Raw genomic sequence first — 57,671 nt, forward strand, 5'->3', positions numbered from 1 at the left:
CGATGGCGTACTCGCGGACCCCGTACGGGGCGTACCGCTGCACCAGCGTGCGGACGAAGTTCTGGTAGGCGGCGAGATCCTGCGGCATCGCCGACTCGGTCTTGTTGGCCTGGCCCCGGGTGAACTTCGCCGTCCCGCCGGTCGCCCAGCACACCCCGGTACGGATCTTCAGGTGCAGGGTGATGCCGAGCTTTCGGCTGCGTTCGGCGATCTGGTCCACCGCCGAGAAGTCCGGGCTGCCCTGGGTCTTCTCGATGTCACACCAGCTCAGCTCGTGGTACGTCGCCGAGCCGGAGAGCTTCTCCAGGTAGGGGACGAACTGGTCGTGCCGGGAGAAGTCCCAGTGCGCGCCGAACGGGTTGCGGACCGGTGCGCCGGCCGGCAGCGGCGTACCGCTGGCACCTGCCGACGGCCCGGTCACCGAGGGGGCGGGCCGGGGATCAGGGGCGGGATCGTCGGAACAGGCCGCCCCGGCGAGCAGGGCGACCGCCAGCACCCCGGCGAGCAGCGCCCGCCGTCCGATCCGACGGGCCGACGGACCCGGGGTCGCGCCGCCGCGCCGCACCCGGTTCACCGGTAGCCCAGTTCGCGCAGGGTGGCGCCGGAGAACACCCGGACCAGCACCCGCAGGAAGGGGTCCAGCTCGCGGCGGTAGGTGCCGACCCGCGAGCCGTAGATCGGGGCGTCGGTGCCGGCGGCGGCCCGCCGTCGCTGTGCCTCGGCGGTGTACTTGCCCGCCACGTCGTGCTGCTTGCCGTCGTAGTCGAGCACGCCAGCCTCCCAGGGTTCGCCGAGGAACTCGAACAGGCCCCGCATGGCCTTCTCCGGGTCGGTGACGGTCTCCTCGTAGCGCAGTTCGTGGTAGCGGTCGGCCGGCAGCCGGGCCCCGGCGGCGCGGGCGACGCGGATGTAGCGCGGCCACTTCACCACGCACTTCACCGCCGACCAGTAGCCGAACCGTTTGCGGTGCGACACCACCACGTCCCGGCCGTCCCGGATGACGTGTACGAACTGCGCGTCGGGGAAGACCTCGGCCAGGAAGTCGATGGACAGCGCGTACAGCGGGGTCTTGTCGGCCCAGCGGGTCTTGCCCCGGGACCTGGCGTAGTCGGCCTGGATGCCGCCGAAGAAGTCGGCGATGCGGCCCAGCCAGTACTCCCGGGGGAACCCGAACCGGGACAGCCGCTCCCAGTCCCGGCCGACGATGCGTTGCATGTCGGCCAGGAACCGGGTCTCCGGGCCGCAGCTCACCCGGGAGTGCGAGTCGAGCACCAGGCGCAGCATCGTGGTGCCGGAACGCTGGCAGCCGACCAGGAAGATCGGCCCCTGCGGCCGGTCCGGCCGGGCGTCGGGCAGCGGGGTCTGCGGTTCAGCCATGGTCCACCGCCTCCTGCCGGCCGGCCGCCGCGTCCAACCGGCCGGTCAGCCCGGTGCACAGCGCCCGCACCCGGGCGTCGATCTCCAGCCGGGGCCGCGCCGGGGTGCGCGCGCCGACGTGCGCGTGCAGCACCGGGTCGTACGGCAGGTCGAGGAAGGCGCACAGCCGCCGGGTGTACCCCGCCGGGTCGGCGACCAGCGCGTCGTACGAGCAGAGCAGGGTGTCCGGCCGGTCGGCCAGCCCGAGGGAGAAGTACAACGAGTTGCGCACGTACCAGAACAGGGCGGCGGCGGTGTGCGGGGTCATCCGGTCGTAGTCGAAGCCGGCCACCAGGTCCCGGGTCGGCGCGTCCAGGCGCTGCCCCTGCCAGCGGTCGGAGATGGTGCCGTCGGCGATGGCCCGCAGCGCCCGTAGGTTGGCGTCGCCGAACTTCGCCACCTCGGAGCGGGCCCGGTCGTCGACGTCCCGGTACGCCCACAGCGCCCGCCCCGGCGCGACCCCGGCCAGGTCGAGCAGCTCGTCCACCCGGTGCGTGTCGCACAGTGGCTTGACCAGCACGTAACGGTGCCGGCTGCGCCGGATGACGGCGGCCAGCACCGGGTCGGGGCGCAGCCGGAAGCGGTGGAACACGGCCCGGTCGTTCTCGTTGCGGACCTCCACCGACGGGTCGGCGTCCAGCCCCCGGGTCAGCATGTTGGTGCCGGAGCGTTGCAGCCCCACCAGGTAGACCGGGACGGCCCGGCCGGGCGGCCCGGGGTGGGCCCGTCGCCAGCGCCACTTCGCCAGCGCGGTGCGGGCCCGCTCGACCGGGTCGAGCCGGTCCTCCTCGATCAGCCGCCGGACGCCCTCGGTACGGGCCCAGCGCAGGTGCCGGCGGACCCGTCGGGCGGTGTACGCCAGCGCCGAGGGTTCGTCGGGGTGGGGCACCGGGTCCTCCTCGGGCACGTCGGGCGGGGTGGGGCACACGGTACCGGCAGATCATCGCGGCTGACCACGTGGCCGTGTGGTCAGCCGGCGATGGGCCGTGTGGCTACTTGGGGATCATGAGCTGGACTCACGACGGGGGTGTTGCATACGGTGGGGCCCCTGGTCACCGCTGCTGTCCGGGGCGACCACCCCACCCCGCGACCCCCGACGGACCCCAGCAGCCACCCCCGGAGCAGGCCGATGCGTGTCCTCCACGTCAACAAGTTCCTCTACCGGCGCGGCGGCGCCGAGGGCTACCTGCTCGACGTCGCCGAGCTGCAACGGGGCGACGGCGACGAGGTGGCCTTCTTCGGCATGACCCACCCGGACAACGACGCCCCCACCCCGTACGCCAGGCACTTCCCGTCCCACGTGGAGCTGGACCCGACGCCGCGCGGCGCGGGTGCCCGCGCGGCGGTCGCGGCCCGGATGATCTGGTCGCCGGCCAGCCGGCGGGGCCTGGCCCGGGTGCTCGACGAGTTCCGGCCCGACGTGGTCCACCTGCACAACATCTACCACCAGCTCTCCCCGTCCGTGCTGGCCGCGGTGCGGGCCGCCCGGGTGCCGGCCGTGATGACCCTGCACGACTACAAGCTGGCCTGCCCCAGCTACCAGATGCTCGACCGGGGGACGGTCTGCGAGGCCTGCGTGACCGGCGGGCCGCTGCGCGCGGCCCGCCGCCGCTGCAAGGACGGCTCGCTGGGGGCCAGCTCGCTGCTCGCCGTCGAATCGTGGCTGCACCGCACCACCCGGGCGTACGGGCCGGTGCAGGCGTTCGTCAGCCCCAGCCGGTTCCTGGCCGACGTGATGCGCCGGGCCGGGGTCTTCCCCGACCGGATGCACGTGGTGTCGCACTTCGTCGACGTCGCCACGACGGCGGTGAAGACGGCACCCGGCGGCCCGGTGGTCTTCGCCGGTCGGCTGGCGGCCGAGAAGGGCGTCGACGTGCTGATCGAGGCGCTCACCCGGCTGCCCGACGACGTCGTGCTGGAGGTGGCCGGGGACGGCCCGGCCCGCGACGGGCTGACCGAGCTGGCCCGGCGGCGGGCCCCCGGCCGGGTCCGGTTCCACGGCCGGCTGGACAAGGCCCGGCTGCACGAGCTGGTCCGCTCGGCCACGGTGGTGGCGGTGCCGTCGCGGTGGAACGAGAACCAGCCGATGGCGGTGCTGGAGGCGTACGGCTGCGGGGTGCCGGTGGTCGCCTCCGACCTGGGTGGCCTGCCGGAGCTGGTGACCCCGGGGGTGGACGGCGAGGTGGTGCCCGCCGACGACCCGGCCGCGCTGGCCGCCGGGCTGCACCGGGTGCTGGCCGACCCGGCTCGGGCGTACCGGATGGGGCGGGCCGGGCGGGCGCGGGTGGAGCGGGACTTCTCCCCGCAGGCGCACCTGACCCGGTTGCGGGAGGTCTACGCGACCGCCGCGCGGACCGTGCGGGAGCCGGTGTGAACCCCCCGGTGCGGGTGCTCTACCTGGCCGGCAGCGGGCGCAGCGGCAGCACCCTGGTCACCACCGTGCTGGGCCAGTACGACGGGGTCTTCGCCGCCGGGGAACTGCGCTACCTGTGGCAGCGCGGCGAGGTGGAGAACCGGCCCTGCGGCTGCGGCCGGCCGTTGCGGGACTGCCCGCTGTGGAGCGGGGTGCGCCGGGAGCTGCCGACCGACCGGGCCGCCGCGATCGCCGCCGGGCTGCGCGGGCGGCTGCGGATGCGCGGCCTGCCGACGCTGCTGCGCCGGCACCGCCGTGGTGTCCGGCCGGTGCCCGTGCACCCCGACGACGCGACGCTGGCCGACCTGTACGCGGCCGTGGCCCGGCACACCGGGGCCCGGGTGGTGGTCGACTCGTCGAAGCTGCCCCCGTACGGCGCGCTGGTCGGCGCGCTGCCCGGCATCGAGCTGCGGGTGCTGCACCTGGTCCGCGACCCCCGCGCCACCGCGTTCTCCTGGCGCCGCCGCCGGGGCCTCGACGGCGACGCCGACCCCGAGCTGATGAGCCGGCCGCCGGTGGGCAAGGCGGCCCTGCTCTGGCTGGTCTGGAACACCGTCACCGTCCGGCTGTGGGCCGACCGCGCCCCGACGGGTTACCTGCGGGTGCGCTACGAGGACCTGACCGCCGAACCGGAGGCGACGCTCGCCCGGATCGCCGCGTTCGCCGGGGTGGACCCCGACGGCGGCCCGTTCACCGGCCCGGCGACGGTCCGGCTGACGCCGACGCACTCGGTGGCCGGGAACCCGTCGCGGCACCGGACCGGCCCGGTGCCGATCACCGCCGACGTGCAGTGGCGGCACGACCTGTCCCGATGGTCGTACGCGCTGGTCACCGCGCTGACCGTGCCGGGGCTGCGCCGGTTCGGCTACCCGTGGCGGCGCGGCGTCCCGGCACCGGCCGGGGCGGGGCGGCCCGCGCGGGGCGGGCCGGCTGCGGCCGGTGGACGGTCGGTGGGTGTCGGGCGGGCGGGGTCGACCGGGCACGAGGAGGGCTGAGTGATGTTGGCGGTGGTGGTGGGGACCGGGCGGTGCGGGTCGACCCTGGTGCAGGAACTGCTGTCCCGGCATCCCGGGGTCGGGTTCGTCTCCGGGGTCGACGACAAGCTGTCCCGGCTCAACCTGGCCGGCCGGTTCAACGGCCCGCTCTACCGGCGTTCCGCGCCCCGCCCGGCGGGCATGACGTCGCTGCGGCACAGCCGCCGGCTGCTGGAGAAGGGCCGGCTGCGGGTCGCCCCGTCGGAGGCGTACCACCTGCTGGACCGGCACGTGGTGGCCGGGTTCTCCCGCCCGTGCCGGGACCTGACCGCCGACGATCTGACCCCGTACCTGGGGCGGCGGCTGCGGGCCTTCTTCGACGCCCGGATCGCCCGGCAGGGCTGCCGGCTGCTGCTGCACCACGTGACGGGCTGGCCGAGGACGGGGTTTCTGCGGGCCGGTTACCCGCAGCTGCGGGTGGTCAACGTGGTCCGCGACGGCCGGGCGGTGACCAACTCCTGGCTCCAGATGGGTTGGTGGGACGGCTGGCGGGGGCCGGACAACTGGTTCCTCGGCCCGCTGCCGACCGACCTGCGCCGGGAGTGGGAGGAGTACGACAGGTCGTTCCCGGTGCTCGCCGCGCTCGGCTGGAAGATGCTGATGGACTCCTTCGCCGAGGCCCGCGCCGCGCACCCGGAGGGGCAGTGGCTCGACGTGCGCTACGAGGACCTGCTCGCCGACCCGCGCGCCGAGGTGGCCCGGATGCTCGACTTCCTCGGCCTGGACTGGTCACCGGCGTTCGAGAAGGGTTTCGGACGCTACCGGTTCCACGCCGGACGGCAGGCCGCCTACCACGAGGAGTTGGGCGTCGCGCAGCTCGCCGCCGTGGAACGGGTGCTGGACAAGCCGCTGCGGCAGTGGGGCTACCGGGACTGACCGGCGCGCCCCACCGCCACCGCCCGTCGGGCCGCCCGTCGGTGCGGGCGGGGCGGCGTCGTCGGGGCGGCGTGGGCAAAGTTCCTACAGGTGCAGGTGGTGGTGCCGGTCGGCCGGCCCATAGCGTGCCGGGTCTCGGGACTCTCAAGGAGACTGCATGGCTGCAATGGGAACGCCCCTTCGCGCCGGGGCGGCCGTACTGTCCGCGGTGCTGCTCGCCGCCCTGGGCGCGGCGCCACGGGCGGTGGCGGCGGCGGACGGGCCGGCGATCGTGGTCCAGGACGGGGTCACCCAGCCGGTGTTCGGCTACGCCGACGCCATCCGGGAACGCCTGTTCATCGACTCCACCTTCGACAGCGACAACGACGGCCTGCGCGACATCATCGCGTTCGACCTGATGCGACCGGCGGCCACCGCGAACGGGCTCAAGGTGCCGGTCATCATGGACGCCAGCCCCTACTACTCGACGGTCTGCCGGGGCAACGAGTCCGAGTGCAAGGCCGACCTGGACGGCGACGGCCTGCTCGACAAGTGGCCACTGTTCTACGACAACTACTTCGTGCCGCGCGGCTACGCGGTGATCCTGCTGGACATGGTGGGCACCAACAACTCCACCGGCTGCCCCACCACCAACGCCAACCAGGACAATCTCAGCGCCAAGCAGGCGATCAACTGGCTCAACGGCCGGGCCACCGCGCGCAACGCCGCCGGCCAGGTGGTCACCGCCGACTGGCACAACGGCAGGTCCGGTATGATCGGCAAGTCGTACGACGGCTCGCTGGCCATGGCGACGGCGGTGACCGGCGTCAAGGGCCTGACCACGGTGGTGCCGATCAGCGGCCCCACCGAGTACTACGACTACGTGCGCAGCAACGGGGTGGTCACCCGGGGTAACAGCTACGTGGCGTCGCTGGCCAACACGGTCACCAACCCCGACCGGCGGGAGTACTGCAAGCCGGTACGGGACGCGATGGCCGCCGCCGACGGCGACGAGACCGGCGACTACACCGCCTTCTGGAACGAGCGCAGCTACGTCAAGAAGGTCCCCAACATCACCGCCAGCGTGCTGCTCTACCATGGTCTCAACGACGACAACGTCCGCGCGGACCACTTCAGCAAGTTCTGGTACGCCCTGGCGGAGAACAACATCCAGCGCAAGCTGTGGCTGTCCCAGGAGGGGCACGTCGACCCGTTCGACTCGCGGCGGGCGGTCTGGGTGTCCACCCTGCACCGGTGGTTCGACTTCTGGCTGCACGGGATCGCCAACGGCATCATGGACGAGCCCCGGGTCGACCTGGAGCGGGCCGCCGACGTGTGGGAGACCCACGCCGACTGGCCGATCCCCGGCAAGGCCGACACCGAGGTGTTCCTCCAGCCCGGCATCACCGGGGCCGGCGGCCTGAAGCTGGTGCCGACCGCGAAGCCGGCGACCGGCGCGTTCCAGGACAGCCGGACCCAGAGCCAGAACACCATGATCCTCAACCCGGACACGGTGCAGCCGAACCGGCTGGCGTTCCTGTCCGCGCCGCTGACCGCGCCCCTGCACATCTCGGGTACGCCGACGGTGCAGCTGCGGGCCTCGGCCGACCAGACCGACACCAACTTCGGGGCGATCCTGGTCGACTACGGCACCGACGAGCGGGTGGCGCACCGGGCCTCCGGTGAGGGCATCGTCACCCTGGCCACCGAGGACTGCTGGGGGCTGAACAGCCCGACCGACGACGGCTGCTACAAGCAGACCGCCAAGCGGGTCGCCACCGCCGACTACGAGCTGGTCACCAAGGGCATCATGGACGCCCAGAACCGGCAGTCGATCCGGACCGCCGTGCCGCTGGTGGTGGGGGAGTCGTACAACTTCACCTTCCCGCTGCTGCCGGAGGACTACGTGTTCAAGCCGGGCCACCGGATCGGCGTGATCATCGTGGCCAGCTACCCGCAGTACTCCAGCCAGGCGGACACCACCGCCGCGAACATCCAGGTCGCCCTGAAGAGCAGCAAGATCGTTCTTCCGGTGGTCGGCGGCACCGCCGCCGCGCACGCGGCCGGTTTCTGACCGACCCCCGGGTGGCCGCCGACGCAGCACCGCTGCGCCGACGGCCACCCGGCCCGGTCACCCCACGGTGCAGGGGGTGCCGTTGAGCACGAACCCGGTGGGCGGGACGTTCGGGCCGCTGTAGGCGCCGACGAAACCGGCGGTGGTGCTGCCCCCGGCGGCGATCCGCCGGTTGTCGTCGGTGGCGGCGACCGTCACGGTACGCCCGGTCTGCGTCCAGGTGGCGTTCCAGCCGCTGCTCACCTGCTGCCAACCGGTCGGCCAGGTGAAGGTCAGCGTCCAACCGTCGACGGGGTTCGCCCCGTTGTTGACGATCTCGACGTTGCCGACCCAGCCGTTGCCCCAGTCACTGGCGACGGTGGGCCGGACGGTGCAGCTGCTGTCGGCCGGTCCGGCGGTGGTGAAGGTGACCGGCGACGACGACCACGACACCTTCCCGGCGGTGTCCCGGGTCAGCACGTTGAGCGTGTACCGGGTGCCGGGGACGAGGTTGTCAACGGTGAACGAGGTGCCGGCCGTCTCGCCGAGCTGCTCGCTGACCGTGCCGTTCTGCCGGTACACCTCGTACTTGGCGATCGGGGCGCCCTTCGGCGGGGCCGGCGACCAGGAGATCGTCGCCGACCGGTCGGTCACCCCGCCCGCCGTGGGCTGCCCCGGCGGGGCGGGGTGCGCGGTGACCGGCGACGAGGGCCGCAGCACCAGCGTGGTCAGCGAGTACGCCGGCAACGTCGCGCTGCCGGCGCTGCCGGACTGCCCGGTGACCACGCCGGAGGCCCCGTTGGTCAGCGAGTACGTCGTCGGCGCGGCGTCCGACGGGGTGAAGCCGGCGTAGTCGATGGTGACCGGCCGGGCGTTGGCCGGGTCCTTGTTGACCAGCAGCACCGCGAGATCCCCGTCGGTGCGCCGCACGGCGTGCGCGGTGACCAGCGGCTCGTCGGTGGCGGCCCGGACGAACTGGTCACCCGGCCGGGCGAACAGGTTCATCATCGACAGCGCGTGGTACGGGGCGAACGGGGTGTTCAGCGGCGGCTCGCAGACCGAGTTGTCGGCGGTGCACCCGCCGCTGGACAGCAGCCCGAAGTCGCCGTAGTCGGTCTGCCCGGCCACCTCGGTGACGGTGCCGATGCCGTTGTGCACGTTCCACCACTGGACCGTGAACACGCCGTTCTCCAGCAGGTCGCTGTAGGCGTCGGCGAGGAACAGCGCACCCGGCTGGGTGTTCTGCCCGGTGCCGACGTTCAGCTCGGTGAAGCTGATGCCGATCCGGGCGGCGTTCGGGCCGGCGTACCGGGCGAGCTGGTCGCGCAGCAGGTGGGCCGCCTCGTCGATGTGGGCCGTGCGGGCCAGCGACTCGGCGGCGCTGCCACCCGGGTACCAGTGTACGTCCACGAAGTCGATCTTCGGGCCGGCGATGGAGAGCACGGTCCGGTTCCACGGGCCCGGGTCACTGCCGGCGGTGATCCCGTCCGGCCAGTTGCCCGGCATGGTCAGCACCGCGCCGACCTTGATCGTCGGGTCGACCGCCTTCATCGCGTCGGCGTACTCGACCACCAGCCGGGCGTACTGGCTGGCGCTCTTGTCGGCGTGGTCGTCGGCCTCCCAGGCCGAGCCGTAGTGCCCGTTGCCGTAGTTCTCGTTGCCGACCGTCCACCACTTCGCGCCGTACCCCTTGGTGATGTTGGCGTAGCGGACCCAGTCGGCGGCCTCGGCGGGGGTGCCGGTGCCGTAGTTCGCGATGATCATCGGCTGGGCGCCGACCCGCCGGGCGGCGGCCATGAAGGTGTCGAAGTCGGTGTTCGGGGCGACGTACCCGCCGGGCGCGGTGTGGTCGCGCCAGTGGTAGATGTCGGCGTAGGAGCCGCCCGGGTAGCGCATCATCCGCACGCCGGCGGCCTTGAGCAGGTCCGATGTCTCGTTGGTGCCGAGCTGGGAGTCCCAGATGGCGTGGTTGACGCCCAACGCGGTGGCCGGCACGGTGGCCAGCCCGGCGTTGGCGTTGACGGTCACGGCCACCGGGTCGGCCGCCGCGTCGGCGGGCGACGGGCCGGTCACGGCGAGCCCGCCGGTGGCGAGCAGCAGGCTCGCGGCGAGCGCCGTCACGCGCCCCGGGCCGCGACGCGACGGGCGCGACGGTGGGGCGGAAACTCTGTTCATACGGGGTTCCTTCGGGGGTCACCACAGCACACCGCCCGGCCGGTCGGGGTTGCGTCGCCCACGGGGGCGTCGAGACGGCGGGCGGGACTGATGGACGGGAGTGCTGGCGTCGTTCCGTCGTGCTTGTCGCCGTCCCCCGGAAACCCAGCGGCTCCCGGTTGCCCTGGACGACTGTCAGCCCCACGCGTGGCAAGCCATCGACGCATCAGAATCCCACGATGATCGTGGCGAATTCAAGGCGTCGGACCCGGGTGGCGTCGTGTCGTGCCGCCGTCGGCCCGGTCGCACCGCCGGGACGGCTCACCGTCGGGCGGCCACCCTCGTCGCCACCCCGGCCGCCCGTACCACCGCGGCCATCCGGCGGGGTCGGGAGACGACCGCCGGCCGGGTACGCAGGCAGTCGCGCACCACGTCGGCGGCCCGCTCCACACTGAGCAGCATCGGCTTGACCGGCGACTTCGCCATCTTGGTGTCGACGAACCCGAACCGCACGACGGTCACCCGCACCCCGTGCGGGCGCAGTGCGCCCCGCAACCCCACCAGGTACGACGTCAACCCCGCCTTGGCGGCGGCGTACCCGGGGGCCTGGGCCGACGGGGCGACGTCGGCGAGGCTGGACAGGCCCACGAGGTGACCACCGCCCCCGGCCACCATCGCCGGCACGACCACCTCCACGGTGCGCGCCGCGCCGATCAGGTTGACCTCCAGCGCCCGGGTCTGCGCCGCCAGGTCACCGAGGTCGAAGAACTCACCGACCCCCGCCGCGTAGACGCACACGTCCACCCCGCCGAGCCGGTCGACCGCCCCGGCCAGCACCGTGCGGTAGGTGTCGCCGGTGACGTCGGCGACGTGGTGGGCGTACCCGGGGGCGGTCAGGTCGCTGCCGCTGCGGGACACCCCGGCGACGGTCCAGCCGGCCGCCACCAGTTGCCGGGTCAAAGCCAGCCCGACGCCGTCGCTGTTGCCCACCACGACCGCCCGTCGCCCCTGCGCATCCATGCCCCGGACTCTAGACATCACCGTCCGGCCCCGACCCGACGCCACCCCGTTCACCGGGTCGGTGGACGGGGTGGCGGCGCAGCGGCAGCCGTCAGGGCTGGCCCTGGTAGACCTCGTCGTCGGCGCCCCGGACGAACAGCCGCACCAGACCGCCGTAGACGCTTCCCGCCGGGGCGGAGATCGTCTGTCCGGGGCCGTCGACCGTGCTCCACCCCGTCCACGCGCCGGAGTCCTGGAGGTACCAGGCGGTGCGTAGGTCGTCGCCGCCGGTGCGGACGAAGACGTGCAGCCCGCCACCGTAGACCAGGGCGGCCGGCGCGGACGCGGCACGTGCGGTGCCGGGTACGTCGCTCCACCCCGACCAGGTGCCGGACAGCGAGTACGTGTTGGTGCGCACGTTGCCGTTGGTGCCGCGGACGAAGACGTGCAGGTACCCGCCGTAGATGGCGGCGGACGGGGCCGAGTTGGCGCCCGTCGGGCCGGCGAGGGTGGTCCAGCCGGACCAGGCGGCGGTGTCCAGCGTGTACCGGTTGGTGCGGACCTTGCCGTTCGCGCCCCTGACGAACAGGTGCAGTTGGCCGCCGTAGACGGTGGCGGACGGGGCCGACGACGCGGACGTGGTGCCACCGATCGTGCTCCAGCCGGACCAGGTGCCGGTGTCCAGGGCGTACCGGTTGGTGCGTACCTTCTGGTCGGACTGCACGAACAGGTGCAGTTCCCCGCCGTAGACGGCCGCCGCCGGTGCCGAGGTCGCCGCGGCGTCACCGGGGACGGTGGACCAGCCGGACCAGGCGTCGGGGTCGGTGTCGTACCGATTGACCCGCACCTGCCCGTCGGGGCCCTGCACGAAGACGTGCAGCTCGCCGCCGTAGGTGGCGGTGGCCGGCGCGGACCGGGCCTGTGCCGTGCCCGGCACCGGCGTCCAGCCCGCCGCGCGGGCGGCCGGGGGCCGGGCGGTCACGGAGGCGACGCCCGTGGCGGGGCCCGCCGGGTGACCGACTGCCGGCACGGCGGCGGCGGGGGTGGCGACCAGGGTGACCGCCCCCAGGCCGAGAGCGAACGCGGGCAACCGGCGACGTACCGGTTCCATCGATAGAGTCAGACGCATAGACGCTCCCTTGTGGACGCTGGGTGGTGACGACGGCGTGGGCGGCTCGCGGCTGGTCCACCGGGCTGCGCACCGCCGCCCGTCCCCGCGCGGCCGGCGACCCCGGCCCGCGACCCCGGGCGACCCCCCGTCACCGTCACCCTAGCGATCCGCCCGTACCCCCACATCCACCGAACCACCCCACCCCGCCCGTCCGCGCGACAACCGGACCGGCCGGTCGGCGGGGGGAGGGGAGCGGCGGTGATCAAGAGGTTCGTGTCATCCGGATCGGTTCCGGTGACGCCAACCTCTTGATCACCGCCAGTGGGTACGGTCAGACGACCGCGCAGGGGGTGTCGTTGAGGGTGAAGAAGGCCGGTTTCGCGGTGTTGCCGGTGTGGTTGGCCTGGAAGCCGATGCTCACCGAGGCGCCCGGCGCGATCGTGCCGTTGTAGGAGACGTTGCGGGCGGTGACCGCCCCGCTGGTCGGCGAGTACGTCGCGTTCCAGCCGCCGGTGATGGTCTGTCCGGCGGGCAGGGTGAACGCCAGGCTCCAACCGTTGACCGCCGTACCGCTGGTGTTGGTGATCGTGACGGCGGTGGTCAGGCCGGTGTTCCAGGCGTTGACCGTGTAACCGACCTGGCAGCCGGCACCCGGACCGGGCGTGGTGGGCGTCGGCGGGAACGGCGTCGGCGGGGTGGTGGTCGGCACCGGCGGCGTCGTGGTGGGCGGCGGCGGGGTCGTGGTGGGGGGCGGGGTGGTGGTCGGCGGCGGCGTGGTGGTGGGCGGCGGGGTGGTGGTGGGCGGGGCGTCCAGGCCGAAGAAGCGGATCGCCTGGGCGGCGTCGACCGGCAGGTTGTGCGTGACGCCCTGCATGCTGATCGCCTCGACCGGCGCGGTGCCGCCGCTACCGCCGTACCGGGTGCGGGTGTAGCCGGCCTGCGGGGTGTCGGTGAACGTCGGCGTCTGGCTCAGCCCCTGGACGTTCGTCCACTGCTTGACCTCCTCGCCGAAGTTCGGGTAGCGCAGCGTCTCGTCGTTGGTGCCGTGCCACAACTGCATCCGGGGCCGCTTGCCGGTGTAGCCCGGGTAGGCGTTGCGGACCAGGTCGCCCCACTGCTGCGCGGTCTTGCTGACCTGCCCGTTGGCGCACTGGCTGTTCCACTCCGAGCCGTCGGTGGTGGCGAAGCAGCCGAACGGCACCCCGGCGAAGGCCGCGCCCGCCGCGAACACGTCCGGGTAGTCACCGAGCAGCACGTTGGTCATCATCGCCCCGGACGAGGTGCCGGTGGCGAAGATCCGGTTCGGGTCGACGGGGTACCGGGCCCGGACGTAGTCGACCATCGACTTGATGCCCACCGGGTCGCTGCCCCCGTCGCGGCGCAGCGCCTGCGGGGAGGAGACGTCGAAGCACTTGCTGCTGCGGGTCACCGACGGGTAGATGACGATGTAGCCGTACCGGTCGGCCAGGGCCGCGTACTGGGTGCCGGAGTAGAACGCGGGGCCGCTGCCGGTGCAGTAGTGCACCGCCACCAGCAGGCCCGGCCGGGCCGCCACCGTGTTCGGCACGTACAGGTACATCTGCAGGTTGCTCGGGTTGGCCCCGAAGTTGGTCACCTGGGTCAACGTCGCCGCCGAGGCGGGGGTGGGGGCGGCGATCGCGGCCAGCGCGGTGAGTGCGGCGGCGACCAGGGCGGTGCCGAGCAGTTTGATCCTGGGTCTCACGGGTTCCTCCGGATGATCGCGGACGTGCGGCTGCGCCGATCGAGGCTGCCCGGCGCTCGATCATGTCCGGCTCAGGAACATCCATGAGTATCGTTAGCCCGTGTCCGGCTTGGCAAGGCGGCCCGTCCCACCGGAACTTCCGGTCCCCGGGTGGCGCGGACACCGGCGTCCGGCGGGGCCGCCCCGGTGGATAATGGCCCCCATGCGTGGTCCTGCGATGACGGACGTCGCCCGCCTCGCGGGAGTCTCCCACCAGACGGTCTCCCGGGTGCTCAACGACCACCCGAACGTGCGGGAACAGACCCGGGTGCGGGTCCGCGCGGCGATCGCCGAGCTGGGCTACCGGCCGAACCGCGCGGCGCGGGCGCTGGTCACCGGCCGCTCCCAGCTGATCGGGGTGGTCGCCCAGAACAGCACCCTCTACGGGCCGGCGTCGCTGCTGGCGGCCCTGGAGCAGGCCGCCGCGTCGGCGGGGTTCGCGGTCAGTGTGGGCAGCGTCAGCACCCTCGACCGGCGGTCCATCTCCGCCGCCGTGGAGCGGCACCTCGACCACCGGGTCGCCGGCATCGTGGTGATCGCCCCGGTGGCCTCCGCCGACGAGGCGCTCGACCACCTGCCGCACGGCGTGCCGCTGGTCACCGTCGACGGCGATCCGGCCCGGGAGGCGGCGCTGGTCACCGTCGACCAGGCGGCCGGGGCCGGGCTGGCCACCCGGCACCTGCTGGACGCCGGGCACCGCACGGTGTGGCACGTCTCCGGCCCGGCGGACTGGTTCGACAGCGCCGGGCGGGTCGAGGGCTGGCGGGCGGCGCTGCGGGCGGCCGGCGCGGAGGTGCCGCCGGTGCTGTCGGCCGACTGGAGCGCCGCGTCCGGCTACCGGTGTGGGCAGATGCTGGCCCGGATGCCGGAGGTGACGGCGATCTTCGCCGCCAACGACCACCTCGCCCTCGGGGTGCTGCGGGCGTTGAGCGAACGCGGGCGTCGGGTGCCGGAGGAGATCAGCGTGGTCGGCTTCGACGACGTGCCGGAGGCGGCGTACTTCATCCCGCCGTTGACCACCGTGCGGCCCGACTTCGACGCGGTGGCCCGCGCCGGCCTGGCGATGCTGCTGCGCCAGATCGAAGCCGGCCCGGGTGTGGTGGAGCGGCACACCATCGCCCCGACCCTCGTGCACCGCGCCAGCGTCGCCGCCCCACCCACCTGACCCACCCGGCACCCCACCCGGCACCCCACCCCCCCACCCCCCCACCCCCCGCCCGAGGCGGGGTTGATCAAGAGGTTCGCGTCGACCCGAAGATCATCGGTGACGCAAACCTCTTGATCAACGAGGTCGGCGGCGGACGCCGGGGCGCAGGGGGACGGGAGGGGCGGGTCAGTTGTAGGGCATGGTGGGGAACCAGCCGACGCCGAAGATCGACGGCACCCGCAGGTCCCAGTAGACGACGGTGAACACGCCCAGGGCGACCAGCAGGGTGCCGGTCACCAGCGCCGAGCGGGCCGGGTCGGTCATCCAGCGCAGGAAACCACCCCGGGTGACCAGCACGATGACGACGAAGAGCAGCGTGACCACCACGATGTTGCCCAGCGACTGGAGGGTGAACGCCGCCGCGCCGTACACCGGGTTGCCGGTCTCCACCGCCCAGTGGAACAGCTTGTTGAACAGCGGGTACGGCCGCCCGATCAGGAAACCGCCGATCAGCGCCCCGATCAGCACCACCCGGGCCACCGGCCGGCGGGCGAACACGTCGGGCACCAACCCGAGGGCGCTGAGCCCGAGCAGGGCCAGCACCAGGCCGATCACCCCGAACACCACCGACGACTGGATCAGCCGCACCGGCATGCCGCCGACCGTGTCGGTGGACAGTTGTGGCAGGCCGTCGCCGATCAGCACCCCCACCGCGCCGTACGTCGCGGAGACCGCGACCATCCCCAGCGCCAACCAGCCCACCGGCCGCAGCAGCGACCGCAGGTGGTGCCGCAGCCGGTTCGACGCCCCCGCCTGGCTCAACGGCCCGACCGAGGCGACCATCGCGATGTTGCAGGCGGTGAAGGTGCCGGCGAACCCGGAGACGAAGGCGAACAGTAGACCCGCCCCGGTGCCGCCGATCGCCGTCGCCTTCGCGTCGTGGCCGAGCAGGTTGTTGGCCACCGTGTCACCGATGACCGAGTCGACGAACTCGAACGACCAGAGCACCGCCAGCAGCACGCCGGCGGCGGCGCTGACCAGCGCGGCGGTGCCGTGCCGGGTGGGTGCCGCCGGGGCCAGCCCGACCGGTGCCGGCGACACCGGCCGCCGGGGGAGGGGGGGCTCGGGGCTTTCTCGCAGGGCCATCGTGCCTCGTCTCTGCCGATCCGGGCGGGCGCACGGCCGACCGGACGACGACCCGCCCCGGCAGGGCGTCCGACCCACGGGTCTCCGGGCCCTGACGGGTGACGCCGTACGCCGTCGCACCCGCCGGGCAGCGACCGCTGCCCGCTCACAGCATGCCGAGGCGTACCGGTGCGGTCTTATCCGTGCGTGCTGACTTCGGCGCGCCGGCCGGTCGACCGGGACCCCGCCCGCGCGCCGGTCAGCACCCGCGCCGCGACCGGCGGGACGAGCAGCCGCTGCGGCGGGTCGACCAGGTTGAGTACCCGCAGGAACGCCGCACCGAGCGTCGGGTCGGCGGTGGCGGCGGCGTGCAGCCGGTGCACGTAGGCGTTGGTCAGCCGCACCCGCAGCGACCGGGGTCCGGGGACCTCGGGGAAGCGCAGGTCGGTGCCGACCGTGATGGACCACGGCATGTCGATCACCCGGGCGGCGCGCCGGAAGAACCGCCGGGCCAGCCCGTGCGGCCCGGCGGGCAGCAGCCGGGCCAGTTCCACCGCCTGTAGCGCGGCGACCGTGATGCCCTGCCCGTAGACCGGGTTGAAGCTGCACAGCGCGTCGCCGAAGACCAGGTATCCGGCGGGGAAGCGGCGCAGCCGCTCGTAGCGGCGGCGGACGCTGGCCGGGAAGCGCATCCGGGCCGGCGCGCCGAGCGGGCGGGCCTGCCGCAGCAGCGCGCCGATCTCCGGCGCCGGCAGGCTCTCGGCGTAGGCGAGCAGGCCGGCGTCGTCGAGCGGTGGTTCCTCACCGAACATCCCGCTGAGGGCCACCGCGAACCGGTCCTGCTCCTGCACCGCCACGATGCCGCCCCGGGTACGGCCGGGCACCGCGTTGGTGAGCACGCCGAGCAGCCCGTCGAGGTGCCGCGGGTCCCGCTGGTAGAGCCGGGTGACGTAGGTCAGGCCGACGTCCACCTGGTCCTGCGGGGCGGGCCGGTAGCCGAGCCCGGCCAGCCACACCGGGCTGCGGGTGCCCCGTCCGCCGGCGTCGACCACCAGATCGGCGGAGAGTTCGCGGGTGGCCGAGGGGCCGTCGGCCCGGCGGTGCACCCGTACCCCGGTCACCCGTCGCCGGTCCGGCGTGCCGACCAGGTCGGTCACCTCGTGTCCGGGCAGCGCGGTCACCCCCGGCAGCGCGGTCACCCGGTTGCGGACGACCTGTTCCAGCAGGGGACGGCTCACCCCGATCGCCCGCAGCCCGGACGTCGCCGGCCGCATCCGGTAGCCGTCGTTGTACCAGCGCACCTGACCGTGCAGGTCCACCAGGGGCGCGCCGAGTGCGGTCAGCTCCCCGGTGACCCCGGGCAGCAGGTCCTCCAGCACCTGCCGCCCCCGGTCCAGCAGCACGTGCAGTTGCCGGCCCTGCGGCACCCCGCGGCGGCTGGTGGCCTGCTCGGGCAGGGGATCGCGGTCGACCAGGGTGACCCGGCCGTAGGTCTCGGACAGGGCGCGGGCGGCCAGCAACCCGCCGATGCTCGCGCCGACCACCACGGCACTGTCGGTCGCCATGTCCTGACCATACGTGCGGGGATGTCGACCTGTCGTCTCGGAACGTGCGCAACATCGACCATTGACGTGGTCTACCCGCCGGGGAATGGTGACATGGTGCGACGGCGCGAATCCCATCGGTCGTCGCACGACGCGTTGCGGGGCGGCCGTCGACGACCCCGCCCGGCCACCGGCGTCGCGGTGCGGGCGGGTCGGATTCCGCCCCGGCCGCCGCCCCCGCGTCACCCGACAGTGCTGACCCGGACGAAAGGACTCCTCGTGCGCCGCTTCCCGCGAACGTCCGTCTCTCCCGGTGCCCCGGTGCCGCGCCGCCACCCGTGGCGTCGGGCCGTCGCCGCCGTGGCCGGACTCGTGCTCCTGCTGGTGGCCGCCCCCGACGCGGTCGCCGGCCCGGCCGGCCCGGCCGGGACCGCCGACCGGGCCCTGCCCGCCGGCTTCCGGCACGGTCACGTCGAGGTCGAGGGGACGAGGCTGCACTACGTCCGGGGCGGCAGCGGGCCGGCGCTGGTGCTGCTGCACGGCTGGCCGCAGACCTGGCAGGCGTGGCGGCCGGTGCTGCCCGCCCTGCGCGCTGGCCGGACGGTCGTCGCATTCGACCTGCCCGGCCTGGGTGACTCGGCCGCCCCGGCCGGCGGGTACGACAAGGCCACCACGGCCCGTCGGCTGCACGCGGCGACCCAGCAGCTCGGCCTCGGCCGGGTCGACCTGATCGGCCACGACGTCGGGGCGCTGGTGGCCTACCCGTGGGCGCGGGACTACCCGGCCGACGTGTCCCGGGTCATCGTGATCGAGACCGCGTTGTCCGGCTTCGGCCTGGAGGACCTGTACAGCCGCAGCTGGCACTTCCTGTTCAACGCCACCCCGGCGCCGACGCCCGAGCTGCTCATCGACAACGACGACGTCCCGGTCTACCTGGACCGGATCTTCGACTTCTCGTCCCAGCACGACACGATCGACCGGCAGGTCTACTACCGCGCCTACCGTGACCCGGCCGACCGGACCGCCGGCTACGAGTACTACCGCGCCTTCGCCACCGACAACGCCGACAACCGGGCACAGGCCCCGGCGAAGCCGGTGACCCTGCCGGTGCTGGCGATGGGCGCGGCGTTCTCCTTCGGCCCCGGCGTCGCCGCCTCCTACCGGCAGGTCGGCACCGACGTGCGGCAGGTCGTCGTACCGGACTCGGGTCACTGGGTTCCGGAGGAGAACCCGCAGTTCCTCGTCGACTGCACCCGGCTGTTCCTCGGCCTGCCCGGTGCGCCCGCCCCCACCCCGGCGCTCGCGGGCTGCGCCGCCTGAGCCGTCGCCGGGTGCCCCGTACCCCCCTGCGGGGCACCCGGCGACGGATCGTCCGGTCAGGCCAGCGCGTCGAGGGCCGCCCGGTCCGCCGGGGTCAGCCGCAGCCGGGCGGCGGCCATGTTCTCCTCCAGGTGCCGCACCGAGCTGGTGCCGGGGATGACCAGCACCGTCGGCGAGTAGGCCAGCAGCCAGGCGATCGCGACCTGCGCGCGGGTCGCGCCGTGCCCGTCGGCGACCGCGTCGACGGTACGCCGTTGCGCGGCGCTGAAGTCGGGCCCGAACGGCAGCGGCGGCCGCCCGTGCCGGGCACCGAGCAGCCCCGCCCCCAGCGGGAAGTACGGCACGAAGGCGATGTCCTCCTCGGCGCACCGCCGCAGCACGTCGTGGCACTCCCGGTCGAGCAGGTGGAACCGGTTCTGCACGGCGGCGACCGGGATCGCCGCCCGCGCCTGGTCGAGCTGCTTGACGGTGACGCCGCTGAGCCCGACGCCGCCGATCAGGCCCTCGTCGCGCAGCCGCACCATCATCGCGAACGACTCGGAGAACCGCACGTCGCCCGGCCGCAGCAGGCCGTCCCCGCCGACGCGCAGGTAGACCAGTTCCAACCGGTCCCGGCCCAACCGGCGCAGGTTCTCCTCCACCTGCCGGCGCAACTGGTCGGGTGCCCCGGCGGGCACGAAGTCGCCCCACCTGTCCCGCACCACCCCGATCTTGGTGCCGATCACCAGGTCGTCGGGGTACGGGTGCAGTGCCTCCCGGATCAGGTCGTTGGCCACGTGCGGGCCGTAGAAGTCACTGGTGTCGAGGTAGTTGACCCCCAACTCGACCGCCCGGCGCAGCACCGCCAGGGCGCCCGCGTGGTCGTCCGGAGGGCCGAAGGAGCCGGGGCCGGGCAGTTGCATGGTGCCGAAGCCCAACCGGTTGACGCTCAACTCGTCGCCGAGCCGGAGCCGACCGGCCTCCGGCGCGAGCCTGTCCGACAGTGTCACCCTTGCTCCCCTCGGGGGGACGCCGCACCCCGCGACGCCCGTGTGTGCGGGCTGCCCGGCCGGCGGGCGTCGACGGGGACGCCCGCCTCCCGTCGGCCATCCTCGCGGACGACGGGGACAGCGTCGCGCAGGTCGACGCAGCGTGTCGTCAGTGGGGTGACCCTGGGTGAGCAGGGGTGCCGGTGCGGGCGGGCGGGGCGGTCACCGGCCCTTCCAGTTCTCCAGGGCGGACACGACGCTGTCGACGGCCCGGTCGTAGCTTCGTTCCAGGTCGACGGGGAGGGCGAACGCCCCGGCGGTCTCCAGGCTGACGAAGCCGTGGATGACGGTGCGCAGCAGCCGGGTGGCGTCGACCGCGTCGTCGCCGAGCAGCCGGTAGCCGGCGAGCACGCGGTAGACCACCTGGACGGCGGCGTCGCTCACCCGCTGGTCCTCGGCGTCGTCGGGGTCGGGCGCCCGGACGGTCATCGGGTACTGCACCGGGTTCTGCCGCGCCCACCCGCGGTAGGCGGTGGCGAGGCTGCGGACGGCGTCGTCGCGGGCCCGGCCGACGCACGCCTCGGCGAGTGTGGTCGCCAGGTCCGCCTTGGCGCGGAGCATGATGCCCCGGCGGAGCCCCGGGAGGCCGTCGATGTGCTTGTAGAGCGACGGGACGCGGACGCCGAGGTGCTCGGCGAGCGCGGCGAGGGTCAGTTCGTCGTCCGGGTGCGCTTCGAGCAGGTAAGCGCCACGTGCGACGACCGTGTCGGTGGTGAGGCCGGCCCTAGGCACGGGTGGTGATCCGGGTGAGGAAGTCGAGCACCGCACGGGCGGTCCGGTCGGGCTGCTGGGACTGCGGGTAGTGGCCGGCGTCGGGCACCATGACCACCTCGCCGCGCAGGGTGTCGCCGATCCAGGCCGCCTCGGCCGCCGGGTCGGTGAAGTCGGGGTCGCGTTCCCCCATGACGACCAGCACGGGGGTGTCCACGTCGGCCAGTCGTGCCTCGGCGGGCCGGTGGTCGGTCTGCCGCGCCGTGCGGGAGAACGCCGTGCCGTAGCCGGGTTGGCGGAGCTTGGCGACAACGGCCGCCCGGTACTCGGCGAAGTCGGCCGGTTTGGCGCCGGCGTAGAGGGTGGGCAGGTAGGCCTTCCAGACGCGGGCCACCCAGAGCGGGGACATCAGCAGGTGGAAGAGGCTCCGCATGCCGGGGGCCTGCCGGGGGTTGCGGACGAACGGGCCGACGAGGACGAGCCCACGGACCTTTTCGGGGTGCTCGGCGGCGACGATGACCCCGGCGCCGGCAGCCATCGAGTTGCCCACGATGACGGCCGGCCGGCCGAGTTCGTCGATCAGGGCGCTGATGTCGGCGGCGGTCTCGGGGTCGCCGTAGGAGGTGAAGGTGGTGTCGCTGTCGCCGTGGCCGCGCAGGTCGGTGGTGGCCACCGTGTAGCCGGCGGCGACCAGGGCGGGGGCGAGGAACCGGTAGGACGAGCGCAGCTCGGCCATGCCGGGGACGAGCACCACGAGGGGGCCGCTGCCCTGGACGTCGTAGGCGACGCGGCCCTCGGGGCGGTGCAGGTGGCGGGTCGGTGGGCGGGTGCTGTTCCGGGCGTCGGTCATGAAGCTAGCCTAGCTAGCCGAAAAGCTAACGGCAATAGCTTTGCTGGGTGGGTGGCGTGTGGCACCCGTCCCACCAGGGGATCACGTCGCACCGGGCCGGCGTGCGGGAATCGACGACCCCCCCCGCACGCCCGCGCCCGCGGGCCCTCCCCGGACGGACGGGCCCGCAAGCGGCCAGACCCCCCGGAACGGCCGGGGACGGTCACAACCGGACCAGACCACCGTCCGCCATGATCGTCTGCCCGGTGACGAAGGCGGCGTCGTCGCTGGCCAGGAAGGCCACCGTGCCGACCACGTCCTGCGCCTCGCCGGGCCGCTTGATGGCCTGCATCGCCGCCACGTGCTCCTGCGCCGCGCCGGCCATCGGACTCTCCGCCAGCCCCGGGGTACGCGACAGGGTCGGCCCGACCGCGTTGACGGTGATGCCGTACGCGGCGACGTCGCTGGCGAGCGCCCGGGTGAAGCCGATCACCCCCATCTTGCTGGCCATGTAGTGGGTGAACCCGGGCAGGGCCAGCCCGACCGAGTTCGAGGTGAGGTTGACGATCCGCCCCCACCGCGCCTCGCACATGTGGTGCAGCACCGCCTTGGTCATCAGGAACTGCGAGTCGAGGTTGACCGCCAGCACCCTGCGCCACGCCTCGTACTCCAGCTTGAAGATGTTCCTGGCCGGGTAGATGCCGGCGTTGTTGACCAGCACGTGACAGCCGCCCATCCCGGCGGTGATCTCCGCGCCGATCCGGGCGACGTCGTCGGGGTCCGAGACGTCCCCGGTGACACCGAGGGCCTTGCGCCCCTCGCCCTCCACCAGCGCCACCGTCTCGACCGGGTCGACCAGGTCCACCGCCACCACGTCCATGCCCCGGCGGGCCAGACCCTGGCAGATCGCCTGCCCGATGCCCCGCCCCCCGCCGGTCACCACGGCGATCCGGGTACCGGTGCCGGTCGTCATCAGCCCCACCCCTTCGCCGGTGCCGCCGGATCGTCGTCGTCGCGGGGTCGTCGCCCGGTGGCCAGCCGCAGCGCACCCGACGGGCAGAGGTCGACCGCGACCCGCGCCTGCCCGGCGTCGTCCGGTTGCCGGCGCAGCAGCACCCGGCCGTCCTCGCTCTGGTCGAACAGTTCCGGGGTGGACAGCACGCACTGCCCGGCGCCGATGCACAGGCCCCGGCTCACCACCAGCGTCGTCGTCGGTTCCTCGGTGCCCACCGGGTCGCCCCCACTCACCGCAGCCTCCCTCACCAGGTCACCGGCAGCCGGTCCAGGCCGTAGATGTTCGACTCCTTGCGGAACGGCAGGCCGTCGAGTTCCTCGGCCAGCCGCAGCCCGGGGATCCGGGCGAACAGGGTACGGAACACGATCTCCAGCTCGGCGCGGGCCAGGTTCTGCCCGATGCACTGGTGGATGCCGTAGCCGAAGGCCATGTGGTGCCGCGCGCCCCGGCGGACGTCCAGCACCTCGGCGTCGGGGAAGACGTCGGTGTCCCAGTTGGCGGAGGCGAACGACAGCAGCAGCCCGTCGCCGGCCCGGACCGTCACCCCGCCGACCTCGATGTCCGCGGTGGCCACCCGGGGCAGCGCGTCGACCACCGTGAAGTAGCGCAGCAGTTCCTCCACCGCCAGGGCCGTCGCCGCCGGGTCACCGGTGACCACGGCGAGCTGGTCGGGGTTCTCCAGCAGCCCGGCCACCCCGAGGGAGATCATGCTGGCGGTGGTCTCGAAACCGGCCACCAGCAGCAGCATCGCCAACCCGACGAGCATGTCGTGGTCGAACAGCGGGGTCTGCCGGTTCTGCACCACCAGCCGGCCGAGCAGGTCGTCGGTCGGCTCCGCCTCCTTCGCGCTGACCAGCCGGTCCACGTAGGCCCGTAGCTCGCTGCTGGTCTGCTGCCGCTGCTCGGCGGAGACCGTCCGGCGCAACTGCGCGTCGGCGCTGCGGACGATCAGGTCGCGGTCCTCGTACGGCATGCCGAGCAGCTTGGTGATCATCGAGGCGGGGACCGGCAGCGCCAGTGCGGCGACCAGGTCCACCGGTTTCGGCCCGGCCAGGATCGCGTCGATGCACTCGTCGACGGTGCGTTGGATGTGCGGGCGCATCTCCTGCGCCCGGCGCAGCGTGAAGTCACCGATCAGCATCCGCCGCTGCGGGCCGTGCTCCGGCTGGTCGAGCCCGATCAGCGAGCGGCCCACGGCGGCGATGTTGCGCCGGGTCTGCGGGGTCACCGGTTCGGTCAACGGCAGGTTCGGGTGGAACCGGTCGGCGCTCACCCGGGGATCGGTCAGCAGCCGCCGCACGTCGGCGTAGCGGGTGACCAGCCAGGCGAGCTGCCCGTCCGGTACCCGGACCCGGCTGACCGGCGCCTCGGCGCGCAACCCGACGTACTCGGGGGCGGGGGCGAACGGGCAGGTACGGGGCATCGGGAAGTCGGGTGTCCCCCCGGTGGACGCCGCATTGGCGGCGAATGTACTGTTAACGGTCATCTCGATCCTCTCGGTGTGTGGGTCGGTGGCCCCGGGCGGCGGCCCGGCCCCCGGAGCCGACACGGAACCCGGCGTCGACCCGGGACACGCCGGGGCGGCGCGGGGCGGCTCATCCCGGGTGCCGGGCGAGATGGGCGAGCAGCGCCGCGGAGAGCCGGTCCGGCGCCTCCTCGGGCACCCAGTGCGACACCCCGTCGAAGGTGAGGAACTCGTACGGGGCCGTCACCCAGGCACCGGTCCCGTGTGCCGCGACCGGGCCGACGCCCATGTCGTCACTGCCCCAGACGTACAGCGTCGGCACCTCGACCGGCCCCGCCTCGACGTCCTCCGGCCGGGTCGCCCGGTACCAGTTCAACGCGGCGGTCAACGCGCCGGGCGCGGTCAACCGGTCCAGGTAGGTGGCCAGCTTCGCCGGCCCCGCTGCACCCAGCATCCGGCGCAGGAACGCGGCGTCGTCGGCCAGCAGCATCCCCTCGGCCTGCCCCGGCTGCCGGAACATCGCCAGGTACGCCGAGCGGCGCTGCTGGTCGACGTCGGTGGCCAGCGCGTCGGCGAACGGCCGGGGGTGCGGTACCGACACGGCGGTGAAGGTCCGCAACAGCTCCGGACGCCGGTCGGCCACCGCCCAGCCGATCGCCGCCCCCCAGTCGTGCCCGACCAGGTCGAACCGCGACCAGCCCAGCTGCCCGGCGACGGCGACGACGTCGTCGACCAGCGCGTCCATCCGGTACGCGTCGACGTCGTCGGGGCGTACCCCGGGGGAGTAGCCGCGCTGGTCCGGCGCGACGGCGTGGTAGCCGGCCGCGCCCAGCGCCGCGAGCTGGTGCTCCCACTCGACGGCCCCCTGCGGGAAGCCGTGCAGCAGCAGCACCCCCCGGCCGTCGGTGGGACCGGCGCTCAACGCGTCGAAGGTGCCGGCGTCGGTGGTCAACCGCAGTGACCCGGTCATGTCGGCCGCCCGGCCCGCGCGGCGGCCACGTCCCGGTACTGGTCGACCAGCCGGTGCAGCGCCGGGACCAGGTCGTTCGGGGTGGGCAGGCCGGCCACCTGGGTCCGCAGCCGTTCGGCGTTCGCCTTGAACGACGGGTCCTTGAGCACCCGGGCCAGATCCTCGGCGAGCGCCTCGGAGGTGAGGTGGTCGGCGTCGGCGACGAACCGGCCGGCGCCCTGCTGCTGCAGGCCGTTGGCGTGGGCCAGCGGCCCCCACCACTGGAACCCCCAGTGCGTCCCCGGAATGATCAGCTGCGGTACGGCGTGCTCGATGGCGGTGGCGAAGGTGCCCGCCCCACCGTGGTGCACGATCGCCGCGCAGCTCGGCAGCAGCATCGCCAGCGGCACGAAGTCGACCACCCGGACGTTGTCCGGCAGCTTCGCGATGGTGGCGAGCTGCTTGGCGTTGAAGGTGGCGATCACCTCGGCGTCCAGCCCGCTCACCGCGTCCAGCAGGTCGGCGGCGGGTGCCTCGGTGCCGCGCCCGTTGCGGTGCGACTCGCCGAGGGTGAGGCAGATCCGGGGCCGCTGCTGCTCCTCGCGCAACCAGTCGGGGATCCGGGCCGGCGGGTTCACCGCGATGTGCCGCACCGGCACCAGGTGCAGCCCGTCGGGCTGGTACTGCCACGGCGGCATCGGGTCGATGGTGAAGTGCCCGACGGCGACGTCCTCGTCGAACCGGGTGCCGTAGCCGTCCAGCACCCGGTCCAGCCAGTCGCGCAACGGGTCACCCTGGTCCCGGGCGGCGCGGCGCAACTGGGTGATCCCGTCCGGGCCCATCATCATCCGGGCGTGCGGCACCCCGCAGACGGTGGCGGCGGCCGGCGCGGCGTACACCATGGAGTCCCAGACCACCAGGTCGGGCCGCCACGAGGCGATCAGCGTGACCAGGTCGGCGATCATCTCGTCGGTGGAGAACAGCGCGAAACCCCAGGACGCCCGGGACAGCTTCTCCAACGGGTTGTCCCGGGGGAAGTCCTGCTGCAACGGCATCTCCTGGCGTTCACCGGGGGCCATCACCACCGGCGGCGCCTCGCCGGGGCGTACCCCCGGATAGAAGGCCGGCATCTCCGTGCGCGTCCGACCCACCTCGACCGGCACGAACCCGGCCGCGATGATGGCGTCGGCGATCTCGGGCTGGCTGGCGACGCGGACGTCGTGTCCGGCCGTGCGCAGCGCCCACGCCAACGGCGTCATGATGTGCAGGTGCGCCTTGTTGGCGTGCGGCACGAAGAGCACTCTCATCCGGTCTCCTCAGCTCGGTGTCCCGGCCCGGTGGGCGGCGGCCCGAGGTCGACCGTCACGCGGGCACGGTGCTGCGCCCCCCGTCGACCTCCTCCCCACCATGATCTCGGCCCCGGCCGTCCCGGGACATCTCCATACATGCCCTCTCGTCGGCGGCGACCGGGCATCGTCGAAGTAGGCAGCCCACGCTGACCTCTCCATACTCGACGGACAGGCGGCCGCGCCCGACGCACCGGCCGCCGGTCGGATGCCCGACACGCCGGTGCCGCCGGCCCGCCGTCGCGGTCGCGCCGCGTCCCGCCGCCACCCCCGCCGGCCCCTCCCTGCCCGTACGACGAAAGGGACACCCATGTTCGCCGACGCCGACCCCGCCCTGATGGAACCCCGAGACTTCGCCCGACTGGTCACCGCCACCCCCGTCGACGAACTGCGCCGGGTGATGGGCGGCCCGCACCGCCGCACCATCCTCGACGGCATCTTCGTCCGGATGCCGACCCTGTTCCGCGCCGACCGGGCCGGGAACACCGAGGCCGTCCTGCACTGGAGCGTCGGCGACCGGCGCGAGGGCACGGTGGACACCTACGAGATGGTCATCGCCGGTGGTGAGTGCGTGCTGTCGCAGCGGCCGGACCGGGAACCCCGGCTCACCCTGACCCTCAGCGACATCGACTTCCTGAAACTGGTCAGCAGCAACGCCAACCCGGTCACCATGTTCGTGCTGGGCCGGATGAAGGCCAAGGGCGACCGGGGGCTGGCCATGCGTATCCCCACCCTGTTCGACATCCCGAAACCCTGACCGGACACGGGGGCGGGGGCGCACCCGGTGCGCCCCGCCCCCGTGTCATCCACGTCCCGCCCCCGTCGACGGCCGGCGGGTGGCCGGGCCGTCCCACCGGCCCGGCCGGCGGGTCAGCCGGCGAGCCGGCGGCCGATGTCCGCGCGGAGCTGCTTCTTGTTCACCTTGCCGACCGCCGTGAACGGCAACTCGTCCACGGTCACCAGCAGCTCCGGCAGCTTGAACGCGGCCACCCCGGCCCGCTGCATCACCGCTTGTACCTCCTGCAGGGTGACCGTCCGGCCGGGCTGCGGCACCACGTAGAGGCAGACCCGCTCACCCAGCTCGGCGTCCGGCATGGCGACCGCGGCGGCCAGGCTCACCGCGTCGAGCTGGTAGGCGAAGTTCTCCACCTCCTCGGCGGAGATCTTCTCGCCACCCCGGTTGATCAGGTCCTTGTCCCGGCCCTCGATGACCAGGTTCCCGTCGGGCCGCAACCGGACGATGTCCCCGGTGTTGTACCAGCCGTCGGTGAACGCCCGCGCGGTCAGCTCCGGTGAACGGTAGTAGCCGCGCGGCGTGTACGGCCCCCGGGTCAGCAGCACCCCCGGCTCGCCCGGCGGCACCGGCCGGCCGTCCTCGTCGACCAGCCGCAGCTCGTCGTCGGGACAGATCGGCCGGCCCTGGCTGTGGCACACCACGTCCTGCGGGTCGTCCGGGCGGGTGAGGCAGAGCAGCCCCTCCGCCATGCCGTACACCTGCTGCAGCTCGCAGCCGAGCACCGGCGTCACCCGCCGGGCCACCTGGTCGGCCAGCCGGGAACCGGCGACCTGGACCCGGCGCAGCGAGCTGAGGTCCCGGTCCGGGTCCTTCTCCCGGTACTCCAGCCAGCGTTGCACCGCGGCCGGTACCAGCGAGGTGAAGGTGGCCCGTTCCCGCTGCACCGCCTCGAACGCCCGCTCCGGCGCGGGCGACGGCAGGATCACCACCCGACCGCCGGCCAGCAGCGTGCCCAGGATGCCCGGCCCGGCCATCGGGTAGCCGTGCGCCAGCGGCAGCACCGCCAGGTAGACCGTCGAGGCGTCCACCCCGGACAGCTCGGCGGCCCGGCGCATCATGTAGCCGTAGTCGTCGTGGGTCCGGGCGATCAGCTTCGGCACCCCGGTGGTGCCGCCGGAGAGCAGGAACAGGGCGACCGCCGACCCGGCGGGCGCGGCGGCGTCCAGCACCGAGCGGGCCGCCGCCGGGACGTCCGCCGGCCGGCACAGCCGCCGCAGGTCGACACTGTCCGCGCGGACGTCCGTCCCGGCGACCAGCACGTGCCGCAGGGTCGGCGCGTCCGCGGCCACCTCGTGGGCCAGCGCCTGGTGGTCGAAATCCCGCAACACGTCCGGTACGACCAGCGCCCGCGCCCCGGTCAACGCCACGATCGCGGCGATCTCCTGCCGCCGGTGCGCCGGCAGCGCCATCACCGGCACCGCGCCCAGCCGGAAACAGGCCACCGTCAGCACGACGAACTCCCAGCAGTTGGGCAACTGCACCACCACCCGGTCGTCGGGACGTATCCCCAGTTCCCGCAGGCGCTCGGCGGCGCCGTCGGCGCGGGCGGTCAGCTCGGCGAAGGTGAGGCGTACCGGGCCGTCGACCAGGCACGTCTTGGCGGGGTCGGCGTCGGCGGCGGCGTACAGGTACGCCCCCAGCGGCCGGTGAGTCCAGTAGCCCCGCTCGGTGTACCGCGCCACCAGCTCCGGCGGCCACGGCACGGTCCCGTCGAGGGTAGGTCGGGTCGCTTCTGCGGACATGTCGGGCCCTCCCGATCCGATCGGTCGACACGGCGCACCGGCGTCGGAGCCCGGGCGGCGCGACGCGAAATCGTGTGTCGAACTCGCGGGGAAACCGTACGGAGGCGTACCGCCGACTTCCTTCTCCCGCATTGCGCTATTGCCCGGCCCGGCATTAGCGGAGGTCACCGCCGGTCCGGCCGGCCGTCCACCGCCGCCGACGATCGCACTCAGGAAGGTGCCCCCCCGATCGGCCAAGGAACAGGATGTTTCGCAGTTGGGGTCAGCGTCCGGACCTGACCGTCACCGCGACATTTCCGAAGGACAGCGACCACCGCATCCGGCTGTGTTCCGGATGCGGTCGGCGATGTGGAGAGGAGCCTGGACGTGAGCCAGGATGGGGAATTTTCTGACGCCGTGGCCATTGTCGGTATGAGCTGCCGGTTCGCCCCTGACCTTGACTCGTTGGAGAAGTTCTGGGCATTTCTCATCGGTGGTCGACATGCCGTGAGCGCCATGCCCGACAAGCGGTGGGAACCGTACGCCTCGACCAGCCCCCAGGCCACCGCGATCCTGCGGAAGACGACCCGGCTGGGCTCATTCCTCGACGACATCGAGGGATTCGACGCGGACTTCTTCGGCATCTCTCCCCGGGAGGCGGACTTCCTCGACCCGCAACAGCGGATCGTGTTGGAGTTGGCCTGGGAGGCGCTCGGCAACGCGGGCGTGCCGCCGTTGTCGCTGCGCGGTTCGGACGCCGGTGTCTTCGTGGCGGCCAATTCCAACGACTACGGCCGTCGCCTGTTGGAGGACATCCCGCGCACCGGCGCCTGGGCGGTCAACGGCACCACCTACTACGGCATCGCCAACCGCATCTCGTACTTCCTGGACCTGCGCGGGCCGAGCATGGCGGTGGACACCGCCTGCGCCGGTTCGCTCACCGCGCTGCACCTGGCCTGCCAGAGCCTGCGCGACGGGGAGATCCCGCTGGCCGTCGTCGGTGGGGTCAACATCATGGCCAGCCCGACGCTGTTCGTCGCCCTGGACGCGGCCGGGGCGACCGCCCCGGACGGGCGCAGCAAGGCGTTCGCCGCCGACGCCGACGGCTACGGCCGGGGTGAGGGCGCCGGCGTGGTCGTGCTCAAGCGGCTGGCCGACGCCCGCCGCGACGGCGACGAGGTGCTCGCGCTGATCCCCGGCAGCGGGGTGTTCCAGGACGGCCGTTCCGACGGCATGATGGCGCCCAACGGCTCGGCCCAGGAGCACATGCTCCGGGTCGCCTACGAGCGGGCCGGCATCGACCCGCAGACGGTGCACTACGTCGAGGCGCACGGCACCGGCACCCCGGTCGGCGACCGGGAGGAGGCCAAGGCACTGGCCGCCGTCTTCGGCGCCGGCCGGACCCCCGACCGGCCCTGCCTGGTCGGCTCGGTGAAGCCCAACATCGGGCACGTCGAGGCCGGTTCGGGCATCGCCGGTGTGATCAAGGCGGTGCTGGCGCTGCGGCACGCGGAGATCCCGCCGAGCCTGCACCGCGAGCCGAACCCGGACTTCGACTGGGCCGGCTCCGGGCTGCGCCTGATCGGTGAGCGGTCGCCCTGGCCGGCGGGTGACGGTCCGCGTCGGGCCGGCGTGTCCAGCTACGGCGTCGGCGGTTCCATCTCGCACGTCATCCTCCAGGAGGCGCCGCCCGTCCCGACCGCCACGGCCGGGGCCACGGCCGCCGACGCGGCGGCCGGCACGGTGTCGGCCGAGAGCACCACCGGTACCCGGCCGTCGGTGTACCCGCTGTCGGCGATGTCCGAGGCCGGGGTGGCGGCGCTGGCCGCGCGTACGGCCGACTGGCTGACGGAACACCCGGGGGCGTCCCTGCCGTCGGTGGGGCACACCCTGGCGCACCGCCGTTCGCACCTGCCGCAGCGGGCCGCCGTGCTGGCCGCCTCGACCGAGGAACTCGTCGAGCGGCTGCGGGAGGTGGCCGACGGCCGTACCACCCCGCAGGTCGCCCGGGGCCGGACGGTGGCCGACCCGGCCCCGGTGGTCTGGGTGTTCTCCGGGCACGGCGCGCAGTGGACGGGCATGGGCCGGCAGCTGCTGCGCGACGAGCCGGTCTTCGCCGCCGCCGTCGACGCGCTGGCCGAGGTGTTCCGCGAGGAACTCGGCTGGACCCCGCGCGAGGCGCTCACCGCCGGTGGTCCGTGGAACGGTGTCGAGGTGCAGGCGTTGACCTTCGCCACCCAGGTCGCCCTGGCGCAGACCTGGCGGGCCAGAGGGCTCACCCCGGCCGCGGTGATCGGGCACTCGGTGGGGGAGATCGCCGCCGCCGCCGTCGCCGGCAGCCTGGACGTGCTGGCCGCCGCCCGGTTCGCCTGCCGGCGGGCGCGCGCCCTGGAGCGTCTCCAGGGCCAGGGCGGGATGGCCATGGTCGGGCTCGGCTTCGACGAGGCCCGGCAGCGGCTCGCCGGCCAGGTCGGCGTGGTCGCCGCCATCTCGGCCAGCCCGACGTCCACGGTGCTCTCCGGCGACCGGGAGGCCGTCGAGCAGATCGTGACCCGGTGGCGCGAGGAGGGGGTGGCGGTGTGGCGGGTCGACAGCGACATCGCCTTCCACAGCCCGCACGTCGACGCGGCGGTGGCCGAGGTCGCCGCGGCAGCCGGCGCGCTGCGTCCCGAGACGCCCCGCACCCCCCTCTACAGCACCGCGCTGACCGACCCCCGGTCGACCGCGACGCGCGACGGGGCGTACTGGGTGGCGAACCTGCGTGAGCCGGTGCGGTTCACCGCCGCGGTGACCGCGGCGGTCGCCGACGGGTACCGGGTCTTCCTGGAGGTCTCCTCCCACCCGGTGGTCACCCACTCCATCGGGGAGACCCTCGCCCACCTCGGCGTCGACGACGCCACCGTCGTGCCCAGCCTGCGACGCGACACCGACGAGGTCCGCGCCCTGCTGGGCGGCACGGCCCGGCTCTACTGCGCGGGCGCGGCGGTGGACTGGGGACGGCTGCACCCGACCGGGGCGCTGCTGCCGATGCCCTCGGTGGCCTGGCAGCACCGGCCGTACTGGATCTTCCCGGAGGCCCGGGCCGAGTCCGGTCCCGGCGGTGGGCACGACCCGGAGCGGCACAGCCTGCTCGGCGGCCGGATGACGGTCTCCGGCGCGCCACCCCGGCAGGTGTGGCAGACCTACCTGGACATGTCCTCGCGGCCCTACCCGCTCGACCACGAGGTGGTCGACGTCGAGATCACCCCGGCCGCCGTACTGATCAACAGCTTCGCCCTGGCCGCCGGGGAGGACGGCCGGCTGCCCGCGCTGGCCGACATCGTGCTGCGGACGCCGCTGGCCGTCGCACCGCCCCGGGTGGTGCAGATCGTGCTGTCGGAGAACACCGCCCGGCTGGCCACCCGGGTCGCCCCGCAGGACGGCGCCCCCGTCGTCGACGACGAGGAGTACGAGTGGATCACCCACTCGACGGCGACCATCGACTGGAGCACCGAACTGGTCGACGGCCGGGTGGACGCCGACGAGGTGCGGGCCCGGTGCCCGCAGGAGTGGTCCTGGCAGCGGGTCGACGAGATGTTCCGCCGGATGGGCGTCGGCGGCTACGCGTTCCCCTGGGACGTGGTGGAGCTGCGCCGCAACGACGAGGAGCAGCTCGCCGACATCGTCATCGTGCCGCCCCCGGCGCAGACCGCCACCAGCTGGGCGCACGTCATCGACGGTGCGCTGACCATCAGCGCGGTCCTGGTCACCCCGGAGTACGCCCGGCACCAGTGGATGTCCTCGCACATCGAGTCGGTGGTCTTCAAGGGGGAACCGCCGGCGCACATCACCGTCCACTCGGTGCGGTCGCCGCGGTCGCCGCAGGACACCGTCGACGTGCAGGTTGCCAACGAGCACGGCGAGGTCGTCTGCCAGGTACGCGGCCTGCGCTTCTCCGCCATCTCGGACACCGACAGCGCGGTGGCCGCGCCCCGCGAGCTGGTGCACGAGGTCCTCTGGCGGCCGCTGGACCTCGACGTCGACGGCACCGCCACCGTACTGTCCCGGGTGGTCGTCGTCGGTGACGACGCGGCCGCCGGTGACCTGGCCGGGGCGCTGGCCGGCACCGGACTGCGGACGGTCCGGGTGGACGGCCCGGACGAGCTGGCCACGGTCGGTCTCACCCCGCGCGACGCGGTCCTGGTCGCGCCGGGCATCGGGGACGCCGACGAGTCGCCCGAGCAGGCCGCCGAGCGGTGCGGCTGGACGTTGATCCGCAGCGCCCAGGCGCTGATCGAGGTGCAGGCGGCCGGGGGCGACCCGGCGGCACCGCAGCCCCGGCTGTGGTGCCTGACCCGGGGCGTCCGGCAGGCGGTGGGGGAGCGGTCGCTGGCCCACGCCCCGCTGTGGGGGATCGCCCGGATCTTCGCCGGGGAACACCCGGACCTGTGGGGCGGGGTCGTCGACCTCGCCGACGACGCCGACGTGCCCGCCGCCACCGTCGCGACGGTGCTGCGCCGGCTCACCGGCGACGAGGACGTCGTCTCCGTCGACGGTGCCGGGGCGGTGGCGGTGCAACGGCTCGGTCAGGTCGAGCGGCCCGCCGACGGCACCGCGTTGCAGTGCCGGCCGACCGACACGTACCTGATCACCGGTGGTCTCGGCGCGCTCGGGCTGATGGTGGCCCGCTGGCTGGCCGACCGGGGGGCCCGGCGGATCCTGCTGGCCGGCCGCCGGGGCCTGCCGCCGCGCGCCGAGTGGGACGGCGACCACGACGTGCGGACCCGCCGGCAGATCGACGGGGTGCTCGAACTGGAGGCGCTCGGGGTGACCGTCCGTACCCTGGCGTTGGACATCACCGACCCGGTGGAGGTCGCGGCGGCGCTCGACCCGGCCTCGCACGGCATGCCGGCGGTACGCGGCATCGTGCACGCCGCCGGGGTGGTCCGCGACGCGATGGTGGACAAGGTGGACCGTGAGGGGCTGCACGACGTCCTCGGGCCCAAGGTGAACGGGGCGATGGTGCTGCACCGCCTCTTCCCCCCGGGCACGCTGGACTTCTTCGTGATGTTCTCATCCTGCGGGCAGTTCACCCGGCTGACCGGTCAGACCACCTACGCGGCGGCCAACTCGTTCCTGGACACCCTCGCGACGCACCGGCACGCCGACGGCCACACCGAGACGACCAGCCTCGGCTGGACGTCCTGGCGCGGGGTGGGGATGTCCGAGTCGATCTCGTCGACCATGTTGGAGGCCAACTCGCGGGGCCTGGACGCGATCTCGGTGACCGAGGCGTTCCGGGCCTGGGCCTTCGCCGACCGGTTCCACAGCCCGTACCACGCGATCCTGCGGGTGCTGGCGCCGACCACCAACGCCCCCCGGCTACCGATGCTGCGGGAGCTGACCGCGACCCGTTCGACCACCGAGGCCGGCACCGGCCAGACGTTCAGCGTCGACTGGGCCGACACCCCGGAGCAGGAACTGCGGGAACTGGTCACCGCCGACGTGCGGGAGCAGGCCGCCGCCGAGCTGAGCCTGGCCGCCGAGGACCTGGAGCTGCGCCGGCCACTGGTCGAGCTGGGGGTGGACTCGGTGATGACGGTGGCGCTGCGGGTACGCCTGCAGGGCCGGTACGGGCTGGAGCTGCCGCCGAACATCCTGTGGAACAAGCCGACCATCGCCGCCCTGGCCGACCACATCGTCGACAGTCTGCGCCCCGCGGAGCCGGCCGACGACGACCCGGCTGACGACCCGGCCGCGCTGCGGGTGGGCTGACCACCTGCAGCGGTCCCGCCGTGCCCCGGCCGGTGCACCACCGGCCGGGGTACGGCATTTCGCTGTCCGGACGCCGGAAAACCGATTCTCGGAAACGGTCGTCGACATCGCAATCGGGGAGATGTCAGCGCTGTCGCACCGCCGGAGGATAGGGGGGACGGACGGACCCTTCGGGGGTGAATGTGTCCGCCGTCCGAAGTAGTCCCAGGAGAGGAAGCGACCACGATGTCCACTGGTACCCAGGTGGCTCCGGCCATTGACGGAGAAAAGGCGCTCGACGCGTATTACGGGTCGTTCACCAGCGCTCAGGAAAAGGAGGTCCTCACCGTTCCGCTGCGGCTGGTGGAGGCCTGGTCCCGCAACGACGCCGCCGGGGTGGCGAATTCGTTCACCGAGGACGGCGTGATGATCCTGCCCGGTGACGTGTTCAAGAAGGGCCGCGACGAGATCCGCGCGTTCATGGCCGCCGCGTACGCCGGGCCGTTCAAGGGCACCGGCGTCACCGGCCGCCCGGTCGACGTGCGGATCATCGCCGACGACGCGGCCCTGATCCGTACCCACGGTGGCATCCTCGCCGCCGGCCAGACGGAGATCGCGGAGGAGCTGGCCGTGCGCTCCACCTGGGTCGTCGTCAAGCGGGACGGCCAGTGGCAGCTCGCCGGCTACCAGAACAGCCCGCGCGGCGCCGGCGCGACGCTGCGCTGGTGACCGGGCGTCCACGCGGACAGGAGGAGACAGCATGAGCACCGAGGGCGCGTCGCTCGTGGCCGGCGCCAAGCAGTGGGCCTCGTACTACGGCGACTTCCCCAACGGGGTGGAAGGGGCGGTGCTGACCGCGCCGCTGCGCTGCCGGGCGGCGTGGGACGCCAACGACGCCGAGGGGTTCGCCTCCCTCTTCATCGACAACGGCAGCATGCTCGTCGGCGACAACCAGCTGATGAGCCGCGACGAGATCCGGACGTACCTCGGCGAGCTGTTCGCCGGCCCGTACAAGGGCTCCCGGCTGACCCTGGAGTTCAGTGAGATCCAGGTCGTCTCGGAGTCGATGGCGCTGGCGGTCAGCGTCGGCGGGGTCATCTACGCCGACGCCGACGCCCTCGCCCCGGGCGACAACGTCCGCATCATGTGGGTCGTCGTCAAGCGGGACGGCGACTGGCGGATCGCCTCCTACCAGAGCAGCCCGATCACCGGCTGAACCCGGCCCCGGCCAGCGCCGGGGCAGGCAGCGGGCCGGCCAGGGCCGGGACGACGAACGGGTCGCCCCGGCCCTGGACGACGAGAGGAGAAGAGGGACCGATGACCACGACCATGGCGCCCTGGGGGGACGCGTCGGCGCTGCTGGCCGCCGCCGGTGTCCCCGAGGACCCGTCCTACTACCGGGGGTACACCGACGCGAACGAGCGGGCGGTGTTGACGGTGGCCATGCGCATCCAGGCGGCCTGGGCGGCCAACGACGCCGACATGTTCGCCGACGTGTTCACCGACAACGGCAGCCTGCTGATGCGCGACGAGCAGCTCACCAGCCGGGAGGAGATCCGGGCGTACATGTCCCGGGGCTTCGCCGGGCCGCTGCGGGGCGCCCGGGTGAAGGGTTGGCCGGTCGAGGTCACCTTCCTCACCGACGACGTCGCCCTGGTGGTGACCGAGGGCGGCATCATCATGGCCGGCCAGGACGACATCGCGCCGGAGAACTTCATCCGGGCCACCTGGGTGATGCTGCGCCAACCCGACGGCCAGCTCCGGCTGGTCTCGCACCAGAGCAGCCCGATCAGGGGCTGACGTCGGCGCGGTCGACGACGACCGCCCGACCGCCGGGGTCGTGGTGACGACGGGATGCCGATCACGGTCACCACGGCCTCGGGGCACGTCCGGCGGGGACTACCCGGCCCCCGCCGGTGGCGCGGTGACCCGCGACCGACAACCGGAAACCTGACCTTGGAGGGTGCAGTGGTGTACGACTACGTCATCGTCGGCGCGGGATCAGCGGGGTGTGTCCTGGCCGCCCGGCTCACCGAGGACCCCGACGTCACGGTGTGCCTGATCGAGGCGGGTCCCCGGGACACCGCCGACAACATCCACGTCCCGGTGGCCTTCGGCACCCTGTTCCGCACCCACCTTGACTGGGACTACGACACCCACGAGGAGCCGGCGCTGGGCCGGCGGCGGGTCTACCTGCCCCGGGGCCGGGTGCTGGGCGGCACCAGCTCGATCAACACGATGGTCTACATCCGGGGGGCGCGCGGCGACTTCGACGGCTGGGGGCAGCCCGGCTGGGACTTCGACGACCTGCTGCCGTACTTCAAGCGTTCCGAGGACAACGAGCGCGGCGCGTCGACGTACCACGGGGTCGGCGGGCCGCTGGCGGTCTCCGAGGGGCGGGCCAACAACCCGATGTCGTCGGCGTTCGTCGAGGCGGCCACCGAGGCCGGGTACGGGGTCAACGACGACTTCAACGGCGCCGCCCAGGAGGGCTTCGGGTTCTTCCAGCTCACCCAGCGCGACGGCCGCCGGGAGAGCACCGCGACCGCGTTCCTGCACCCGGCCCTCGACCGGCCCAACCTGACCGTGGAGACCAACGTCCACGTGCACCGGGTGCTGATCGAGAACGGCCGGGCGGTCGGCGTGACCGGCACCCGGCTGGACGACACGCTGACCGTCACCGCGTCGCGGGAGGTCATCCTCGCCGCCGGGGCGTACAACTCGCCGCAACTGCTGATGCTCTCCGGGGTCGGCCCGGCCCCGCTGCTCGGCGCGCTCGGCCTGCCGGTGCTGCTGGACCAGCCGCAGGTGGGGCAGAACCTCCAGGACCACGCGCTGATCCCGCTGGTCTACACCCACTCGCAGCCGATCAGCCTGCTCGCCGCCAACCAGCCCGAGCACCTGGAGCGTTTCCTGACCGAGGGGCGCGGCCCGATGACGGCCAACGGGCCGGAGGCCGGCGGCTTCGTGCGGACCCGCGACGACCTGACCGCCCCGGACGCCGAGTTCCTGGCCGCGCCGGTGATGTTCGCCGACAGCGGGCTGGGCACCCCCACCCACCACTCGATCTCGTACGGCCCGTCGATGATCGCCCCGCGCAGCCGGGGGTACGTGCTGCTCGCCTCGGCCGACCCGACGGCCAAGCCGAAGATCGTGCACAACTATTTCCAGGACGAGCGCGACCTCGACGACGCGGTGGCGGCCACCCGGATCGGCATCCGGATCGCGCAGCAGAAGGCGCTCGCCCCGTACACCGAGGGGCAGTTCGCCCCGCCGGCCTCGGAGTCCGACGAGGACCTGCGGCACTACGTCCGGCAGTACGCGCACTCGATCTTCCACCCGGCGGGCACCTGCGCGATGGGTGCCGTGGTCGACGAGGAGTTGCGCGTCAACGGGCTGGAGGGGCTGCGGGTGGTCGACGCCAGCGTCATGCCGACCCTGGTCCGGGGCAACCCGAACGCCGCCGTCATCGCCATCGCGGAGAAGGCGGCGGACCTGATCGCCGGGGTCGCGCCGCTGCCCCGGCAGGCCGAGGCGGTCGCCCGGTGACCGCCCGCCCGACGGCCGTCCCGGTGAACGGCGTCCCGTCCGTCGACCGCAACGCTGACCGCACAGGAGGAGTGAGATGACCAGCGCGACCGAGGCCCCCCCGAGGGAAGAACTGGTACGCCGCGCCAGTGAGCTGGTGCCGCTGCTGCGCAGGCACGCGGCCTGGCAGGAGGAGAACCGGCGGCTGCACGACGAGACGGTCGAGGCGCTGGCCGACGCCGGCCTGTTCCGGATGCGGGTGCCGCGCCGCTACGGCGGGTACGAGTCGGACACCCGCACCCTGCACGAGGTGATGGTGGAGCTGGGCCGGGGCGACGGCTCGGTGGCCTGGACGGCGTCGGTGTGGGCGATCCCCGGCTGGATGGTCGGGATGTTCCCCGACGAGGTGCAGGACGAGGTCTACTCCACCCCGGACGTGCGGATCTGCGGGACGTTGAGCCCGTCGGCCAGCGGCACCCCGAAGCCCGGCGGCGGGATGGTGCTCAACGGCAGCTGGAGCTTCATCAGCGGCGCCCTGCACAGCCACTGGCAGGAGGTGATCGCGATGGCCCCGGCCCCGGACGGGGTGAACCAGTGGCCGGTGATGGCCCTGGTGCCGCTGTCCGACCTGGAGATCGTCGACGACTGGTACACCGCCGGCCTGCAGGGTTCGGGCAGCATCACCACGGTGGCCCGGGACGTCTTCGTGCCGCAGGAGCGGATCGTGCCGATGCCCGCGGTGTTGCAGGGGCAGAGCGCCTCGGAGCTCAACCGGGACCTGCCGATGTACCGCAACCCGCTGCTCGGGGTGGCGAACGCCTCCTCGGCGGGCACGGTGATCGGGCTGGCCCGCGCGGCCCGGGAGTTCTTCCTGGAGCGGCTCGACCGGAAGATCACCTATACCGACTACGCGACGCAGCGGGAGGCCCCGGTCACCCACCTCCAGCTCGCCGAGGCGACCATGAAGATCGACGAGGCCGAGTTCCACGCCCAGCGGATCACCGGCCTGGTCGACGCCAAGGGCGTCAGCGGTGAGCCGTGGACGCTGGAGGAGCGGGCCCGCACCCGGGCCGACATCGGGGCGATCTGCCAGCTCGGCCGGGCCGCCGTGGACCTGCTCGGGATGGCCAGCGGCGGCTCGTCGATCCTGCGTCAGGCCCCGATGCAGCGGGTGGTCCGGGACATGTACGCGGTCAACCTGCACGCGCTGATGGTCCCGTCGACGAACCTCGAACTCTACGGTCGGGTGCTGTGCGGGCTGGAGCCCAACTCGCCGTACATCTGAGTGCCGCCCGCCGGGCGCGGCGGACGGTGGGACGAAGAAACGGACCCGCGGCACCGACCGGTGCCGCGGGTCCGCCCGCATGTGCGGGTCGTCACATGTCGGGGCCACCGGCGCCGAGCACCGGACGGACCTCGACCAGGCCGAAGTTGGCCTCGGGGATCCGGGCGGCGTGCCCGACCGCCTGCTCGATGGTGTCGCACTCGATCAGGTAGATCCCGGCGACGTACTCCTTGACCTCGGGGAACGGGCCGTCGGTGGTGGTGACCTTGCCGTCGCTGACCAGGACCTTCTTGGCCTGCCCCTGGTCGGCGAGCGCCTCGGAGACGATCAGCTCGCCCGACTCGGCCAGATCCTCCACCAGCGACATGTGCGCCTTGAAGCCCGTCTCCCGCTCGCTGTCGGACATGTTCTGCCAGGCGTCGCGGGTCTGCTGGTTGTGGCTGATCATGATCAGGTACTTCATGGGTGCCTCCTGAAGGCTCGAACTATTTGCTTACCCGTATGTCGAAACCAACGAGCCAGCTTCGACATCCAGGCAGAAGCACATGCGACGTGCGTCGATGTCGAGGAGGGCACCATGAGCACCGGTACCACACCGAGTTCGGACGAGGCGCTGGACGCGTCCGCGGACCGGCCGGACCCCCGTCGGTGGAAGGCGCTGGCGCTGCTCGGCTTCGTCCAGTTCATGTTCGTCATCGACATGACCGTGGTCAGCGTCGCGCTGCCGCGCATCCAGGACGAGCTCGACATGTCCCGCACCGGGCTGGCCTGGGTCGTCAACGGCTACGTCCTGATGGCCGGCGGCCTGCTGCTGTTCGGCGGCCGGCTCGCCGACCTGTTCGGCCGGCGGCGGATCTTCGTCACCGGCGTGGTCATCTTCGCCATCGCCTCGGTCATCTCCGGGGCCGCGATGAACCCCGAGATGCTCATCTACAGCCGGTTCCTCCAGGGCGTCGGCGAGGCGCTGGCCGCCCCGGCCGCGCTGGGCATCGTCTTCCTGCTCTTCTCGGCCCCGGCCGACCGGGTCAAGGCGGTCGGCATCTGGGGTGGCCTGTCCGGCCTGGCCGGCACCCTCGGCCCGGTCGTCGGCGGGCTCATCGTCGCCGACGCGAGCTGGCGCTGGATCTTCTACGTCAACGTGCCGGTCGCGGTGATCGCGCTGGCCCTGGTGGGCCGGCTGGTCGGCGAGACGCGGATGGAGCGCACCGGGCAGAAGTTCAACTTCGCCGGCGTGCTGACCGCCACCGCAGGTCTGGTGGCCATCGTCTACGGCCTGCTCCAGGCCGCCGAGCGGTCCTGGCTGTCGTCGCAGGTGCTGCTGCCGCTGCTCGGCGGGCTGGTGCTGATCGGGCTGATGCTGCTGATCGAGTCGCGGGCCGCCGCGCCGCTGATCCCGCTGCGCTTCTTCACCAACCGCACCCGCGCGGTGGGCTACCTGGTCGGCCTGACCCTCTCCTGCGCCTTCTTCGGCTTCACCTTCCTGACCACCCTCTTCGAGCAGCAGGTGCTCGGCTACTCGCCGCTCAAGGGTGGTCTCTCCTTCATCCCGGTCGGCCTGGGCATCGCCTTCGGCGTCGGGCTGTCCACCGGCATGATCCCGAAGTTCGGCGTCAAGCCGGTGATCATCGTGGGTCTGCTCGGCGTGACCGCCGGTCTGCTGCTGCTCAGCGGGATCTCCGTGGACACCCACTACGCCAGCGGCATCCTGCCCGGCATGCTGGTGCTGGGCCTGTTCTTCGGCCTGGCGATGCCCGGCACCGCCAACACCGCGCTCTACAAGGTGGGCACCCAGGACACCGGGCTCGCCTCCGCCATGCAGAACGTGATGCAGCAGGTCGGTGGCGCGCTCGGCCTGTCGGTGCTGGTGGCGTTGGCCCTGCGGCTCGGCGGGGACCGGCTCGCCGAGGGGGTGAACGCGAGGGTCGCCGCCACCGAGGGCTACGTGCTGTCGTACCGGGTGTCGGCGGTGCTGCTCGTGGTCGTCGCCGTCATCGTGCTCCTGCTGCTGGACAAGATCGGTCTCCAGGGCGACTGGGCGGAGCCGGCCGCCCAGGCCCCGGCCGCCGCCCCGTCGGCCACCGCGGACACCCCGTCGGGTGACCCGAGCACCGCCGGCACCTCCACCGACGACCGGTCCAGCGCCCCGCACAAACGCTGACCGGTCGACGTCCGGGCCGTTGCCGCAGCCCGGACGTCGTTCCTGTCCCGACCGGACCACCCCCCCGGGTCCGTGCGGGACGGGCCGGCCGGCCCTCCCACCGGGCCGGCCGGCATCCCGGGGCCGGCCGCACCCGGCTCCGCCGCGCCACCCGGACCGTCCCCCCGGTCCGGGCCGGAGAAGCCTGCCGTCCCCCCGGCAGGCGTCAGCCCCGCCGGATCCCCCTTCCGGCGGGGCTGACTCGGCCCGCGCGACCACCACGTCGTGCGGCCCGGCGAGCGTGCGGCGCAGGTCAGTGGGCGGCGGCCTGCGGCACGGCCGCGTCGGTGGCCGGCTTCTCGTCCCGGCGGCGTCGCCGGCCGTTGAGCAGGGCGCCGATGAACGTGTACCGGACCAGGTAGCGGTAGCTGAGCAGGGTGACCGGGTAGGTGACCAACAGGATGGCCGGGAACTTGACGAACCACGGCAGCGCCACCTGCGACACCGCCGCCTGCAACGCCATCACCAGCGGGAGGTGGACGACATAGACCCAGTACGACGCGTCGGCCACGTACCGGATCGACGGGTTCGGTCGGGACAGGTGCCGCATCGCCGCCCCGATCAGGCCCATCGTCCAGGCCCAGACGGCGAGCGTGTAGACCACCGCGTAGGCGACCTTGTGCCAGCCCAACGCCTCGGGCTCGGTGTCCGGGGTGAGCCCGACCATCGCCAGCGCGATCCCGGTCAGCACGACCGCCGCCACCAGGTTGCGGGGGTACCGCCGTTCCCACACCCGGATCACGTCCACCTGGCGGTTGAGCAGCCAGCCGAAGCCGAACGCGCAGCCGTAGGCGACCAGACCCACCGGGTTGGGGATCAGCCCGTTCTCGGCCGGCGGCACGCCGTACCAGAGCAGCCAGTCCTGCTTGAGCAGGAAGGCGATGCACAGCGGGGCGCCGACGACCAGCGGGGTGAGGTCCCGGGCGACGACGGTACGCACGACCGGGTCGACGAGCCGGCTGCGCCGGCTGCCGTCGGGGTCGATCAGGTTGACCACCGCGCGGACGGCCAGCGCCAGCACGTAGAGCACCAGCAGCCAGTAGAGGAACCACAGGTGGGTCAGCGGGAACGTGCTCGGGGTCATCGGGGTGGCCCCCGGGACCTCCTCACCGGCCAGGTTCGCCGCGATGATGATCGCCACCACGGTGGAGAACATCACCACCGGCCAGAAGATCGCCAGCGGGGCGAGGATGCGGACCGCCCGGTTGCGGACGAAGCCGCCGGTGCCGCGCCGGTGCAGCAGCAACCGGGCGAAGAAGCCGGCGATCAGGAAGAACAGCGTCATCCGGAACACGTGGATGACGAAGTAGGTGCCGTTCATCACCGGGCTCGTCGACACGTCCCCCACCACCCAGGTGCGGGGCTCCAGGAAGGACAGCGTCGTGTGCAGCACGACGCCGAGGAGCAGTGCTCCGGCGCGTACCGCATCGAGGGCGTGCAGTCGTTCGGTGGCGCTCGTGGCGGCGCCGGGGACAGGGGTCGAGGGGATGGCCATGCTCTGCTCTCCACTACCCGCGGACTCGGGTCCGTCCCGATTCCGCGCGTTCGTCGGGCGTCGGGAATGGGCGGCGCCGGTCGTTTCGGACATCGTGGTGCGCGGTCCGGTCCGACCGGCCGGACGGCACTGAGGGAGTTGCCGTCGACCGCTACCTGGAGGCTATAAAACATAGACAATCATGGTCATCCGCACTTGCGGCAAAATTGTTTCATCTTTCGGTTGCCGGCATCGGCCTTTCGGCCTTCCCGGCTTATTCGTCGTTGTCGTGTGTCGATTCCCGTCATCGTGCGACGATTTCGGCGTGCCGGGACGGCGGTGCGAACCGCCATTCGTCCGCGGGTCAGGACCGCTGGGTGGCGCGCAGCCGCAGGAAACGTTGCTCCGGGACGCTGAGTGTGGCGCGGGCGGCCAGCAGGTAGTACCGCCGGGCCTCGTCCCGGTCGCCGAGCAGGTCGAGCAGGTGCGCCCGGACCACGTGCACCCGGTGGTTGCCGGCGAGCACCGGGTCGGCCTCGGCGGCGGTCAACTCGGCGAGCGCGGCCTGCGGCCCGTCCACCATGGCGACCGCCACGATCCGGTTCAGCGCGACCATCGGGCCGGGCGCGATGCGGCGCAGCAGGTTGTAGAGGCCGAGGATCTGCGGCCAGTCGGTGTCCTCGGCCCGGGTCGCCTCGTCGTGGACCGCGGCGATCGCCGCCTGCACCTGGTACGGGCCGACCGGCGCGCTGGCCAGGGTGCGGGTGATCAGCGCGACCCCCTCGGCGATGGCCCGACCGTCCCACCGCGACCGGTCCTGCTCGGCCAGCGGGATCAGCGCCCCGTCGGGTGCCGTGCGGGCCGGCCGGCGGGCGTCGGTGAGCAGCATCAGCGCCAGCAGCCCGGTGACCTCCGGGTCGTCGGGCAGGTGCTCGTGCAGTTGCCGGGTCAGCCGGATCGCCTCGGCGGTCAGCTCGATCCGGTTGAGCGACGGCCCCGAGCTGGCCGTGTAACCCTCGTTGAAGATCAGGTAGAGGACCTCCATCACGGCGGCCACCCGGGCCGGACGTTCCTCGGGGGCGGGCATCCGGAACTCGATGCCACTGGCCCGGATGCGCTGCTTGGCCCGGCTGATCCGCTGCGCGACGGTGGACTCCGGCACCAGGAAGGCCCGGGCGATCTCGGCGGTGCTCAGCCCGCCGACCGCCCGCAGGGTGAGCGCCACCTGGGAGGCCCGGGTCAGCGACGGGTGGCAGCAGAGCATCAGCAGGGTCAGCGTGTCGTCGACCGCGGAGACCGGTCCGGGTTCCGGGCCGGTCAGCGCCGCCACCGCCCGTTCCCGGCGACGGCGGGCGGCGTCGTTGCGCCACAGTTCCGTCCAGCGGCGGGACGCCACCGTGGTCAGCCAGCCCCGGGGGTTGGCCGGCAGCCCCTCCTCGGGCCACTGCACGGCCGCCGCGAGCAGCGCCTCCTGGACGGCGTCCTCGCAGGTGTCGAAGCCGCCGTGCAGCCGTACCAGGGTGGAGAGCACCTGCGGCGCGTGTTCGCGCAGCAGATCCTCGACCTCCGTGGTAACGGTCACGCGTCCGCCCGGGGGGCGTCGAGGACCGGGCGCACCTCGACCAGGCCGAGTTGCGCCTCGGGAACGCGGGCCGCGTGCGCCACCGCCTGCTCGATGCTGTCGCACTCCACCAGGTAGAAGCCGGCGAGGTACTCCTTCACCTCGGGGAAGGGGCCGTCGGTGGCGGTCGTCCGGCCGCGCTCGACCCGGACCCGACGGGCGGTGGACGGGTCGGCCAACGCCTCGGAGACGATGAGTTCACCGGTCGCGGCCAGCTCGTCGACGAGGGCGGCGTGTGCCTTGACACCCAACTGCCGTTCGGCGTCCGACATGCCCTGCCACGCGTCACGAGCCTGTTCGTTGTGGCTGATCAGGATCAGATACTTCACCGCACCTCCAAGGTCGGAGATGATTGTCCCACCAGTAGGTCGAAACCGGCATCGCCGCTTCGATACGATACAGAACCGCAGCTCGGTGCGGGCGGGACGGCGCGGCGACCGGGTGTCGCGTCGTTTTTCCGGTGGGCTGGTGGCATCGGGTCGGGCGGGTCGGCGGGGCTGACGAAATGGAATTCGCCTTCTCGTCGTCGGGTGTTTTCTTCGTCCCTCACCCCCGGTCGGCGACGAACTCCAAGATCGACGTTCCGACATAGTCGATCATCTCATCGGTGAGCGCCGGATAGACGCCGACCCACAGCGTCTGCTCGGTGACGATGTCGCTGTTGGTGAGATCGCCGACCACCCGGTAGCGCTGGTTGAGGTACGCCGGGTGCCGGGTCAGGTTGCCGGCGAACAGTTGCCGGGTGCCGATCCGCCGGTCCTCCAGGAACGCCACCAGCTCCGAACGGCTGAACGGCGCGCCCGGGTCGACGGTGATGGCGAACCCGAACCAGCTCGGCTCGCTGTTTTCGGTGGCCTCGGGCAGCAGCAGGTGCGGGACGCCGTCGAGCCGCTCACGCAGCCGACGCCAGTTGCGCCGGCGCAGCGCGGTGAACTCGTCCAGCTTGGCCAACTGGGTCAGCCCCAGCGCCGCCTGCAGGTCGGTGGCCTTCAGGTTGTAGCCGACGTGCGAGTAGATGTACTTGTGGTCGTAACCCTGGGGGAGCGTGCCGAGCTGGTACTTGAACCGCTTCAGGCAGGTGTTCGACTCGCCCGGCGGGCACCAGCAGTCCCGACCCCAGTCGCGCAGCGACTCGACGATCCGGGCCAGCGCCAGGTTCGAGGTGAGCACGCAACCGCCCTCGCCCATGGTCAGGTGGTGGGCGGGGTAGAAGCTGACCGTGGACAGGTCGCCGAACGTCCCGGTCAGCTCACCGTCGTAGGTGGAGCCCACCGCGTCGCAGTTGTCCTCCACGAAGAACAGGTCGTGTGCGTCGGCCAACTCGGCCATCTCCCGCGCCGGGTACGGGTTGCCCAGCGTGTGGGCCAGGACGATGGCCCGCGTCTTCGGGCCGATCGCCGCGGCGACCCGCTCCACCGAGGTGTTGTAGGTGCCCAGGTCGATGTCGACGAAGACCGGCACCAGCCCGTTCTGCAGGATCGGGTTGACCGTGGTGGGGAACCCGGCCGCCACCGTGACCACCTCGTCGCCGGGGCGTAGCTGCCGGTCCTCCAGCAGGTCCGAGGTGAGCGCGCTGACCGCCAGCAGGTTCGCCGACGAGCCGGAGTTGGTCAGGTGGGCCTTGCGGCGGTGCAGCTTACGGGCGAACTCCGACTCGAACCTGCGGGCCAGCGGGCCGGCCGCGATCCGCATGTCCAGCGCGGCCTCCACCAGCGCCACCCGGTCCTCGGCGTCGAGCAGCGCCCCGGAGGGCCAGATCTCGGTCACCCCCGGGATGAAGGGCTGGTCGGGCTGCAGGTCCTGGTGGAACTTGCGGACCTCGTCGAGCAGCAGCGCTCTACGGTCACTCATGCCCCGATTCCTCCTCATGATCGCGACAGGTGTGCGTACCGGTGGCGGGACCGGACCGGGTGTGGCCCGGGCCCGCGACCACCGGGGACCCGTGCTGGCTGGCGGCACTCACCGCAGCCACCGGGCGGACGACCCGCCGACCGGGGTGGCGTCGGCGGTGTCCCGCCGGACCAGCCGTTCCAACGCCCCGACGGTCTCGGCGGGGGACGGCTGCGCCGCGACCTCCTGCGCCACCGTCGCGGCCGCCACCGCGAACCGGGACTGGCCCAGGAGCAGGCCGGCCGCCTCGGCCACCCCGCGCGGGGTGGCCGCGTCCAGCCGCAGGGCGAGGCCGACACCGGCGGCGGCGATCGCCTCCGCGTTCTCCAACGCGTCGTCGAACTTGGGCAGCACGAGCTGCGGGCAGCCCGCGGCCAACGCGGTCAGCGCTGACCCCTGCCCGCCGTGGTGGATCAGCAGCCGGCAGGTCGCCACCAGCTCCGACAGCGGGATCCGGCCGGCGTGGCGGACCGCCGACGGCAGCGGCGGCAGTTCCCGGGCGGCCTCGTCGTCGATGGCGAGGACCAGCTCGGCGTCGAGCGTCGCCAGCTCCTCGACCAGCCCGGCGAGCAGGCCACCCATGCCGCCGCCGGTCAGGTGCGGCAGGACGGTCCCCATGGTCAGCCCGATCCGGGGCCGCGGCGACGGGTCGAGCAGCCACTCCGGCACCCGGGCGGCACCGTTGTACGGCACCGGCCGCAGCCCGAGGTGCGCCCGCGCGTGCGGCAGCCGCAGGCTCGGCGGCCACGGATCGAGCACCAGGTCGGCCCGGGGCAGCCGGGTCAGGCCGAGCCGGTGCAGGTCGCCCCGGAGCACCGTCTCGGCGGCGGCCCGGTACTCGACGAGCTCCGCGACCCCCCAGTGCAGTTCGACGTACGGGACGCCCTCGGCGCGGGCGGCCACCGGGCCGGCGTACTCGGAGCGCTCGGCGAGCACCAGGTCGGGCCTCCAGGACCGGACGGTGGCCAGGGTGCCGGCGAGGTTCCGCGACGCCATTGTCGCGAAGACCTCGCCGTGTCCGTAGGGGTCGTCCTCGATGCCGTGCGGCGCGTCCGGCCGCATCAGGTCACGGATGTCCATCCCCGGCCCGCTGGAGACCGCCGGCAGGCCCGCCTGGGTGACCGTCGGCACGAAGTGCGCGGTGCAGGCGACCAGCACCTCGTGCCCCGCCGCCCGCAACGCCCAGGCGAGCGGCACGAGCGGGAAGAGATGACCGTGCATCGGTGCGCTGGTGATCAGCACGCGCATCTGCGGCTCCGACGGCTATGGGCGCCGCCGGACTGCGCGGCGACGGATACCGGTACTGACTGTTACCAATAGCGCTACTGCCTATTACCAATAGATCGTGGCAGAGGCGGGGGAGGTAGACACCTCCGTGCGTGCCGTCCGGCCGCCGCTCAGCCGGCCGGCCGGACCGTCACCACGCTCGGCAGGCCGTTGTCGGCCGCCGCCTCCAACGGGGCGACCCGTGAGCCGGTCACCGCGATGCCGTCCATCCGGACCACCGGCGCGAACCAGGCCAGGTCGGTCAGCCGGGCCACCGCCTGCTGGAACAGTCCCGCCTGGGTGGCCGGGTCCGGCTCGGCGATCGCCCGGTCCAACGTCTGCCGCAGCTGCGCGTCGTCGGTGGCGTACGGGTTGAACGGGTTGGCCACCGGCCGCATGAAGTCCAGTGAGGACAGGTACGTCGGCAGGTTGCCGTAGCCGAACGCGGTCACCGGGAACTTGCGGGACATCACGTGCTCCAGCCACTGCGGCACCTGGGTGTCGGTGGTCAGCTCCACGGTCACCCCGATCTTCTTCCACTGCCCGGCCACCACCTGCGCGACGGCGGCGATGCCCGGGGTGTGCGCCTCGGCCCTGACGGTGAAGCCGTTCGGGTAACCCGCCTCGGTGAGCAGCGCCTTGGCCCGGTCCGGGTCGTACGGGTAGCGGTCGTCCAGGGCCGCCTGGTAGCCGTCGAAGCCGGGGGCGGCGATCTGGCTGGTCGGGTGGGCGAACTCGCCGAAGATCGTCTTGGCGATCGTGGCCCGGTCGATGGCGTAATTCAACGCCTGACGCACCCGCACGTCACGCAGCGGCGCGGCGACCGTGCCGTCGCGGTCGGCGAGCACCATGCCGAGCACCGCCACGCTCGCCGTGATGTGCTTGAGCCCGGCGGCGGCGACCGCCGGGCCGGCGTCGGCGTTGAGCGCGGCGTAGTCGATCTGGCCCGCCTGGATGGCCTGCACGGTGGCGTTCGCGTCCGGCAGCACCCGGACCACGACCTTCTTCCAGTGCTGCCCCTCCTTGTTCCAGTACCGGGGGTTGGGCAGGTAGGTGTAGTGGTCGCCGGCCACGGTGCCGGCCGGGTCGAGCTGGTAGGGGCCGGCGCCGAAGGTGCGCTGGGCGAGCTGGCCGGGGTCGGTCAGCCCGGCGGGGGAGACCACCGAACCGGAGAGGATCGCCTGGCTGAACAGCTGCCGCATCACCGGGTTCGGGCTGCTGTTGGTGACCACCACCGTGGCCGCGTCGGGTGCGGTGATGCTGGCGATGGTGGCCGCCCAGGTCTTCGCCTTCGGGCTGACCGTCCGCATGTACTCCAGCGACCTGACCACCGCCGGGGCGTCCAGCGGGGTGCCGTCGGCGAAGGTCAGCCCCGGCCGCAGCTTGAGCTGGAAGACCTTGTTCTGCCTGTCGACGTAGCCGAACGACTCGGCCAGCTCGCCGGTGAACGTCCGGTCGGCGTTCATCCGGATCAGCGGGGCGTACGCCAGCGCCACCGTCGGAATGTTGTTCAGGTCGATGTTGGCCTTGTACGGGTCGAGCGTCGGCGGGGCCGCCACCGCCATGGTCAGGACGGCGTCGTCGGTGCCGCCCCCCTCCTCGGCGGTACCGGAACAGGCGGTCAGCGAGCCGACCGTGAGCAGCGCGGCGGCGACCAGGAGCCGTACCTGGTGGACGCTCCGGCGCGGACGATGCGCGAACATGGCCATCCTTTCCCGGCGGACGCCGGTGTCGAGGGGTTGCGGGTGCGGACGGTGCGGAAGGCGGTCAGGGCGGCGGGGAGGCACCCGCCGGGGTCGCCGGTGCGGTGCGCGCCGCCGACTCCAGGTCGGCGTGCCGCAGGCAGGCGCTCAGCGCGCCGGTCGCCGTCGGCACCAGCGGCGGGCGCTGCCGGGTGCAGGCGTCGATCCGGTACGGGCAGCGGGCCGCGAACCGGCAGCCGCCGTCCCCGCCCGCCCCGGAGCCGGACGTCGGGTGCTCCGGCTGCTGCCGGCCGAGGGCGGCGAGTGCGGCACGGGCCGGGCCGGGGTCCGGCACCGGCGCGGCGGCCAGCAGGGCCTGGGTGTACGGGTGCGCGGGCCGCCGGTACACCGACTCGGCGGGACCGGCCTCGACCACCCGCCCCCGGTAGAGCACCACGATCCGGTGCGACAGGTGCCGCACCACCGCCAGGTCGTGGGCGATGAACAGGTGCCCGAACCCGAGGTCGGCCTGGAGGTCGGCGAGCAGGTTGATGATCTGCGCCCGGACGGACAGGTCCAACGCGGACACCGGCTCGTCGGTGACCAGCAGGCGGGGGGTGCCGACCAGCGCCCGCGCCAGGGCGATGCGCTGCCGCTGCCCGCCGGAGAACTGGCCGGGGTAGCGGCCTGCCGCCTCCGCCGGCAGGCCCACCCGGCCCAACGCCTCGACGACCAGCGCCCGACGCCGGGCCGCGTCCAGACCCCGCCGGTTGAGCAGCGGCTCGACCAGGCAGTCGCCGATGCGGCGGGCCGGGTTGAGCGAGCTGTACGGGTCCTGGAACACCAGTTGCACGTCGCCGCTGAGCGCCCGCCGTCGCCGCCGGCCGGCGTGCGTGACGTCCACCCCGTCGACGCCGATCCGGCCGCCGGTCACCGGGGTCAGGCCCAGGATCGCGCGGGCGATCGTCGACTTGCCCGAGCCGGACTCGCCGACCAGGCCGACCGTCTCACCGGCGGCCACCGTCAGGCTCACCCCGTCCACCACCCGGGTCGCCGACCGGCGGCGTCCCAGGTCGACCACCAGGTCGTCCACCGCCAGCAACGGCTGCCCGGTCATGCCGCCACCCGGCTCTCGTCCGGCCGTACGCAGCGCACGGCGTGCGTCGGGCCGAGCGGATCCAGCGGCACCGGGGCCCGTCGGCAGGGCTCGACGGCCAGCGGGCAGCGCGGCGCGAACCGGCACCCCGTCGGCCAGTGGCCGGGCGCCGGCACCGTGCCGGCGATGGTGGGCAGCCGGCCCGACCCGGACACCCGGTGCGGGTCGGCCGCCAGCAGCCCCCGGGTGTACGGGTGCCGGGGCCGGGCGAACAGTTCGGTCACCGGGCAGGACTCGACGACCTGACCGGCGTACATCACCACCGCCCGGTCGCAGAGCGCCGCCACCACCCCCAGGTCGTGGGTGACCAGCAGCACGGCGAGCCGTCGTTCCCGACCGGTCCGGGCCAGCAGGGCCAGGATCTCGGCCTGCCGGGTGACGTCCAGCGCGGTGGTCGGCTCGTCGGCGATCAGCAGTTCCGGGTCACCGGCCAGGGCGAAGGCGATCGCCACCCGCTGGGCCATCCCACCGGACAACTGGTGCGGATACCGACGCGCGGTGCTATCCGGATCGGGCAGGCCGACGTCGCGCAGCAGCGCCACCACCCGTTCGCGGGCCGCCCGTCGGCCCGCGCCGGTGTGCCGCCGGACCGCCTCGGCGAGTTGGGCCCCGACGCGCAGGGTCGGGTCCAGGCTGACCATCGGGTCCTGGGCGACGTACCCGATCCGCCGGCCCCGCACGGTGCGCCACTGCCGGTCGGTGGCCCGTACCAGGTCGAGGCCGGCGAAGTGGCAGCTGCCGGTGACCCGGCCGTCGCCCGGCGGCAGCCCGAGGATGCTCAGCGCGGTGACCGTCTTGCCGCAGCCCGACTCGCCGACCAGCCCGACGATCTCCCCGGGGGCGATGTCGAGGTCGACGTCGCCGACCACTGTGGTGCCGTCCGGGGCGGCCCCGCCGGGACGGCCCGGCAGCCGGACGGTCAACCCGCGCACCGACAGCAGGGCGTCGGGGGCGGGTGACGCCGGGACGGCCGTAGGCGCGGCCGGCGTGACGCCCACCCGGTGCCGGCCGGTCCGACCGGGGCGCCGCCGTCGGCGGGCCAGCTTCGTCGTCGACCAGGCGGCGGTCGTGCGGTCGCGGGCGGCGTCGCCGAGCAGCACGAGGGAGAGTACGGTCAGCGCGACCGCCAGCCCCGGCGGGACCAGGGCCCACGGGTGCCGGACGATGACCGTCCGCGCCTCGTCGATCATGCCGCCCCAGCTCGGCTCCGGCGGCGGCGGCCCGAACCCGAGGAACGCCAGGCTCGCCTGCATCACCAGGGCGACCGCCGCGACCAGGGACGCCTGCACGATGACCAGGCCGCGCAGTCGGGGCAGCACGTGCCGGCGCAGGATCTGCGGTGCGGAGAGCCCGGCCAGCCGGGCCGCCGCGATGAACAGCTCCTCCCGGGTGGACCGGGTGGCGGCCCGGACCACCCGGATCAGCCCGGAGGAGAGCAGCAGCCCGAAGGTCAGCATGGCGATCGTGACGTCACCCGGGAAGACGGCCACCACCACCAGCAGGATCACGATGGCCGGCAACGAGAACAGCAGGTCGGCCAGCCGGCCGACCAGCGCGTCGACCAGCCCGCCGAGGTAGCCGGCAAGCAGGCCGAGGCCCACCCCGACCACGGTGGCCGTCAGCACCGCCACCAGCACCCCCCACAGGGTGCCCGCCGCGCCGTACGCGAGCCGGCTGAGCAGGTCCTGACCGAGCCGGTCGGTGCCCAGCGGATGCGCGGCCGACGGTCCGGTCAGAGCGGCCGGCAGGTCCTGGTCGACCGGGTCCCGACCGGTGACCAGCTCGGGGTGCAGGGCGCAGGCTAGCACCAGCAGCAGCCACAGCACGGCGAGCAGCACCAGCGGCCGACGCAGCAACCGCACCGCCACCGCCGCCGGCCGGCTCACCGGGCCCCCACCCGGGGGTCCAGCCACGCCTGGGCCAGATCGGCGAGCAGCCCGATCACCACGACGATCAGGGTGTAGCAGACCACCGCCCCCTGGAGCACCGGAATGTCGTGCTGCGCGGCGGCGAGCGCGGCCCCGGAGCCCAGGCCGGGCAGTCCGAAGATGTTCTCGATCAGCACGGTCGCGCCGAGCAGGCTGGCGGAGATCACCCCGAGCAGCGCGACCACCGGCACCGCCGCGGTGCGCAACGCGTGCCGGTAGACGATCGACCGGGTGGAGAGTCCATTGGCCTGCATCACCCGGACGAAGTCGCGGCTCAGCGCGTCCAGCATGGAGTCGCGGGTCTGTTTGGCCACCGCGGTGACCGCCGCCAGCGACGTCGCGGCCACCGGCAACGCCAGCGACCGCAGCCACTGCACCGGGGACTCCCCGAACGGGACGTAGCCGGTGGCCGGGAAGAGCCGCCACCGCACCGCCAACCAGGTGATCAGCACCAGGGCGAGCCAGAATCCGGGTACGGCGAGACCCACCACCGAGGCCACGTCGACCAGCCGCCCGAGCGGTCCACCGCGGACGGCGCTGAGCACGCCGAGGGCGGTGCCGACCACGCCGACGGTCAACGTGGCCAGCAGGATGAGCGACAGCGTCGGAGCCAACCGGCTGGCGATCAGCGGGCCCACCGCCGTGCCGGTGCTCACCGACCGGCCCAGGTCGCCGTGCACGGCGTCGGCCAGCCAGCCGAGGTACTGCACGGTCAGCGGACGGTCCAGCCCCATCTGCCGGTGCAGAGCCTCGACCTGCTCGGGCGGGGCCAACGGGCCGAGCACCGTGCGGGCCGGGTCACCGGGCACCAACGAGATCAGCAGGAAGCACAGGACCGACACGACGAACAGCAGCGGCCCGGTCCAGGCCAGCCGGCGCAGGACTAGCCGGACCATGGGCACCGGTGGCCGTCCGCACCGACGCCCCGACGGGCACCGGTCCCCCCTGTGGTCGTACGGCCGGCCGGGGCGCCGGCATCGTCGGGTCTGATGGCGTCACGCTCCAGCCGTCGGTGGTCAGGGACGACCCACCGACGTCCGTGATCAGCGGCGCGTCAGGGGCCGTGTCCACGCTGGCAGAGCGGAGGTACCGTTGTCTTCCGCAGACGTGCTCACCCGGTGGGTTTCCCGGCACCGCCACCGGTGTGCGACAGAACTTCCGCCACGAGCACGTCCCAGGTGGCGCGGGGCGGCATCTGGTGGCCCACCCCGGGCAGCGGCAGCAGCCGGGCTACGGGCAGTTCGGCGGCCAACGCCTCCCCGTGCCCGTACGGGAAGAGCGGGTCCTCGGTGCCGTGCACCACCAGGGCCGGTGCGGTGATCCCGCCCAACGCGTCGCGGTACTCCGCCCCGCCGTCGATCGACCAGTGGTTGCCCAGGCTGGCCCGGATGTCGACGGTACGCGCCACCGCCCGCGCCACGAGTGCCCGCAGTTCCGCCCCGGCCAGCGGGACGCTGCCGGTCAACGGTCGCTGGCCGGCGGCGATGTGCTCCACGACGGAGTCCGGGTCGTCCCAGTCCGGGTCGGGGCGGGGTTCGCCGAAGCTCGCCATCAGCGCCCTCGACATCGGCGGCAGGTCGGAATAGGGACGCTTGCCGATCCGCAGGGCGGGGCTGGTCGAACCCAACGTCAGCGAGGCGACCCGTTCCGGGTGCTCCACGGCGAGCCGCTGGGCGATCGCGCCGCCCATCGAGATGCCCCAGACGTGGGCGGCCCCGAGGTCGAGCCGGTCGATCAGGGCGGCGGCGTCGGCGACCAGGTCGTCGAAGTGGTAGTCGGGGGAGCCGGCCGGCCAGGCGGTGGACCGGCCGGTGTCCCGGTGGTCGTAGCGCACCACGTACCGGCCGCCGTCGGCGAGGCGTCGGCACAGCCCGTCGGCCCACCAGTCCATCGAGTTCGACGCCCCGCTGACCAGCAGCACGGCGGGGTGCTCCGGCATGCCGAAGGTGTCGACGCAGAGCTGCACGCCGTTGGCGGGGACGAGTCGTTCCGTCCCCGCCGCCAGCCCCTCGTCGTCAACGGTCCGGTATGTGCTCAAGACGGTCTCCTCATGCCCTCGGACCACGCGCGGGGATTCCGCGACCACCGCCGGTCACCATGCGGGAGATTATCCGCCCCATCGTTCGAGCAAACCGCGTAAAACGCCGGCTATGCCACGAGTTGTTCCAGCGAGCCGAGCAGGTCGTCGAGGTCGTCGGTGACCACCGCGCCGTCCCGCCACCGGGCCAGCGGGTCCGTCCGGACCGCCGCCCGCAACCGCTCCACCCGCTGCGCCACCGGCTCCGCAACCGCCCCGTCGGCCACCCGCCCGGCCAGCGCCGCGTCGATCCGCTCCAGCCGCGCCCCGGCGGTCTCCCACACCGCCTCCGCCGCCGTCACCACCTCGGCGACCCCCCGGAACAGCCCGTCCATCCGGGCCACCGCCGCCGCGACGGTCAACTCCACCCGGCCGTCGTCGGTGATCCGCCGCCGGGACAGCGGCGGCGGCGGACCGGTGACCACCACGGACGCCTGGTCGAGCAGCGCGCCGACCCGGGCCAGCTCCGCCGCCGACGGCTGCCCGGTGCCGGCGAACGGCCGGACCGCCTCGTCGACCACCGCCGAGTAGGCGTGGTAGACCGTCCACAACTGGGCCAGGTCGGCCCGGGCCGCCGCCCACCGACGGGCCGACTCCCCGGTCAGCTCGGCGGCGGCCAGCAGGTGCCGGTCCAGGTGCCGCTCCAGGTCCACCAGGTTGGCCTGGATGGCGTCCCGGTCGGTGACCGCCGCCGCCACCACCGCCCCGGCCTGCGCCGGGGACGGCACCTCGACGGTGGCGGTGGCCAGCAGCGGCGCCCGCAGCAGCGCCGGGGGGCGCGGCGTCGGCCGCCGCCGCCGGGCCAGCAGGGCGTCCACCCGGGCGGCGAGCGGCTGCTCGACCAGCCGGTGGCTGAGCGTGGCCAGCAGCACCGCGCCGAGCAGCGTCACCGTCTCCAACTCCCAGAACCCGGCCGTGCCGTACAGCTCGCGGATCGGGCGGACGGCGCCGCTGAACACCGCGCCCGGCTGGAGGTAGAAGTGCATCACCGCGAAGTGCCACAGGTAGACGCCGTAGGAGACCCGTCCCAGGTGGACCACCGGACGGGCGGTCAGCACCGCGTCCACCACCCGGGTCCGGGCCGCGCCCGGGGACACCAGCGGCAGCGACGCGAACAAGCCGAACAGGGCCACCATCAGGTACGTCATGAACAGCCCGCTGGTCGAGTAGATCGCGTCCATTCCGATCACGCTGAACGGGCGGGCGCAGTTGACCAGGTAGACCACGACCGCGGCGACCCAGAACAGCCCCGGGCGCAGCGCGGCGAACCGCAGCAGCCGGGGGGTGTCCCCGGGCGACACCTGCGACAACGCCAGCAGCACGGCCAGCCCGAGACCGATGCCGATGGTCGGTGCGAACCCCTGCGGCCACCAGAACACCATCCGGTTGTCCCAGCCGTTGCCCTTGACGAAGAACAGCCAGCCGACCCCGATCGCGATCAGCACCGGCACCGGCAGCAGCAGCCGGCGGGCCCGCGCCACGGGGGTCGCGCCCCGGGCGGCGAAGCGGTGGCTCGCCCAGGCGATCAGCGGCAGCGCCAGGTACCACTGGACCATGCTCGGCACCGTCCAGCTGACCTCCATCCCGTTGATGAAGTGCGGCGCGAACGGGCTCGGCGAGTAGATCTGCAACAGCAGCAGCGGACGCAGCACGTACCAGGGGCCGTCGATGGCGTCCCGGTTCAGCGCCACGAGCACCACCAGGTACATCAGGTAGTACGCCGGCAGCAGCCGCATCAACCGACGGACCATCGTCGCGCCCTGCGGCGGGCGGGGCCGTCCGGCGATGATCGCCCGGGCCAGCGGCAGGTAGAGGTAGAGCGCGGGCAGGACGAAGAACACCCCGATGAACGAGGGCAGCCCGCTGACGAAGAACCCGCCGAGGAAGTTGCTCGGCGGTCGGGGCGTCCCCAGCGCCTTGGTGCCCAGCAGCCCGGAGAACATCGCCACGTGCACGGTCAGCAGCGCCAGTGCCGCCAACCCGCGGATGCCGAAGATCGCCGGGTCCCGGTCACCACCCGTACGGCCCGTGGCGGCCGTGCCCCCGCCGCTGTCCCTGGTCGTCACGCTCACGTACTCGTCCTTTCGGTCCGGCCGGCGGTGCGCCGACCGGGAGCCGGCCGGGACCCACGGCACGCGGGATGGTCTCGCCCCTGTCCAGCGGGCCGGTGGTCAGCGCAGGACGGACCGCACGAAGCGCAGCGTCGTACGCACCTCCGGGCTCTCCGCCAGCTCCAGCGCCCGCTTCAACTCGGGCACCCGGTCGACGACCAGGTCCCGCAGCCGGCGCAGCTCGGCGGAGTTGATGCTGTAGGTCGTGGTCCCGTCCTCGTTCTCGGTCACCTGCGGCACGTGTCCGCCTCCTCGTCTCGGCCGTCCGTGCGGAGCCGGGTACCGGCGTCCACACCGTCGCCGGCCGCGACCGTGCCGGCACCCGTCGTACCCGGTTCGAGGATGGAACCGGCGAGGTGGGGGGTCACCTCCGAGCGTGCTCACCGCCCCGACCGGCCGGCTCCGGCCAGCTCGGGGCGACCGTCCGCATTGGGCACGTACGAGGACGTGCCGTCCCGCCGGTTCTGCTTCCATGGGCAGCACACCTGGCGAGCCGCACGCCCGGCGGTGTGCGCGGCGGGGCGCTTCCCGTCCCCGCCCCGCGTGGGCCGCCGACCGAGTTCAGGGAGGCACCGCAGATGGGCGACCACGTCGCAGCGAGCAGGACCGCGCGAAGCGGTGGGGTGACCGACCGGGTACGCGCCGCCTTCGGCGGCCGGCCCCAGGCCCCGGTGACGCCACGCATCCTGGGCGACCGGGCGGTGGTGGCCGGCGGCAGCATCGCCGGCACGCTGGCCGCCCGGGTGCTGTCCGACTGGTACCGCGAGGTCGTCGTCGTGGACCGCGACGAGGTGCTCGGGGTCACCGGGATGCGCAAGGGCGCGTCGCACGCCGTGCACGCGCACGGGCTGCACGCCCGGGGCTACCTGATCCTGTCCGACCTCTTCCCCGGCCTGCTCGACGACGCCAAGGAACTGGGCCTGCCGGTCC

The 57,671-nt window shown here is 73.4% G+C and carries 46 protein-coding genes (2 of these 46 cut by a window edge); 15 read left to right on the forward strand and 31 right to left on the reverse strand.

What is annotated here, in order from left to right:
- The 3 genes in view from ACN260_RS11560 to ACN260_RS11570 are tightly spaced (each overlapping or abutting the next) and all read right to left on the reverse strand, a layout consistent with a single transcriptional unit that may run on beyond the window.
- Nucleotides 1-574, reverse strand: the 5' end (the start) of a protein-coding gene (locus tag ACN260_RS11560; protein WP_422755964.1) for a hypothetical protein. It extends 944 nt beyond the left edge of the window; the window shows 574 of its 1,518 coding nt (coding positions 1-574); its start codon is at nt 572-574; the stop codon falls past the left edge of the window.
- The gene (locus ACN260_RS11565; RefSeq protein ID WP_422755965.1) at nt 571-1,377 is read right to left on the reverse strand and encodes a sulfotransferase family protein; all 807 of its coding nucleotides are present in this window, start codon (nt 1,375-1,377) and stop codon (nt 571-573) included. Before ACN260_RS11565 ends, ACN260_RS11560 begins: the two co-directional genes overlap by 4 nt.
- Nucleotides 1,370-2,305 (reverse strand): hypothetical protein, encoded by a 936-nt coding sequence (locus ACN260_RS11570; RefSeq protein WP_422755966.1) that lies wholly within the window; start codon nt 2,303-2,305, stop codon nt 1,370-1,372. Before ACN260_RS11570 ends, ACN260_RS11565 begins: the two co-directional genes overlap by 8 nt.
- 240 nt (nt 2,306-2,545) lie before the next feature.
- Here ACN260_RS11570 and ACN260_RS11575 point away from each other — a divergent pair, with 240 nt between their 5' ends.
- The 4 genes from ACN260_RS11575 (at nt 2,546) to ACN260_RS11590 (ending at nt 7,792) form a co-directional block, all read left to right on the forward strand.
- Complete coding sequence (locus tag ACN260_RS11575; protein WP_422755967.1) at nt 2,546-3,790, forward strand: glycosyltransferase; 1,245 nt, start codon at nt 2,546-2,548, stop codon at nt 3,788-3,790.
- A complete protein-coding gene (locus tag ACN260_RS11580; protein ID WP_422755968.1) occupies nt 3,787-4,824 on the forward strand; it encodes a sulfotransferase family protein in 1,038 nt (345 codons plus the stop codon). Before ACN260_RS11575 ends, ACN260_RS11580 begins: the two co-directional genes overlap by 4 nt.
- 3 nt (nt 4,825-4,827) lie before the next feature.
- Nucleotides 4,828-5,739 carry a sulfotransferase family protein gene (locus ACN260_RS11585; protein WP_422756684.1) on the forward strand — a complete coding sequence of 304 codons (912 nt, stop codon included), beginning with the start codon at nt 4,828-4,830 and terminating at the stop codon, nt 5,737-5,739.
- A gap of 157 nt (nt 5,740-5,896) precedes the next feature.
- Nucleotides 5,897-7,792 carry a CocE/NonD family hydrolase gene (locus tag ACN260_RS11590; protein WP_422755969.1) on the forward strand — a complete coding sequence of 632 codons (1,896 nt, stop codon included), beginning with the start codon at nt 5,897-5,899 and terminating at the stop codon, nt 7,790-7,792.
- Between the two features lie 57 nt (nt 7,793-7,849).
- Here the strand turns inward: ACN260_RS11590 and ACN260_RS11595 are convergent, their stop codons facing one another.
- The 4 genes from ACN260_RS11595 to ACN260_RS11610 all read right to left on the reverse strand — a co-directional run bounded on the left by ACN260_RS11595 (nt 7,850) and on the right by ACN260_RS11610 (nt 13,758).
- The gene (locus ACN260_RS11595; protein ID WP_422755970.1) at nt 7,850-9,946 is read right to left on the reverse strand and encodes a cellulose binding domain-containing protein; all 2,097 of its coding nucleotides are present in this window, start codon (nt 9,944-9,946) and stop codon (nt 7,850-7,852) included.
- A 300-nt stretch (nt 9,947-10,246) separates the two neighbouring features.
- On the reverse strand, nt 10,247-10,945 hold the full coding sequence (locus tag ACN260_RS11600; RefSeq protein ID WP_422755971.1) for an SDR family NAD(P)-dependent oxidoreductase: 699 nt from the start codon (nt 10,943-10,945) through the stop codon (nt 10,247-10,249).
- 91 nt (nt 10,946-11,036) lie between these two features.
- Nucleotides 11,037-12,053, reverse strand: coding sequence for a hypothetical protein (locus tag ACN260_RS11605; RefSeq protein WP_422755972.1), 1,017 nt, complete (start codon nt 12,051-12,053; stop codon nt 11,037-11,039).
- A 313-nt stretch (nt 12,054-12,366) separates the two neighbouring features.
- On the reverse strand, nt 12,367-13,758 hold the full coding sequence (locus ACN260_RS11610) for a PHB depolymerase family esterase (RefSeq protein ID WP_422755973.1): 1,392 nt from the start codon (nt 13,756-13,758) through the stop codon (nt 12,367-12,369).
- Nucleotides 13,759-13,960: 202 nt separating this feature from the next.
- Here ACN260_RS11610 and ACN260_RS11615 point away from each other — a divergent pair, with 202 nt between their 5' ends.
- On the forward strand, nt 13,961-14,962 hold the full coding sequence (locus ACN260_RS11615) for a LacI family DNA-binding transcriptional regulator (RefSeq protein ID WP_422755974.1): 1,002 nt from the start codon (nt 13,961-13,963) through the stop codon (nt 14,960-14,962).
- Between the two features lie 168 nt (nt 14,963-15,130).
- Here ACN260_RS11615 and ACN260_RS11620 read toward each other — a convergent pair whose 3' ends face one another.
- The gene (locus tag ACN260_RS11620; protein ID WP_422755975.1) at nt 15,131-16,090 is read right to left on the reverse strand and encodes a hypothetical protein; all 960 of its coding nucleotides are present in this window, start codon (nt 16,088-16,090) and stop codon (nt 15,131-15,133) included.
- A 176-nt stretch (nt 16,091-16,266) separates the two neighbouring features.
- On the reverse strand, nt 16,267-17,634 hold the full coding sequence (locus tag ACN260_RS11625) for an FAD-dependent oxidoreductase (RefSeq protein WP_422755976.1): 1,368 nt from the start codon (nt 17,632-17,634) through the stop codon (nt 16,267-16,269).
- Between the two features lie 300 nt (nt 17,635-17,934).
- Between ACN260_RS11625 and ACN260_RS11630 the strand changes: the two genes are divergently transcribed.
- Nucleotides 17,935-18,933: an alpha/beta fold hydrolase gene (locus ACN260_RS11630; protein ID WP_422755977.1), complete on the forward strand. Its 999-nt coding sequence runs from the start codon at nt 17,935-17,937 to the stop codon at nt 18,931-18,933.
- A gap of 56 nt (nt 18,934-18,989) precedes the next feature.
- Here the strand turns inward: ACN260_RS11630 and ACN260_RS11635 are convergent, their stop codons facing one another.
- The 8 genes from ACN260_RS11635 to ACN260_RS11670 all read right to left on the reverse strand — a co-directional run bounded on the left by ACN260_RS11635 (nt 18,990) and on the right by ACN260_RS11670 (nt 26,237).
- Complete coding sequence (locus tag ACN260_RS11635; RefSeq protein WP_422755978.1) at nt 18,990-19,922, reverse strand: aldo/keto reductase; 933 nt, start codon at nt 19,920-19,922, stop codon at nt 18,990-18,992.
- A gap of 201 nt (nt 19,923-20,123) precedes the next feature.
- Nucleotides 20,124-20,693 carry a TetR/AcrR family transcriptional regulator gene (locus tag ACN260_RS11640; protein WP_422755979.1) on the reverse strand — a complete coding sequence of 190 codons (570 nt, stop codon included), beginning with the start codon at nt 20,691-20,693 and terminating at the stop codon, nt 20,124-20,126.
- Nucleotides 20,686-21,522, reverse strand: a complete 837-nt coding sequence (locus tag ACN260_RS11645) for an alpha/beta fold hydrolase (RefSeq protein WP_422755980.1) — start codon at nt 21,520-21,522, stop codon at nt 20,686-20,688. The genes ACN260_RS11640 and ACN260_RS11645 overlap by 8 nt, the downstream gene beginning before the upstream one ends.
- Before the next feature lie 202 nt (nt 21,523-21,724).
- Nucleotides 21,725-22,474 carry an SDR family NAD(P)-dependent oxidoreductase gene (locus tag ACN260_RS11650; RefSeq protein WP_422755981.1) on the reverse strand — a complete coding sequence of 250 codons (750 nt, stop codon included), beginning with the start codon at nt 22,472-22,474 and terminating at the stop codon, nt 21,725-21,727.
- Nucleotides 22,474-22,704: a ferredoxin gene (locus ACN260_RS11655; RefSeq protein WP_422756685.1), complete on the reverse strand. Its 231-nt coding sequence runs from the start codon at nt 22,702-22,704 to the stop codon at nt 22,474-22,476. The genes ACN260_RS11650 and ACN260_RS11655 overlap by 1 nt, the downstream gene beginning before the upstream one ends.
- Before the next feature lie 56 nt (nt 22,705-22,760).
- Entirely contained in the window at nt 22,761-24,002 is a 1,242-nt protein-coding gene (locus ACN260_RS11660; protein WP_422755982.1) for a cytochrome P450, read from the reverse strand.
- Between the two features lie 109 nt (nt 24,003-24,111).
- On the reverse strand, nt 24,112-24,939 hold the full coding sequence (locus ACN260_RS11665) for an alpha/beta fold hydrolase (RefSeq protein WP_422756686.1): 828 nt from the start codon (nt 24,937-24,939) through the stop codon (nt 24,112-24,114).
- 8 nt (nt 24,940-24,947) lie between these two features.
- Entirely contained in the window at nt 24,948-26,237 is a 1,290-nt protein-coding gene (locus ACN260_RS11670; RefSeq protein WP_422755983.1) for a nucleotide disphospho-sugar-binding domain-containing protein, read from the reverse strand.
- A gap of 349 nt (nt 26,238-26,586) precedes the next feature.
- Here ACN260_RS11670 and ACN260_RS11675 point away from each other — a divergent pair, with 349 nt between their 5' ends.
- Entirely contained in the window at nt 26,587-27,033 is a 447-nt protein-coding gene (locus tag ACN260_RS11675; protein WP_302744148.1) for an SCP2 sterol-binding domain-containing protein, read from the forward strand.
- Between the two features lie 113 nt (nt 27,034-27,146).
- On the opposite strand, the gene ACN260_RS11680 is transcribed toward ACN260_RS11675, so the two are convergent.
- Nucleotides 27,147-28,814 (reverse strand): (2,3-dihydroxybenzoyl)adenylate synthase, encoded by a 1,668-nt coding sequence (locus ACN260_RS11680; RefSeq protein WP_422755984.1) that lies wholly within the window; start codon nt 28,812-28,814, stop codon nt 27,147-27,149.
- A gap of 396 nt (nt 28,815-29,210) precedes the next feature.
- On the opposite strand from ACN260_RS11680, the gene ACN260_RS11685 reads away from it, so the two are divergent.
- From ACN260_RS11685 to ACN260_RS11710, 6 genes are all read left to right on the forward strand, one after another.
- On the forward strand, nt 29,211-34,547 hold the full coding sequence (locus ACN260_RS11685) for a type I polyketide synthase (RefSeq protein WP_422755985.1): 5,337 nt from the start codon (nt 29,211-29,213) through the stop codon (nt 34,545-34,547).
- 225 nt (nt 34,548-34,772) lie between these two features.
- A complete protein-coding gene (locus ACN260_RS11690; RefSeq protein ID WP_302744145.1) occupies nt 34,773-35,255 on the forward strand; it encodes an SgcJ/EcaC family oxidoreductase in 483 nt (160 codons plus the stop codon).
- 31 nt (nt 35,256-35,286) lie between these two features.
- Complete coding sequence (locus ACN260_RS11695; RefSeq protein ID WP_422755986.1) at nt 35,287-35,742, forward strand: SgcJ/EcaC family oxidoreductase; 456 nt, start codon at nt 35,287-35,289, stop codon at nt 35,740-35,742.
- A gap of 101 nt (nt 35,743-35,843) precedes the next feature.
- Nucleotides 35,844-36,326 carry an SgcJ/EcaC family oxidoreductase gene (locus tag ACN260_RS11700; RefSeq protein WP_422755987.1) on the forward strand — a complete coding sequence of 161 codons (483 nt, stop codon included), beginning with the start codon at nt 35,844-35,846 and terminating at the stop codon, nt 36,324-36,326.
- 171 nt (nt 36,327-36,497) lie between these two features.
- Nucleotides 36,498-38,075: a GMC family oxidoreductase gene (locus ACN260_RS11705; RefSeq protein ID WP_422755988.1), complete on the forward strand. Its 1,578-nt coding sequence runs from the start codon at nt 36,498-36,500 to the stop codon at nt 38,073-38,075.
- Between the two features lie 76 nt (nt 38,076-38,151).
- Complete coding sequence (locus ACN260_RS11710) at nt 38,152-39,339, forward strand: acyl-CoA dehydrogenase family protein (RefSeq protein WP_422755989.1); 1,188 nt, start codon at nt 38,152-38,154, stop codon at nt 39,337-39,339.
- 91 nt (nt 39,340-39,430) lie between these two features.
- Here the strand turns inward: ACN260_RS11710 and ACN260_RS11715 are convergent, their stop codons facing one another.
- Nucleotides 39,431-39,802, reverse strand: coding sequence for a YciI family protein (locus tag ACN260_RS11715; RefSeq protein ID WP_302744140.1), 372 nt, complete (start codon nt 39,800-39,802; stop codon nt 39,431-39,433).
- Between the two features lie 114 nt (nt 39,803-39,916).
- On the opposite strand from ACN260_RS11715, the gene ACN260_RS11720 reads away from it, so the two are divergent.
- Nucleotides 39,917-41,497: a DHA2 family efflux MFS transporter permease subunit gene (locus ACN260_RS11720; protein WP_422755990.1), complete on the forward strand. Its 1,581-nt coding sequence runs from the start codon at nt 39,917-39,919 to the stop codon at nt 41,495-41,497.
- A 292-nt stretch (nt 41,498-41,789) separates the two neighbouring features.
- Here ACN260_RS11720 and ACN260_RS11725 read toward each other — a convergent pair whose 3' ends face one another.
- The 12 genes from ACN260_RS11725 to ACN260_RS11780 form a co-directional block, all read right to left on the reverse strand.
- Nucleotides 41,790-43,031: an acyltransferase family protein gene (locus tag ACN260_RS11725; protein WP_422755991.1), complete on the reverse strand. Its 1,242-nt coding sequence runs from the start codon at nt 43,029-43,031 to the stop codon at nt 41,790-41,792.
- Nucleotides 43,032-43,374: 343 nt separating this feature from the next.
- Nucleotides 43,375-44,592: an RNA polymerase sigma factor gene (locus ACN260_RS11730; protein WP_422755992.1), complete on the reverse strand. Its 1,218-nt coding sequence runs from the start codon at nt 44,590-44,592 to the stop codon at nt 43,375-43,377.
- On the reverse strand, nt 44,589-44,960 hold the full coding sequence (locus ACN260_RS11735; RefSeq protein WP_422755993.1) for a YciI family protein: 372 nt from the start codon (nt 44,958-44,960) through the stop codon (nt 44,589-44,591). Before ACN260_RS11735 ends, ACN260_RS11730 begins: the two co-directional genes overlap by 4 nt.
- A 217-nt stretch (nt 44,961-45,177) precedes the next feature.
- Nucleotides 45,178-46,482 carry a lipopolysaccharide biosynthesis protein RfbH gene (rfbH, locus tag ACN260_RS11740; protein ID WP_422755994.1) on the reverse strand — a complete coding sequence of 435 codons (1,305 nt, stop codon included), beginning with the start codon at nt 46,480-46,482 and terminating at the stop codon, nt 45,178-45,180.
- Nucleotides 46,483-46,590: 108 nt separating this feature from the next.
- Nucleotides 46,591-47,769, reverse strand: coding sequence for a nucleotide disphospho-sugar-binding domain-containing protein (locus tag ACN260_RS11745; protein WP_422755995.1), 1,179 nt, complete (start codon nt 47,767-47,769; stop codon nt 46,591-46,593).
- Between the two features lie 149 nt (nt 47,770-47,918).
- The gene (locus tag ACN260_RS11750; protein ID WP_422755996.1) at nt 47,919-49,490 is read right to left on the reverse strand and encodes an ABC transporter substrate-binding protein; all 1,572 of its coding nucleotides are present in this window, start codon (nt 49,488-49,490) and stop codon (nt 47,919-47,921) included.
- A 64-nt stretch (nt 49,491-49,554) separates the two neighbouring features.
- Nucleotides 49,555-50,586 carry an oligopeptide/dipeptide ABC transporter ATP-binding protein gene (locus tag ACN260_RS11755; RefSeq protein ID WP_422755997.1) on the reverse strand — a complete coding sequence of 344 codons (1,032 nt, stop codon included), beginning with the start codon at nt 50,584-50,586 and terminating at the stop codon, nt 49,555-49,557.
- Nucleotides 50,583-52,511 carry a dipeptide/oligopeptide/nickel ABC transporter permease/ATP-binding protein gene (locus ACN260_RS11760; protein WP_422755998.1) on the reverse strand — a complete coding sequence of 643 codons (1,929 nt, stop codon included), beginning with the start codon at nt 52,509-52,511 and terminating at the stop codon, nt 50,583-50,585. The genes ACN260_RS11755 and ACN260_RS11760 overlap by 4 nt, the downstream gene beginning before the upstream one ends.
- Nucleotides 52,508-53,449: an ABC transporter permease gene (locus ACN260_RS11765; protein ID WP_422755999.1), complete on the reverse strand. Its 942-nt coding sequence runs from the start codon at nt 53,447-53,449 to the stop codon at nt 52,508-52,510. Before ACN260_RS11765 ends, ACN260_RS11760 begins: the two co-directional genes overlap by 4 nt.
- A gap of 215 nt (nt 53,450-53,664) precedes the next feature.
- Nucleotides 53,665-54,591 carry an alpha/beta fold hydrolase gene (locus tag ACN260_RS11770; protein WP_422756000.1) on the reverse strand — a complete coding sequence of 309 codons (927 nt, stop codon included), beginning with the start codon at nt 54,589-54,591 and terminating at the stop codon, nt 53,665-53,667.
- A gap of 110 nt (nt 54,592-54,701) precedes the next feature.
- Entirely contained in the window at nt 54,702-56,702 is a 2,001-nt protein-coding gene (locus ACN260_RS11775) for an acyltransferase family protein (protein ID WP_422756001.1), read from the reverse strand.
- Between the two features lie 99 nt (nt 56,703-56,801).
- Nucleotides 56,802-56,981, reverse strand: coding sequence for a hypothetical protein (locus ACN260_RS11780; protein WP_302744126.1), 180 nt, complete (start codon nt 56,979-56,981; stop codon nt 56,802-56,804).
- 338 nt (nt 56,982-57,319) lie between these two features.
- Between ACN260_RS11780 and ACN260_RS11785 the strand changes: the two genes are divergently transcribed.
- On the forward strand, nt 57,320-57,671 hold the 5' portion of the coding sequence (locus ACN260_RS11785) for an FAD-dependent oxidoreductase (RefSeq protein ID WP_422756002.1). It continues 1,202 nt past the right edge of the window; 352 of the gene's 1,554 nt are visible here — the first part of the coding sequence; it begins with the start codon at nt 57,320-57,322; its stop codon lies beyond the right edge, outside the window.

It is taken from the genome of Micromonospora sp. WMMD708, from assembly GCF_049315245.1.
GTDB classification, from domain to species: Bacteria; Actinomycetota; Actinomycetes; order Mycobacteriales; family Micromonosporaceae; genus Micromonospora; species Micromonospora wenchangensis.

Excerpts from the sequence above, each read along its gene's own strand:
- ACN260_RS11565 (WP_422755965.1), bottom strand. The coding sequence starts at position 1,377 with ATGGCTGAACCGCAGACCCCGCTGCCCGACGCCCGGCCGGACCGGCCG.
- ACN260_RS11575 (WP_422755967.1), top strand. The coding sequence starts at position 2,546 with ATGCGTGTCCTCCACGTCAACAAGTTCCTCTACCGGCGCGGCGGCGCC.
- ACN260_RS11585 (WP_422756684.1), top strand. The coding sequence starts at position 4,828 with ATGTTGGCGGTGGTGGTGGGGACCGGGCGGTGCGGGTCGACCCTGGTG.
- ACN260_RS11590 (WP_422755969.1), top strand. The coding sequence starts at position 5,897 with ATGGCTGCAATGGGAACGCCCCTTCGCGCCGGGGCGGCCGTACTGTCC.
- ACN260_RS11595 (WP_422755970.1), bottom strand. The coding sequence starts at position 9,946 with ATGAACAGAGTTTCCGCCCCACCGTCGCGCCCGTCGCGTCGCGGCCCG.
- ACN260_RS11600 (WP_422755971.1), bottom strand. The coding sequence starts at position 10,945 with ATGGATGCGCAGGGGCGACGGGCGGTCGTGGTGGGCAACAGCGACGGC.
- ACN260_RS11605 (WP_422755972.1), bottom strand. The coding sequence starts at position 12,053 with ATGCGTCTGACTCTATCGATGGAACCGGTACGTCGCCGGTTGCCCGCG.
- ACN260_RS11615 (WP_422755974.1), top strand. The coding sequence starts at position 13,961 with ATGCGTGGTCCTGCGATGACGGACGTCGCCCGCCTCGCGGGAGTCTCC.
- ACN260_RS11620 (WP_422755975.1), bottom strand. The coding sequence starts at position 16,090 with ATGGCCCTGCGAGAAAGCCCCGAGCCCCCCCTCCCCCGGCGGCCGGTG.
- ACN260_RS11625 (WP_422755976.1), bottom strand. The coding sequence starts at position 17,634 with ATGGCGACCGACAGTGCCGTGGTGGTCGGCGCGAGCATCGGCGGGTTG.
- ACN260_RS11645 (WP_422755980.1), bottom strand. The coding sequence starts at position 21,522 with ATGACCGACGCCCGGAACAGCACCCGCCCACCGACCCGCCACCTGCAC.
- ACN260_RS11650 (WP_422755981.1), bottom strand. The coding sequence starts at position 22,474 with ATGACGACCGGCACCGGTACCCGGATCGCCGTGGTGACCGGCGGGGGG.
- ACN260_RS11660 (WP_422755982.1), bottom strand. The coding sequence starts at position 24,002 with ATGACCGTTAACAGTACATTCGCCGCCAATGCGGCGTCCACCGGGGGG.
- ACN260_RS11670 (WP_422755983.1), bottom strand. The coding sequence starts at position 26,237 with ATGAGAGTGCTCTTCGTGCCGCACGCCAACAAGGCGCACCTGCACATC.
- ACN260_RS11675 (WP_302744148.1), top strand. The coding sequence starts at position 26,587 with ATGTTCGCCGACGCCGACCCCGCCCTGATGGAACCCCGAGACTTCGCC.
- ACN260_RS11680 (WP_422755984.1), bottom strand. The coding sequence starts at position 28,814 with ATGTCCGCAGAAGCGACCCGACCTACCCTCGACGGGACCGTGCCGTGG.
- ACN260_RS11690 (WP_302744145.1), top strand. The coding sequence starts at position 34,773 with ATGTCCACTGGTACCCAGGTGGCTCCGGCCATTGACGGAGAAAAGGCG.
- ACN260_RS11695 (WP_422755986.1), top strand. The coding sequence starts at position 35,287 with ATGAGCACCGAGGGCGCGTCGCTCGTGGCCGGCGCCAAGCAGTGGGCC.
- ACN260_RS11700 (WP_422755987.1), top strand. The coding sequence starts at position 35,844 with ATGACCACGACCATGGCGCCCTGGGGGGACGCGTCGGCGCTGCTGGCC.
- ACN260_RS11710 (WP_422755989.1), top strand. The coding sequence starts at position 38,152 with ATGACCAGCGCGACCGAGGCCCCCCCGAGGGAAGAACTGGTACGCCGC.
- ACN260_RS11715 (WP_302744140.1), bottom strand. The coding sequence starts at position 39,802 with ATGAAGTACCTGATCATGATCAGCCACAACCAGCAGACCCGCGACGCC.
- ACN260_RS11720 (WP_422755990.1), top strand. The coding sequence starts at position 39,917 with ATGAGCACCGGTACCACACCGAGTTCGGACGAGGCGCTGGACGCGTCC.
- ACN260_RS11725 (WP_422755991.1), bottom strand. The coding sequence starts at position 43,031 with ATGGCCATCCCCTCGACCCCTGTCCCCGGCGCCGCCACGAGCGCCACC.
- rfbH (WP_422755994.1), bottom strand. The coding sequence starts at position 46,482 with ATGAGTGACCGTAGAGCGCTGCTGCTCGACGAGGTCCGCAAGTTCCAC.
- ACN260_RS11745 (WP_422755995.1), bottom strand. The coding sequence starts at position 47,769 with ATGCGCGTGCTGATCACCAGCGCACCGATGCACGGTCATCTCTTCCCG.
- ACN260_RS11750 (WP_422755996.1), bottom strand. The coding sequence starts at position 49,490 with ATGTTCGCGCATCGTCCGCGCCGGAGCGTCCACCAGGTACGGCTCCTG.
- ACN260_RS11755 (WP_422755997.1), bottom strand. The coding sequence starts at position 50,586 with ATGACCGGGCAGCCGTTGCTGGCGGTGGACGACCTGGTGGTCGACCTG.
- ACN260_RS11765 (WP_422755999.1), bottom strand. The coding sequence starts at position 53,449 with ATGGTCCGGCTAGTCCTGCGCCGGCTGGCCTGGACCGGGCCGCTGCTG.